The 57,671-nt window shown below is 34.8% G+C and carries 51 protein-coding genes; 41 read left to right on the forward strand and 10 right to left on the reverse strand.

Annotated features, from left to right (window positions below; all coding sequences use genetic code 11):
• The first annotated feature begins 420 nt into the window (after positions 1-420).
• From mnmE to BJ095_RS03460, 7 genes are all read left to right on the forward strand, one after another.
• A complete protein-coding gene (gene mnmE / locus BJ095_RS03430; protein ID WP_107932014.1) occupies positions 421-1,806 on the forward strand; it encodes a tRNA uridine-5-carboxymethylaminomethyl(34) synthesis GTPase MnmE in 1,386 nt (461 codons plus the stop codon).
• An 83-nt stretch (positions 1,807-1,889) separates the two neighbouring features.
• Positions 1,890-3,785, forward strand: a complete 1,896-nt coding sequence (gene mnmG, locus BJ095_RS03435; protein ID WP_107932016.1) for a tRNA uridine-5-carboxymethylaminomethyl(34) synthesis enzyme MnmG — start codon at positions 1,890-1,892, stop codon at positions 3,783-3,785.
• A gap of 110 nt (positions 3,786-3,895) precedes the next feature.
• Positions 3,896-4,612, forward strand: coding sequence for a 16S rRNA (guanine(527)-N(7))-methyltransferase RsmG (gene rsmG / locus BJ095_RS03440; RefSeq protein WP_107932018.1), 717 nt, complete (start codon positions 3,896-3,898; stop codon positions 4,610-4,612).
• A gap of 419 nt (positions 4,613-5,031) precedes the next feature.
• Positions 5,032-5,919, forward strand: coding sequence for a nucleoid occlusion protein (noc, locus tag BJ095_RS03445; RefSeq protein ID WP_107932020.1), 888 nt, complete (start codon positions 5,032-5,034; stop codon positions 5,917-5,919).
• 378 nt (positions 5,920-6,297) lie between these two features.
• Positions 6,298-7,059, forward strand: a complete 762-nt coding sequence (locus BJ095_RS03450) for a ParA family protein (protein WP_107932022.1) — start codon at positions 6,298-6,300, stop codon at positions 7,057-7,059.
• Positions 7,052-7,909: a ParB/RepB/Spo0J family partition protein gene (locus BJ095_RS03455; protein ID WP_107932024.1), complete on the forward strand. Its 858-nt coding sequence runs from the start codon at positions 7,052-7,054 to the stop codon at positions 7,907-7,909. Before BJ095_RS03450 ends, BJ095_RS03455 begins: the two co-directional genes overlap by 8 nt.
• Positions 7,910-7,968: 59 nt before the next feature.
• Positions 7,969-8,676, forward strand: a complete 708-nt coding sequence (locus tag BJ095_RS03460; RefSeq protein WP_107932026.1) for a DUF554 domain-containing protein — start codon at positions 7,969-7,971, stop codon at positions 8,674-8,676.
• On the opposite strand, the gene yyaC is transcribed toward BJ095_RS03460, so the two are convergent.
• On the reverse strand, positions 8,593-9,225 hold the full coding sequence (yyaC, locus tag BJ095_RS03465) for a spore protease YyaC (protein WP_107932028.1): 633 nt from the start codon (positions 9,223-9,225) through the stop codon (positions 8,593-8,595). The two genes, BJ095_RS03460 and yyaC, sit on opposite strands and share 84 nt — an antisense overlap.
• A gap of 116 nt (positions 9,226-9,341) precedes the next feature.
• Here yyaC and BJ095_RS03470 point away from each other — a divergent pair, with 116 nt between their 5' ends.
• From BJ095_RS03470 to ychF, 3 genes are all read left to right on the forward strand, one after another.
• On the forward strand, positions 9,342-10,262 hold the full coding sequence (locus BJ095_RS03470; protein ID WP_107932030.1) for a mechanosensitive ion channel family protein: 921 nt from the start codon (positions 9,342-9,344) through the stop codon (positions 10,260-10,262).
• Positions 10,262-10,462 carry a DUF951 domain-containing protein gene (locus BJ095_RS03475; protein ID WP_107932032.1) on the forward strand — a complete coding sequence of 67 codons (201 nt, stop codon included), beginning with the start codon at positions 10,262-10,264 and terminating at the stop codon, positions 10,460-10,462. The genes BJ095_RS03470 and BJ095_RS03475 overlap by 1 nt, the downstream gene beginning before the upstream one ends.
• Positions 10,463-10,595: 133 nt before the next feature.
• Positions 10,596-11,696, forward strand: coding sequence for a redox-regulated ATPase YchF (gene ychF / locus BJ095_RS03480; RefSeq protein WP_107932034.1), 1,101 nt, complete (start codon positions 10,596-10,598; stop codon positions 11,694-11,696).
• Between the two features lie 421 nt (positions 11,697-12,117).
• On the opposite strand, the gene BJ095_RS03485 is transcribed toward ychF, so the two are convergent.
• Together BJ095_RS03485 and BJ095_RS03490 are read right to left on the reverse strand one after the other, a co-directional pair.
• Complete coding sequence (locus BJ095_RS03485) at positions 12,118-12,702, reverse strand: metalloprotease family protein (protein ID WP_181417950.1); 585 nt, start codon at positions 12,700-12,702, stop codon at positions 12,118-12,120.
• Positions 12,668-13,234 (reverse strand): DUF3267 domain-containing protein, encoded by a 567-nt coding sequence (locus BJ095_RS03490; RefSeq protein WP_107932037.1) that lies wholly within the window; start codon positions 13,232-13,234, stop codon positions 12,668-12,670. Before BJ095_RS03490 ends, BJ095_RS03485 begins: the two co-directional genes overlap by 35 nt.
• Before the next feature lie 251 nt (positions 13,235-13,485).
• Here BJ095_RS03490 and rpsF point away from each other — a divergent pair, with 251 nt between their 5' ends.
• Genes rpsF through rpsR form a run of 3 tightly spaced genes read left to right on the forward strand, consistent with a single transcriptional unit; the run spans position 13,486 to position 14,685 of the window.
• Complete coding sequence (gene rpsF / locus BJ095_RS03495; protein WP_107932039.1) at positions 13,486-13,773, forward strand: 30S ribosomal protein S6; 288 nt, start codon at positions 13,486-13,488, stop codon at positions 13,771-13,773.
• 48 nt (positions 13,774-13,821) lie between these two features.
• On the forward strand, positions 13,822-14,397 hold the full coding sequence (ssb, locus tag BJ095_RS03500) for a single-stranded DNA-binding protein (protein ID WP_107932041.1): 576 nt from the start codon (positions 13,822-13,824) through the stop codon (positions 14,395-14,397).
• A 51-nt stretch (positions 14,398-14,448) separates the two neighbouring features.
• Positions 14,449-14,685, forward strand: a complete 237-nt coding sequence (gene rpsR / locus BJ095_RS03505; RefSeq protein ID WP_107932043.1) for a 30S ribosomal protein S18 — start codon at positions 14,449-14,451, stop codon at positions 14,683-14,685.
• 93 nt (positions 14,686-14,778) lie between these two features.
• Here rpsR and BJ095_RS03510 read toward each other — a convergent pair whose 3' ends face one another.
• Both BJ095_RS03510 and BJ095_RS18960 read right to left on the reverse strand, forming a co-directional pair.
• Positions 14,779-15,999, reverse strand: a complete 1,221-nt coding sequence (locus tag BJ095_RS03510) for a hemolysin family protein (protein WP_107932044.1) — start codon at positions 15,997-15,999, stop codon at positions 14,779-14,781.
• 130 nt (positions 16,000-16,129) lie between these two features.
• Positions 16,130-16,291 carry a hypothetical protein gene (locus BJ095_RS18960; RefSeq protein ID WP_181417951.1) on the reverse strand — a complete coding sequence of 54 codons (162 nt, stop codon included), beginning with the start codon at positions 16,289-16,291 and terminating at the stop codon, positions 16,130-16,132.
• A gap of 367 nt (positions 16,292-16,658) precedes the next feature.
• Here BJ095_RS18960 and BJ095_RS03515 point away from each other — a divergent pair, with 367 nt between their 5' ends.
• The 5 genes from BJ095_RS03515 (at position 16,659) to BJ095_RS03535 (ending at position 22,989) form a co-directional block, all read left to right on the forward strand.
• On the forward strand, positions 16,659-17,600 hold the full coding sequence (locus BJ095_RS03515) for a YybS family protein (protein ID WP_107932046.1): 942 nt from the start codon (positions 16,659-16,661) through the stop codon (positions 17,598-17,600).
• Positions 17,601-17,612: 12 nt separating this feature from the next.
• On the forward strand, positions 17,613-19,586 hold the full coding sequence (locus BJ095_RS03520) for a DHH family phosphoesterase (RefSeq protein ID WP_107932048.1): 1,974 nt from the start codon (positions 17,613-17,615) through the stop codon (positions 19,584-19,586).
• Positions 19,583-20,029 carry a 50S ribosomal protein L9 gene (rplI, locus tag BJ095_RS03525; RefSeq protein ID WP_107932050.1) on the forward strand — a complete coding sequence of 149 codons (447 nt, stop codon included), beginning with the start codon at positions 19,583-19,585 and terminating at the stop codon, positions 20,027-20,029. The genes BJ095_RS03520 and rplI overlap by 4 nt, the downstream gene beginning before the upstream one ends.
• 12 nt (positions 20,030-20,041) lie before the next feature.
• Positions 20,042-21,403 carry a replicative DNA helicase gene (gene dnaB, locus BJ095_RS03530; protein ID WP_107932052.1) on the forward strand — a complete coding sequence of 454 codons (1,362 nt, stop codon included), beginning with the start codon at positions 20,042-20,044 and terminating at the stop codon, positions 21,401-21,403.
• 299 nt (positions 21,404-21,702) lie between these two features.
• A complete protein-coding gene (locus BJ095_RS03535; RefSeq protein WP_107932054.1) occupies positions 21,703-22,989 on the forward strand; it encodes an adenylosuccinate synthase in 1,287 nt (428 codons plus the stop codon).
• Positions 22,990-23,335: 346 nt separating this feature from the next.
• Here the strand turns inward: BJ095_RS03535 and BJ095_RS03540 are convergent, their stop codons facing one another.
• Positions 23,336-24,205: a YitT family protein gene (locus BJ095_RS03540; RefSeq protein WP_235867570.1), complete on the reverse strand. Its 870-nt coding sequence runs from the start codon at positions 24,203-24,205 to the stop codon at positions 23,336-23,338.
• Positions 24,206-24,687: 482 nt separating this feature from the next.
• Between BJ095_RS03540 and BJ095_RS03545 the strand changes: the two genes are divergently transcribed.
• The 9 genes from BJ095_RS03545 to rlmH all read left to right on the forward strand — a co-directional run bounded on the left by BJ095_RS03545 (position 24,688) and on the right by rlmH (position 34,589).
• Positions 24,688-26,166: a peptidoglycan DD-metalloendopeptidase family protein gene (locus BJ095_RS03545; RefSeq protein WP_107932059.1), complete on the forward strand. Its 1,479-nt coding sequence runs from the start codon at positions 24,688-24,690 to the stop codon at positions 26,164-26,166.
• A 362-nt stretch (positions 26,167-26,528) separates the two neighbouring features.
• Positions 26,529-27,239: a response regulator YycF gene (yycF, locus tag BJ095_RS03550; protein ID WP_107932061.1), complete on the forward strand. Its 711-nt coding sequence runs from the start codon at positions 26,529-26,531 to the stop codon at positions 27,237-27,239.
• Between the two features lie 5 nt (positions 27,240-27,244).
• Entirely contained in the window at positions 27,245-29,071 is a 1,827-nt protein-coding gene (gene walK, locus BJ095_RS03555; protein ID WP_107932063.1) for a cell wall metabolism sensor histidine kinase WalK, read from the forward strand.
• The gene (locus BJ095_RS03560) at positions 29,068-30,363 is read left to right on the forward strand and encodes a YycH family regulatory protein (protein ID WP_235867571.1); all 1,296 of its coding nucleotides are present in this window, start codon (positions 29,068-29,070) and stop codon (positions 30,361-30,363) included. Before walK ends, BJ095_RS03560 begins: the two co-directional genes overlap by 4 nt.
• Positions 30,350-31,243: a two-component system regulatory protein YycI gene (locus tag BJ095_RS03565; RefSeq protein WP_107932067.1), complete on the forward strand. Its 894-nt coding sequence runs from the start codon at positions 30,350-30,352 to the stop codon at positions 31,241-31,243. Before BJ095_RS03560 ends, BJ095_RS03565 begins: the two co-directional genes overlap by 14 nt.
• Positions 31,244-31,247: 4 nt before the next feature.
• Positions 31,248-32,036 carry an MBL fold metallo-hydrolase gene (locus BJ095_RS03570; RefSeq protein WP_107932068.1) on the forward strand — a complete coding sequence of 263 codons (789 nt, stop codon included), beginning with the start codon at positions 31,248-31,250 and terminating at the stop codon, positions 32,034-32,036.
• A gap of 211 nt (positions 32,037-32,247) precedes the next feature.
• Complete coding sequence (locus BJ095_RS03575) at positions 32,248-33,534, forward strand: S1C family serine protease (RefSeq protein WP_107932070.1); 1,287 nt, start codon at positions 32,248-32,250, stop codon at positions 33,532-33,534.
• Positions 33,535-33,712: 178 nt separating this feature from the next.
• Positions 33,713-33,877 carry a CxxH/CxxC protein gene (locus BJ095_RS03580; RefSeq protein WP_107932072.1) on the forward strand — a complete coding sequence of 55 codons (165 nt, stop codon included), beginning with the start codon at positions 33,713-33,715 and terminating at the stop codon, positions 33,875-33,877.
• 232 nt (positions 33,878-34,109) lie between these two features.
• On the forward strand, positions 34,110-34,589 hold the full coding sequence (gene rlmH / locus BJ095_RS03585) for a 23S rRNA (pseudouridine(1915)-N(3))-methyltransferase RlmH (protein ID WP_107932074.1): 480 nt from the start codon (positions 34,110-34,112) through the stop codon (positions 34,587-34,589).
• Between the two features lie 114 nt (positions 34,590-34,703).
• On the opposite strand, the gene BJ095_RS03590 is transcribed toward rlmH, so the two are convergent.
• Positions 34,704-35,486: a helix-turn-helix domain-containing protein gene (locus BJ095_RS03590; protein ID WP_107932076.1), complete on the reverse strand. Its 783-nt coding sequence runs from the start codon at positions 35,484-35,486 to the stop codon at positions 34,704-34,706.
• A complete protein-coding gene (locus tag BJ095_RS03595) occupies positions 35,471-36,016 on the reverse strand; it encodes a GNAT family N-acetyltransferase (protein ID WP_235867560.1) in 546 nt (181 codons plus the stop codon). Before BJ095_RS03595 ends, BJ095_RS03590 begins: the two co-directional genes overlap by 16 nt.
• 212 nt (positions 36,017-36,228) lie before the next feature.
• Between BJ095_RS03595 and BJ095_RS03600 the strand changes: the two genes are divergently transcribed.
• The 13 genes from BJ095_RS03600 (at position 36,229) to BJ095_RS03660 (ending at position 51,773) form a co-directional block, all read left to right on the forward strand.
• The gene (locus tag BJ095_RS03600; protein WP_107932078.1) at positions 36,229-37,305 is read left to right on the forward strand and encodes a cyclic GMP-AMP synthase DncV-like nucleotidyltransferase; all 1,077 of its coding nucleotides are present in this window, start codon (positions 36,229-36,231) and stop codon (positions 37,303-37,305) included.
• A 2-nt stretch (positions 37,306-37,307) separates the two neighbouring features.
• Positions 37,308-39,002 (forward strand): ThiF family adenylyltransferase, encoded by a 1,695-nt coding sequence (locus BJ095_RS03605; protein WP_107932080.1) that lies wholly within the window; start codon positions 37,308-37,310, stop codon positions 39,000-39,002.
• A 1-nt stretch (position 39,003) separates the two neighbouring features.
• Positions 39,004-39,501: a Mov34/MPN/PAD-1 family protein gene (locus BJ095_RS03610; RefSeq protein WP_107932082.1), complete on the forward strand. Its 498-nt coding sequence runs from the start codon at positions 39,004-39,006 to the stop codon at positions 39,499-39,501.
• Positions 39,479-40,426, forward strand: coding sequence for an SAVED domain-containing protein (locus BJ095_RS03615; protein ID WP_181417952.1), 948 nt, complete (start codon positions 39,479-39,481; stop codon positions 40,424-40,426). Before BJ095_RS03610 ends, BJ095_RS03615 begins: the two co-directional genes overlap by 23 nt.
• A gap of 340 nt (positions 40,427-40,766) precedes the next feature.
• Complete coding sequence (locus BJ095_RS03620; protein WP_107932086.1) at positions 40,767-41,966, forward strand: phospholipase D family protein; 1,200 nt, start codon at positions 40,767-40,769, stop codon at positions 41,964-41,966.
• A gap of 170 nt (positions 41,967-42,136) precedes the next feature.
• Positions 42,137-43,687, forward strand: a complete 1,551-nt coding sequence (locus BJ095_RS03625; RefSeq protein ID WP_107932088.1) for a type I restriction-modification system subunit M — start codon at positions 42,137-42,139, stop codon at positions 43,685-43,687.
• A complete protein-coding gene (locus BJ095_RS03630; RefSeq protein ID WP_107932090.1) occupies positions 43,684-44,946 on the forward strand; it encodes a restriction endonuclease subunit S in 1,263 nt (420 codons plus the stop codon). Before BJ095_RS03625 ends, BJ095_RS03630 begins: the two co-directional genes overlap by 4 nt.
• Before the next feature lie 34 nt (positions 44,947-44,980).
• On the forward strand, positions 44,981-48,040 hold the full coding sequence (locus BJ095_RS03635) for a type I restriction endonuclease subunit R (RefSeq protein WP_107932091.1): 3,060 nt from the start codon (positions 44,981-44,983) through the stop codon (positions 48,038-48,040).
• A gap of 103 nt (positions 48,041-48,143) precedes the next feature.
• Entirely contained in the window at positions 48,144-48,749 is a 606-nt protein-coding gene (locus tag BJ095_RS03640; protein WP_202973769.1) for a hypothetical protein, read from the forward strand.
• A gap of 72 nt (positions 48,750-48,821) precedes the next feature.
• Complete coding sequence (locus BJ095_RS03645) at positions 48,822-49,835, forward strand: DUF1835 domain-containing protein (RefSeq protein ID WP_235867561.1); 1,014 nt, start codon at positions 48,822-48,824, stop codon at positions 49,833-49,835.
• Positions 49,836-49,947: 112 nt separating this feature from the next.
• Positions 49,948-50,322, forward strand: coding sequence for a DUF2750 domain-containing protein (locus BJ095_RS03650; RefSeq protein ID WP_107932093.1), 375 nt, complete (start codon positions 49,948-49,950; stop codon positions 50,320-50,322).
• 126 nt (positions 50,323-50,448) lie between these two features.
• Complete coding sequence (locus tag BJ095_RS03655) at positions 50,449-51,150, forward strand: hypothetical protein (RefSeq protein ID WP_107932095.1); 702 nt, start codon at positions 50,449-50,451, stop codon at positions 51,148-51,150.
• Between the two features lie 167 nt (positions 51,151-51,317).
• Positions 51,318-51,773, forward strand: coding sequence for a hypothetical protein (locus tag BJ095_RS03660; protein WP_107932097.1), 456 nt, complete (start codon positions 51,318-51,320; stop codon positions 51,771-51,773).
• Between the two features lie 102 nt (positions 51,774-51,875).
• Here BJ095_RS03660 and BJ095_RS03665 read toward each other — a convergent pair whose 3' ends face one another.
• Complete coding sequence (locus BJ095_RS03665; RefSeq protein ID WP_107932099.1) at positions 51,876-52,310, reverse strand: hypothetical protein; 435 nt, start codon at positions 52,308-52,310, stop codon at positions 51,876-51,878.
• Between the two features lie 1,513 nt (positions 52,311-53,823).
• On the opposite strand from BJ095_RS03665, the gene BJ095_RS03670 reads away from it, so the two are divergent.
• Positions 53,824-54,564 carry a hypothetical protein gene (locus BJ095_RS03670; RefSeq protein ID WP_215534986.1) on the forward strand — a complete coding sequence of 247 codons (741 nt, stop codon included), beginning with the start codon at positions 53,824-53,826 and terminating at the stop codon, positions 54,562-54,564.
• A gap of 529 nt (positions 54,565-55,093) precedes the next feature.
• On the opposite strand, the gene BJ095_RS03675 is transcribed toward BJ095_RS03670, so the two are convergent.
• A complete protein-coding gene (locus BJ095_RS03675; protein WP_107932103.1) occupies positions 55,094-56,836 on the reverse strand; it encodes a DNA primase family protein in 1,743 nt (580 codons plus the stop codon).
• Between the last annotated feature and the right edge of the window lie 835 nt (positions 56,837-57,671).

The following is a 57,671-nucleotide window of genomic DNA, read 5'->3' on the forward strand; positions in this document are numbered from 1 at the left end:
AGTACACACTGTAATATAAATTGAAACGCCGTATACGAGATCCGTACGTACGGTGTTGTGAGAGGGGCGAGAACTTATTCTCCCTCTACTCGATTGAGAAAATATAGTTTTAAAATATTTAACTGGAATGAAACGAATAGTAAGCCTAATTTCAGTTCAATACGAATTTCAACAAGGGAATTGGTCATGGAAGATACGACTTTAAAAAATTTCTACTTATCCACATGTGGAAAATTGCTTTACTTTCGTATTTGCTTAAAATATGTTACCCTAAATTGTTAGTAAAAATGTTTTCAATAGTTATTCACATGTGGATAACTTTATTTAGTTTTCACAAGATAAATGTAATTCATATTGCGTGTTGTGAAGTTAATGAAATTACGGTGAATTCGTAATGGATTTAGTAGGAGGATTTTAAAAATGGATTTTGATACAATTGCTGCAATATCCACACCAATGGGAGAAGGCGCCATTGCGATCGTTCGTTTAAGTGGAGATGACGCAGTTCATATAGCAAATAAAATATTCAAATCGCCAAACGGTAAACAGCTCAAGGATGAAAAGTCACATACAATTCATTATGGGCATTTAATCGAACCGAAGACCGAGGAAGTAGTAGAAGAGGTCATGTTATCGTTAATGCGCGCACCAAAAACATTCACACGTGAGGATGTAGTTGAAATCAACTGTCACGGTGGGATAGTTTCAGTCAACCGTGTTTTACAGCTCGTACTACAAAACGGTGCAAGATTAGCGGACCCTGGTGAATTTACAAAGCGTGCATTCTTAAATGGTCGTATCGATTTATCACAAGCTGAAGCTGTAATGGATTTAATCCGTGCAAAAACAGATCGTGCCATGAACGTAGCACTAGGTCAAATGGAAGGGAAGCTTTCTAAGTTAATTGGCCAATTACGCGATGCTTTAATAGAGACATTAGCACATGTAGAGGTTAATATAGATTATCCTGAGTATGATGATGTAGAAGAAATGACGATACCGGTGCTGCTAGAGAAATGCTCCTGGGTACGTGATGAGATTGCGAAGCTTTTACAAACATCTTCTCAAGGGAAAATATTGCGTGAAGGGTTATCAACGGTGATTTTAGGTAGACCGAATGTTGGTAAATCCTCACTATTAAATAGTTTAGTTCATGAGAATAAAGCAATTGTTACTGATGTAGCAGGTACAACTCGTGATATTATAGAAGAGTATGTCAATGTACGTGGAGTACCTTTACGTTTAGTAGACACAGCTGGTATCCGCGAAACAGAAGATATCGTTGAGCGTATAGGGGTAGAAAGATCTCGCCAGGTATTAAAGGAAGCAGATTTAATCCTGCTTGTTTTAAACTCAGCAGAAGGTCTATCTGAGGAAGATGAACGTCTATTTGAAACAATTCAAAATATGGATTTCATCGTCGTTGTTAATAAAACAGATTTACCTCAGCAAATTGATTTGGATAAAGTAAAAGAATTATCGAATGGACGTCCTATTGTGACAACCTCGATTTTACAAGAGCAAGGAATTATCGAATTAGAGGAAGCCATTGCTAAGACATTCTTTGAAGGTCAAATCGAAGCTAACGATTTAACATATGTTTCAAATGCACGTCATATTGCACTTTTGCATCAAGCAAAAGCAACTATTGAAGATGCAATCGATGCAGCTGAATCTGGGATTCCAGTTGATATGATTCAAATCGATGTAACGAAAACGTGGGAGCTACTAGGCGAAATCGTTGGAGACACAGTTCAAGAAAGCTTAATCAATCAGCTATTCTCACAATTCTGTTTAGGAAAATAGAATTTGCTTCATTTAGGTGAAGATAACATACAAGTGTAAGAAGTAATTAATCAATTATTAGAGTAATGAAAGGAAGAGACGGCATGACTACAACATATGATGCAGGTCAATATGATGTAATTGTCATCGGTGCAGGGCATGCTGGTGTAGAATCAGCGTATGCCTCAGCCAAAATGGGTGCAAAAACACTCATGGTGACGATTAATTTAGATATGATTGCCTTTATGCCATGTAATCCATCTGTGGGTGGACCAGCAAAAGGAATCGTTGTTCGTGAAATTGACGCATTAGGCGGTGTGATGGGAAGAGTAATCGATAAAACACACATCCAAATGCGTATGTTAAATACGGGGAAAGGACCTGCAGTGCGTGCTTTACGTGCACAAGCAGACAAAATCCTTTACCAACGAGAAATGAAGCGTTTATTAGAGGAAGAAGAAAATTTAACGATTCACCAATCAATAGTTGATGAACTAATCATTGAAGATGATGAAGTTCGCGGTGTGATTACACAAACAGGTGCAGCATACCGAGCAAAAGCAGTTATTATTACAACAGGTACGTATCTGCGCGGCGAAATTATTATTGGAGATTTAAAATATTCAAGTGGTCCAAACAACCAGCAGCCTTCTGTTAAATTAGCAGATAATATGCGCGAGCTAGGTTTTGATATGGTCCGCTTTAAAACAGGTACACCACCGCGTGTTGATAGCAAAACAATTGATTATAGTAAAACAGAAATTCAGCCAGGTGATGATGTTCCACGTGCTTTCAGCTTTGAAACAACTGAATTTATCATGGATCAAATTCCTTGCTGGTTAACGTATACAAGTGCAGAAACACATCAAATTATTAATGATAATTTAGACAAAGCACCAATGTATACAGGTGCAATTACAGGAACTGGTCCTCGTTATTGCCCATCAATTGAAACAAAAATTGTTCGTTTTAATGATAAACCACGTCACCAGCTGTTCCTTGAGCCAGAAGGCCGTGATACGCAAGAGGTTTATGTACAAGGACTTTCAACAAGTTTACCAGAGCATATTCAGCGTAAAATGCTACAATCGATTCCTGGCTTAGAAAACGCAGAAATGATGCGCCCAGGTTATGCTATTGAGTATGATTCAATTGTACCGACACAATTATGGCCAACTTTAGAAACAAAACGCATTAAAAATCTTTACACTGCAGGTCAAATCAATGGAACGAGTGGTTATGAAGAAGCAGCGGGTCAAGGATTAATGGCTGGTATTAATGCAGCAGCTAAAGTATTAGGTAAAGATGAAGTAATCTTAAAGCGTTCTGATGCATATATCGGTGTGCTAATCGACGATTTAGTTACGAAGGGGACAAATGAGCCATATCGCTTATTAACTTCTCGTGCAGAATATCGTTTATTACTTCGTCATGATAATGCAGATCTACGTTTAACAGAAATTGGTCACCAATTAGGATTAATTTCAGAAGAACGTTTTACTAAGTTTAAAGAAAAAGAAGCGCAAATCGAAGCTGAAATTGCTCGTCTGCGTGAAGTGATTATAAAACCAAACGAAACGACACAAGAGGTTATTCGCTCTGTAGGCGGAACTGAACTTAAAGATGGTATTCGTGGAGCTGATTTAGTTAAACGAACAGAGATGAACTATGACTTAGTTGCTTCATTAACGCCACCAGAGTTCGAATTAAGTGAAGAAGTGAAAGAACAAATTGAAGTTCAGTTAAAATATGAAGGCTATATCCAAAAAGCATTAAATCAAGTAGATAAACTTCATAAAATGGAAAGTAAGAAAATTCCTGAAGACATTGATTATGATGATATTTCAAGTCTTGCTACAGAAGCTCGTGAAAAATTAAAAGAAGTACGCCCATTATCAATAGCGCAAGCATCACGTATTTCAGGTGTTAACCCTGCAGATATATCAATTTTAGCTGTCTATATTGAGCAAGGGAAAATTGCACGAGTAAGTAATGAGTAAAGATTCAGGTAGTAATTAGCTTATTTTGATTTGCGAGCGTTCGAGCTAAAAACTTCTCGGACGCTCGTTCATTTTATGAAAGAATTCTTTAAAAACTAAAGGAGATCCCTATGAACCAACAACAATTTATTGAAGCATTAAAAGAGATGGGAATAGAATTAAGTGACACGCAAATTGAACAGTTCAATAAATACTTTGAGCTATTAGTTGAGTGGAATGAAAAAATGAATTTAACAGCAATTACAGATTTAGAGGGTGTTTATTTAAAGCATTTCTATGATTCCATTAGTGCAAGCTTTTACTTTGACTTTACAAAAGTAGAATCCGTTTGTGATGTCGGGGCAGGAGCTGGATTCCCAAGCTTACCTATTAAAATTTGTTTCCCTCATTTACATGTGACAATTGTTGATTCATTAAATAAACGTATTACGTTTTTAAATCATTTAAGTGAACAGCTTCAATTAGATAATGTGACATTTGTCCATTCTCGTGCAGAAGAGTTCGGTCAAAATGATAAATATCGTGAAAAATATGATGTAGTTACGGCTCGTGCGGTGGCAAGATTATCTGTTCTTTCTGAGCTATGTATCCCACTTGCAAAAGAGGGCGGAAGCTTTGTTGCTTTGAAGGCAGCGGCTGGCCCAGAAGAGCTAAAGGATGCAAAAAAAGCCATTACAACATTAGGTGCAGCTTTAAAGGAAGAATTTTCATATTTATTACCTGTAGAAGAAAGTGAACGAACACTTTATATTTTTGATAAAATAAAAAAGACGCCAAAGAAATATCCACGTAAACCAGGTGTTCCAAATAAAACGCCAATTATATAAAAAATATGTGGTAGTATTAAATAGAGATTTAGGTGACATTAGAGATTCCTTTACTGTCACTCAATTTTAAATCTAGTTAACTAATAATAATAATTAAGAGATTCACATATGGAATTTTCAATTACTCTATTAAACTCTACTGTTTCACATGAAACATTGTATTATAACGGTGATTTTTTAAAATTAACTAGATAACTTATCGCTATTTTTAGCGGTTTATCGTGCTTTTTCTGAGGAAAAATTGAATTATCTTCAATTTTTAGATATAAATTTGCCTCTTGAAGCATAAATATATTATATTATGTCAATTTACTAGAGATTTTACTTCTATCGAACTCTGTACAATTTATAGATTTTAATAAATAATATTATATAAGTATTCTTGAGCAAGATAGTTTCTAAAAGGTGGTGCCTATTGAATGAAAAGTCCTTTTTCACGATTTTTCGGAGGCGGAGACAAAACTGTTTCTGAAGTTAAAAGTGAAGTAGAACAAGTAGCACAAGTTGAAAAGAAAACAGCTGCAGAAGAAGTAGTGAAAATTCCAATCGATAAAATTATTCCAAATCGGTTCCAACCTCGTACAGTTTTTGATGAAGAAAAAATTGAAGAATTATCAAGAACCATTCATACGCATGGTGTCATTCAACCAATTGTTATACGCAATTTTGATGGAGAGCGTTTTGAGATAATTGCAGGGGAACGTCGCTACCGAGCAATGAAAAAACTCAATTGGACTGAGGTTCCTGCGATTGTTCGTGATTTAAGTGATAAAGAGACTGCTTCTATTGCATTAATTGAAAATCTTCAACGAGAAGAACTGACAGCAATTGAAGAAGCTTTAGCTTATCAGCAATTATTAGAACTTCATTCACTAACACAGGAAGCACTTGCTCAACGTTTAGGAAAAGGTCAATCTACTGTAGCAAATAAATTACGATTATTAAAATTGCCTCAATTCGTACAGGAAGCAATCTTATCAAGAGAAATTACAGAACGTCATGCACGTGCGATGATTTCTTTAAAAGATGAAAAAGTACAAGCAGAATTAGTGGCATTAATAAAAGAATATGATTGGAATGTTCGCCAGCTGGAAGAATATATCCAACAAATGAACAAACCAAAAGAAGAAGAAACAAAAAAGGAAAAACCAAAACGTAAAGCAATTAGTAAAGATATTCGTATTGCATTAAATACGATCAAACAATCTTTATCGATGGTGACGAAAAGTGGTATAAATGTAAATACTGAAGAAGAAGATACAGATGATTATTATCAAATCACTGTTCGAATTCCGAAGAAAAAATAAAATAAATAACAAAGTGACCCAAAACAGCCTATTTCCGTTTAATATTTGAGCGATTCGCTTTTATAGGGGAGAGCTATTGAATGGGGGCTTTAGTGATGAGACAAGCCTTCAAAACTTGTCACAGAAAAAGAGCTGTCGTTTAGTCCTTATGAGATGGCTCTTTTTCTACAGCTAGAAAAGTAAAACTTTAATAGCTGAATAAGTACAAACAAGGCTTATCGTCATCCCATTCGACGATAAGCCTAATTTTCTACTGTCAAATTTATAAATTAGTTGTTTTGCAATCAATACATCTAGTTTATAAATTTGATAAAATGAACTAAGAAATCTAAATTCGATTCATATATAAATTGAGTAATGAAAGCAGGTGCAAAAAGGTTGGGAAGAATTATTGCCGTTACAAACCAAAAAGGTGGAGTAGGGAAAACTACAACATCTGTCAATTTGAGCGCTTGTCTTGCTTATTTAGGGAAAAAAGTTCTTTTAATAGACACTGATCCACAAGGTAATGCTACAAGTGGTGTAGGTATAAATAAAGGTGAAATTCAAGGTTGTATCTATGACGTTTTAATTGATGATGAAGAAGTAGCAAATATTATACAATCATCCAAAGTTGAAAATTTAGATGTAGTACCAGCAACAATTTCTCTTGCGGGAGCTGAAATTGAACTTGTTTCAACCATCTCACGTGAGGTGCGCTTAAAGCATGCACTACAGAATGTTAAGGAGCAATATGATTATGTTATTATCGATTGCCCACCATCTTTAGGGTTATTAACGATAAACGCCTTAACTGCATCAGATGCTGTAATTATTCCAGTGCAATGTGAATACTACGCACTCGAAGGGCTAAGCCAATTACTATCAACTGTTCGCCTTGTTCAAAAGCATCTTAATCAAGAATTATATATTGATGGTGTTTTACTGACGATGCTTGATGCACGGACGAATCTTGGCTTACAAGTGATTGAGGAAGTAAAAAAATATTTCCAAGACAAAGTATATAAAACCATTATCCCTCGCAATGTTCGTTTAAGTGAGGCACCAAGTCATGGTGAACCCATCATCATTTATGATTCAAAATCAAGAGGTGCAGAAGTTTATTTAGAGTTAGCAAGGGAAGTGATCAAAAATGGCTAGAGGTTTAGGTAAAGGAATAGGCGCATTATTTCCAACTGAAGCGATAGACAATTTACAGACTAACGAAGATCAAATTGAAAAAATTGATTTACAAAAGTTGGTGGCTAATCCTTTTCAACCACGTAAAACCTTTGAGGACGATGCAATTGAGGAATTAGCTGAATCTATCAAGGAGCATGGAATCATTCAACCGATTGTTGTTAGGAAAAAAGGCAAAAAGTTTGAAATAGTTGTTGGGGAAAGACGATTCAGAGCTGCAAAATTAGCCAATCTAAATGAAATCCCTGCCATCGTAAGAAATCTGACGGAAGATCAAATGATGGAGCTAGCCATTTTAGAAAATCTTCAACGTGAGGATTTAACACCTATAGAGGAAGCAGAAGCATACCAAAGCTTGATTGAAAAACTTAACTTCACTCAAGAAGAGCTTGCAAATCGTTTAGGTAAAAGTCGACCATATATTACAAACCATCTTCGTTTATTAACATTACCAGATGACGTACGGGAATTAGTAAATACCGGTGAGTTATCAATGGGACATGGACGTACATTACTAGGTCTAAAAAATAAAAGAAGAATCACAGAGGTAGCCGAGAAGGTAATTAAGCATGGGTTGAATGTCCGTCAATTAGAGGCGCTAATCAAACAATTAAATGAAGAGGTTTCACGTGAAACAGAGAAGCCTGTAAAAAAGGACATTTTTGTTCAGGCTACTGAAACACAATTACGTGACTACTTTGGAACAAATGTACAAATCAAAAAATCCAAGAATAAAGGAAAAATCGAAATAGAATTTTATTCTGAAGATGATTTAGAGCGTATTTTGGAAATATTACAACTAGAAGAATAGAAAAGCTGTGAGCGCCAAGGGTAAGGCGCTCTTTTTTCTAAGACATAAGAGGTTAGGATATGGTATTACTTGGATCGATTATAAACGCTTTATTAATCATTATTGGATCAACTATTGGTCTTATTTTAAAGGGAATCCCTGAAAAAATGAAAACAACTGTTTTATCCCTTATTGGTCTTGCTGTAGCTGTTCTAGGAATTCAAATGGGAATGGAAACTACAAACTTCATCATTGTAATTATTAGTCTAGTTGTAGGTGCAGTGATTGGAGAATGGATTGATATTGATATGCGGCTGTTTCAATTGGGTAAATGGATTGAAACAAAGATTGGGCGACAATCGTCAGAGAGTAGTATAGCGGAAGGATTTATTAATGCTACGTTGTTTTTTGTGATTGGTTCGATGGCAATTTTAGGTTCTTTGGATAGCGGGATTCGAAATGATCATTCAGTTTTAATAACAAAGGGGATTATTGATGGATTTACTGCGATAGTCTTATCATCAACCTTAGGAATAGGTGTGATGTTAGCTGCAATCCCCGTATTTTTATATCAAGGCACATTAACCCTTCTTGCAGGGTTAATCAGTAAATATATACCTGAAGCTGCATTGAATTTATTCATTCAAGAAATGACGGCAACAGGTGGTGTCATGATTATGGCAATCGGCTTGAATATAGCTGGCCTAACTAAGATTCGAGTAGCCAATTTGCTGCCCGGCATTGTGGTAGTTGGTATTGTCGTTGTGTTCATTTTTCTTTTTCAATGAATGACGCTGCCAAGCAAGCAGTAAGGCACGAGCGATTTTGTTACCCATTGAATAGGTAACATTTAAACGGGTATTTTGTAAAACAAGCATTTCCATAAAGCCTCCAATATTGACGATTCCTTTAATAGAAATGTCACCAATTGGAGGTAATTCTTTTTTTACAGCCTTCCCTGGAAATAACGGGCCATCCTGAAGAACGATATGACCTACATTTCGTTCACTACCCAAACACGCATCAATGGCAACGATATAAGGAGTAATCGGCTTTTGATTGATCTCTTCTATTTTCGATGACAAATTAATCGCATGTAATGGGTCTTCAAGCGTACCTATAACTTCAAATGGGAATGAATGAAAACTAGATAAAAAACTGCCTGTTAAAGGACCTAGAGAATCACCTGTTGAACGATCCGTTCCAATACAACAAAAGATGAGTTGTTCATGGTCAAAAGGAATATAATTTAAAAACAAATCACTTAATTGCCAAAGTGCGCCTGTCTGCTCATGGTGTACGAAAGAATTTAAGGGGACCTTCGAGATATTTTGCATAAGCAATTCTCCCTTTCTTTAGAATTGGTAAAAAATTATCTTTTATGGTAAAAATTGAACTATATTGTAATCAAAGTATATTCAAATTTTTAGCTACTTATACAAGGAGTGGAAAAATGGCAACAGAAGTTTTAGATAAACCAACAGAAGAGCTTGTAGAGAAGTCAGGGGAGGCTTGGGCTTTCTTTACTAGTCAAGAGCTATGGGAATTTGTAATAACAGCTTCCATCAAAATTGTTACAATTCTTGTGGTATCCTATCTCGTTATTTTTATAGGGAAAAGAGTTATTACAAGAGTCCTTACTTTGAAAGTCAAAACACCTATTAATCAAAATGAGCGACGTCAGCAAACGATTATTAAATTATTACATAGCACATTGAGCTATTTAGTTTATTTCTCTGCGATGATTGCAATTCTATCGGCGATTAATATTAATATTGGCGGTCTCCTTGCCGGGGCAGGGATAGCCGGTTTAGCGATTGGTTTCGGTGCTCAAAGCTTAGTGAAGGATATCATCACTGGATTCTTTATTATCTTGGAGGATCAATTTGGAGTGGGCGATTATATTAAACTCAATACCAGTAGCGCGGCTGAAGGAACAGTAATCGAAATCGGCTTAAGAACGACTAAAATTTTAGGCTACACAGGTGAGCAATATATCATTCCAAACGGTCAAATTACGGATGTTATCAATTTCTCAGTTAATAACTCAAAAGCAATTGTTGATTTACAGGTTGGCATTGGGGCTGATATTGAAAAAATTGAGAGCTTAGTAAAACCATATTTAGAAACGCTGCCTGCTAAATTTGAAGAGTTAATCGATGTACCTGTTTTTGTAGGGGTACAAAATGTAGTAGGGGTTGAAGTGACAATTCGAATTGTTGCGGAAACTAAGCCTTATAGTCATTTCGCTGTAGCACGTGCAATGAGAAAAGATATAACGAATATATTAGAGAGAAACGGGATTCCACTGGCATTCCAAAAAATGATGGTGGTCGACCCTAGTATAAATCTTGGTAAGGGAGATGAGGTATAATGGAACCAAAAGTATTTGAACTAAATGATGTCGTGGAAATGAAAAAACAACATCCTTGTGGAACAAATGCCTGGAAAATTATCCGACTAGGTGCAGATATTCGAATCAAATGTACAGGTTGTGGTCATAGTGTGATGATACCTCGTCGAGAATTTGAAAAGAAAATGAAAAAAGTATTAGAAAAGGCGAATGAAGAGTAAAATCTTAGTGTATTAGACTTTTTCATCACTTATCCATATAATAAACAATGGTTTCATATTATTTAGTCCTGTATTTACTAATACTTCAAACGTAAAAAATGAGAAGAGAAATAGAAAGGTCGTGTCAACAAACATGTCGCTAACAGCTGGTATCGTAGGTTTACCGAACGTAGGAAAATCTACATTATTTAACGCAATTACAAAAGCAGGCGCATTAGCTGCTAACTACCCATTCGCTACAATTGACCCTAACGTAGGAGTAGTTGAAGTACCTGATGCTCGTTTAGATAAATTAACTGAATTAGTAGAACCGAAGAAAACAGTTCCAACAGCTTTCGAATTTACTGATATCGCAGGGATTGTAAAGGGAGCATCAAAAGGAGAAGGGCTAGGAAACAAATTCTTATCTCACATCCGTGAAGTAGATGCAATCTGCCAAGTAGTTCGTTGCTTTGAAGATGAAAATATTACACACGTTTCAGGTTCAGTTAATCCAATTGATGATATCGAAGTTATCAATTTAGAGCTAATCTTAGCGGATATGGAATCTGTAGACAAACGTCTTTTACGTGTAGGTAAAATGGCAAAGCAAAAAGATAAAGAGGCTCTTATTGAAGAGCCGATTCTAGTAAAGCTAAAAGACGCTCTAGAAAAAGAAAAGCCAGCACGCTCTGTTGATTTATCGGAGGATGAATTAAAAGTTGTTAAAGGCTTACATCTTTTGACGATTAAACCAATGCTTTATGTAGCAAACGTTTCTGAAGATGAAGTAGCAGATGCAGCAAACAATAAATATGTACAGCAGGTACGTGAATTTGCAGCTGCAGAAGGAGCACAAGTAATTACAATTTGTGCAAAAATCGAAGAAGAAATTTCTGAATTAGATGATGAAGAAAAAACAATGTTCCTAGAAGAGCTAGGAATTGAAGAGTCAGGCTTAGACCAATTGATTCGTGCTTCTTATGATTTATTAGGTTTAGCGACATACTTCACTGCTGGTGTACAAGAGGTACGTGCGTGGACTTTCCGTAAAGGAATGAAGGCGCCTGCATGTGCTGGTGTAATTCACTCTGATTTCGAGCGCGGATTTATCCGTGCAGAAACGGTGGCATATGAAGACTTAGTAGAAGCTGGCTCAATGGCAGCAGCTAAAGAAGCTGGTAAAGTACGTTTAGAGGGGAAAGAATACGTTGTACAAGATGGCGACGTAATGCTATTCCGCTTCAACGTTTAATTTGAAAGGCTAACGGGTTTCTCTAATAAAATGGGAACCAGGTTAACTAAAAAGCATGGCATTCATGAATTGAATTGCCATGCTTTTTGTATTTCTCATATATCATGTTTAAGTTTCGTTGTAGCTTTAAGAGCACTTAAGCGGAGAAATTCCCGTTATTGTATATAGTAGTGGTTTAAATTGCTGATATAAGCGAAGGAATTCCTGTTAACTGCTCAAAATAAGACCAAATACACCGATTTGGGGAAAATAAGCGGAAAAATTACCTTTATTTTATAGAGAATCCAGTTTTTTTTTAATTTAAACGTAAATTTACGCTTATTTTCAAACACAGTGACAACAGCATTCAATTATCATAGAGCCAAAAATTAATTTGGCCAAACGTATGAGAGAATCACCAGGATTGCTGACCCTTAGCCAATTAAGAAGGCTTTTCCTCATTATCCAAATAGACAATCACACTAAAATTCTCTGGTATATCCTGCACTAGGCATTCATCCGGAAATTTTCTAAGCTTATTAATCCCTTTAAAATTAGCAAGTCCACCTGCAATAAAAGAAGCGCTAGCAAGTAACAAAGGATAGCTGCCAACAGCGAAGCCAAAAGCTAATGGCAGGACGCCCGTGAATGAAAAGGAGGTTAAAAAGACAGATTGATATTGTCCGTTTTTAATTTTCTCTGTTGTTTTCGTGTAGATTAAGCCCTTTTCAAGATTTATAGAAAGCGAGATAGATTCACGAGCAACCTTACATCGATATCGATAAATAAATATGTTAAGCACTTCGTTCGCAATTACTAGTGCCAACGATACGATTAAGTAAATGGCTGCACCAAAGATGAATCGTAATATGCTAAATGAAAGATCCCTATGTAGATAATAATTTATCCCAGTAAATAGAATACTTAATAGGATAGTCAAGATAATGGTTTGCTTTATAATTTTCTTTTCATCTATAGTGATAATCTTTACATTATTGGTCATAGCTGACTTCAATTCCTTCCTCATAAACATACAACTGTGGTAATTCAGGGTCATCCTTGACTAGTGAAGTATTAGGGAATTTACGTAACTCCTTGTACATATAAAAATCGCCAACAGCACCCGCAATAAGAAACGCACCCAATAACACTAATAGATTGGATTGGAATAGAAATCCGAGGATGCTAGGAATTACTCCGGTTGTCCAAAAAGGTAATAATAATGCTTTTTTCATTGCTGTGTTTGTTAATGGCTGTGTAGTCGTAGCATAAGCGATACCTAATTTTAAATTCACCCCATAATCTAATTGATTAAATTTTACTTTTCCAAAAAGCATAAATCCAAATAAATGAAAAATCTCATGAAGTCCGATAAGAGCAATGTAACAAACGATAAACAAAAGAATATTCCACAATGAAATCGAAACAGAAAATTGTTGATGAATTAAACTGTTAGCAATCAAGAAAAGAACACTTAAGCCAAAAGTGAACCAAATGTTCATTTTCGCAATTTTTTTCATATCAAGCTTGATTATATTGGGTTTTACGTCTATAGACATTTTTCCACACCCCTTTATAAATAACCATTATAAATGGTTCAAAACTGATTGTGCACTGTAAAAAAATATTAAGTTTTTGAATAGAAAGATTAAATAAGCCAGTAGAGACATAGACACTCATAACGAAATGCTGTGATATATGTTGCATATAGTGTCGAAGTGTGCTACAATTCAATGATGTGAGTATATATTACTTACTCCTTGCTCCCGCTATGTCGGAGAGCCCAAGTCCATAAGGAGGTGCAAAAAAGATGAAAAAGTATGAAGTAATGTACATCGTTCGTCCTAACATTGAAGACGAAGCGAAAAAAGCATTAGTAGAACGCTTCAATGAAGTTTTAACTTCAAACGGCGCTGAAATCATCGAGTCTAAAGAGTGGGGCAAACGCCGCTTAGCTTATGAAATCAACGACTTCCGCGAAGGTTACTACCAAATCGTAAAAGCTAACGCTGGAACAGAAGCTATCAACGAATTCACTCGTTTAGCTAACATCAGCGAAGACATTATCCGTCACATGGCTGTTCGTGCAGAAGCATAATTAACATTTAAAACTAACAAAAATCGCTGAAAAAAGGAGGTTGAAATTGTGATAAACCGTGTCGTATTAGTTGGAAGACTTACGAAAGATCCAGAGCTTCGTTATACACCGAGTGGCGTTCCTATGACTCGATTTACAGTTGCTGTAAATAGAACATTTTCGAACCAACAAGGTGATCGTGAAGCAGACTTCATCGGATGTATTGCTTGGAGAAAACAAGCCGAAAACTTAGCAAACTTCATGAGAAAAGGAAGTTTGATTGGTGTAGAAGGCCGTATTCAAACAGGTAGCTTTGAGGGTCAAGATGGTAAACGTGTTTATACAACAGATGTTGTAGCGGATGCTGTGCAATTCTTAGAGCCGCGTAACAACACTGGTGGTGGTGGGGTGCCAAATCAACAGTATGGAGGGCAACCACAATATGGAGGCAACCAACCTTCGTATAGTACAAGCCAACCAAACCAACAATTTGGCGGTGGCAATATGGACCAAGATCCATTTGCTCCTTCTTACCAACAATCTCAACCTCCTGCAAATCAGCAAAATTATACACGTGTTGATGAGGATCCATTTGCATCAAGCAAAGGACCAATCGAGGTTTCTGAAGACGATCTACCATTCTAATTAGAGTGTGGTCGCCTAAGAACTAAAAACTTATAAAGGAGGAATATTGAAATGGCACAACGTCGCGGAGGCCGCAAACGCCGTAAAGTTTGTTACTTCACTTCAAACAACATCACTACAATCGATTATAAAGATGTAGATTTACTTAAAAAGTTCATTTCTGAGCGCGGTAAAATTTTACCACGTCGCGTAACTGGTACAAGTGCAAAATACCAACGCAAATTAACTACAGCTATTAAACGTTCTCGTATTATGGCTCTTCTTCCATTCGTAGCGGAAGAAAAATAAGATATAAAATAAAAGTACAACAAAGGTGTTAAAGCCTTCGTTGTACTTTTTTGTTGTTATTTAATTTTAATATCAATTTTGAAGAGGTCTATATTATTTTAAAATCTGGACCTTCTTAATAGCTCCACTATCGGTAGTTAAGATTTTAAAGGTCAGATTGTCACGCTCAATGACATCTCCTTCATTTGGGAAATCTTTAATTTCATTTAGGAGATAGCCAGCAAGTACGTCCTCTTCTTCTGGGATGTCTGTATAGAAAATGGTGTTTAAGCGATGAAGCGTTATTTTTCCATCACAAATAATTTCAGTTTCTGTTAATTTTTCAACGAGGCTTTCACTATTTAAATCTGTCTCGTCTTCAATTTCAAATCCAAGCATTACCTCAAGTATGTCTTCATGAGTAAGAATACCTTCTGTTCCACCATACTCCTCTAAAACAATGGCCATATGCTTCTTTTCTTTTGTCATTTTACTCAATACCAATTCAATCGAATGGAATTCGTAAACAATTAGAGGGTCATTGTCACAAAAAGCTGCCAATGGTTTTTCAGGCTCAATTGACCAGGAAATAATGTTTTTGGAGTGAAATACAGCAATAATATTATCAATATTTTCACCATAAACCGGATATCGAGTAAAAGGGTTTTGCATAACGATTTCACGGGCTTCTTCAAATGTAGTTGTACTAGATAGGGCAACAATATTGATACGTGGTGTTTTCATCGCATCCTTTACATTCAAATCATAGAAGTCCATTACACCTTTAATACGATAAGACTCTGCTTGGTTGAATGTTCCCTCTATATCTGCAATATCAACCATAGTCCGCAGCTCTTCCTTAGATATAGATACATCTATTGGCTGGTTCTTAGATAATGCTCTAGTAAGCGTGCCTGTAAGAGAGTTAAGAATAAATGTAATCGGTTTAAAAATAATAACGAAAAAGCGAATAATAGGGTAAACAAGTAAGGCGATACGATCTGGAAATGCAGCTGCAATTGACTTTGGAATTACTTCAGAAAAAACGATAATAATAACCGTTAAAATTGCAGAAGCCAATCCTAAATTAAAGCCGTATTGAATAGCAAGTGTTGTAACTAAGGTTGGCAATAGGATGTTGGCAATGTTATTTCCAATTAAAATTGTCGTAATAAACTCACTAGGCTTTGATACTAAATTTAATAGGTTTTCAGCCTTTTTATCATTATTACTAGACTTGGTTTGAAGCCGCATTTTGTTCGTGGCGGTCAGTGCTGTTTCACTTCCTGAAAAGAAAAAGGAAACAAATAGTAGAAAAATGATCGCAATGATCAAAGTAAATTTCCCCCTTAAAATATAAAGCTTACATACAATTATTGAATAATTTTAAAGGAATTTCAATTTTTGAGTACTAATGAAGATTTTTAGTTTGAATAAATAAAATAAAGGGAAAATTTTTCCTTTTCTAGTGGTTTAAGTTATGGTCTGATTTTTTATCTTTTGAAAGAAACCAACCTGCTGCAGCTATTATAAGTAAAACTGCATAGAAGAAGAGCTTCCATTCTTTAGAATGAGCAAATTCATAGGAGAGTACGCCGAAATCCGGATGTCCCAATGTATACAGCAAGCGCAATTATATCCATCTATACTCCAGTAGTATCGATAATTCCAATGATTAGTCCTACTATTTTTAGCTTCAAGGTAAGTATCCATTATTAAGTGAACTTCATTCCTCATAGGATTGACAATTTTGAAGGGATTATAGGGACTAAATTATATTTTTCACTTTCTGAGTTTATTTATTTTATTTTTACTAAACAATGGTGGAAGTGAATATAATGAAAAAAGTCGACAAAATCCTTAGCTGGATTTGTCGACTTTATTAATTGAAACGAAGCTCAGTATTGCTCTGTGCATTTTTGTCCATTGTATAAAAAGATGGTACAATATACGAATGACAAGGATTTTTCTAATTAGTCAAAGGAAGGTTATACATGCCGAATAATCAAACAAAAAGGCTAGCTCACGGTGCTATGATGATAGCACTATTTACAATCTTTATTGCTATCGCCTTTTATGTACCAATCATTAGTCTTGTTGCTACGTTATTTGCTCCACTACCACTAGCTTGGTATAGTGCAAAGTACGATCGAAAATCTTCGCTATTAGTAGCCTTTATAGGTTGTATCATAACTTTCTTCTTTGGAGGATTGTTAATCATTCCATTTTCACTTATTTTTGCAGCAGTTGGGTTTGTAATAGGGGATGCACTTCGATTAAAGCGAAGCAAAGTGTTTTTGCTTATGTCAACTGGGATGACCGTTTTAATAACATTCGCCATACAGTATGTAATATCCTTAAAGTTACTTGAAACGGACTTTATAAAAGAGTCAATGGTTTTAATGCGTGAAAGCTATGAGAAATCCATTGAAATTTCTCAAAATCTAACAGGTCAAGTAGCTATTGACGAAAAAACCTTGAATATTATGTTTGATACGATGGAAATCCTGATTCCAGCATCAATCACAATAGCTGTCTTTTTCTTTTCATTTATTATTATTTCTTTAAATTTACCGATGTTAAAACGCCTCGGAGTGAATGTGCCTAAATTTAGCGCGTTTAAGAATATGCGTTTGCCAAAAGCTGTATTATGGTATTACTTAATAGTACTTACGATTAATTTATTTATTAGCCCTGAAAGCGGTACTGCACTTTACGTAATTTGTTTAAACTTTTCACTAATATTATGGTTTTTGTTAACCTTACAAGGAATTTCACTTATTCATTTTATCCTTGATGCATATGGGTCACCAAAGTTTTTAAAGGTACTAGCAACCATAATGGCAATTCCACTGTATTCCTTCTTTGTATTGATAGGAATAGTGGATTTAGGTTTTGACATACGTTCAATTATTAAAGGTAAGATTCAGAAGTAGGGAGCTGATAAAATGGATACTTATAGGAAGCGAATGATTCGACATCCTCTTATGTATCTAACGATGATTGGCTTACTAGGTGCCATCCTACTGACCATTTGGAATATTTGGTTAGGCATAGCCTATGCAGTAGTCACATCCATCGGGTTAGTATATGCATGGAGAATAGAAAAAATCACCTTTTCACAAACAGAGAAACATATAGAATCCCTATCATTTCGCATGAAAAAAGTAGGTTCAGAAGCTCTTTTAGAAATGCCAATAGGAATTTTACTTGTAAACGATAAGTTTGTTATTGAATGGGCAAATCCGTATATGTCTGAAATTATTGAAGAGGACTCTTTGATTGGTCTAGAAATGTTCGAACTGACAGATGAACTCTATAGTTTAACGAAATCAGAAGAGAAACGTGAGCAGACCGTTACCATTAACGATCATAAATATAAAGTGGTTTATAAGCAGGAGGAAAAGCTTTTATATTTCTTTGATGTGACAGAGCAAGTAAAGATTGAATCCCAATACTTCGCCGATCGTACCGTGATAGCAGTATTATTTATTGATAATTATGATGAGATTACGCAAGGAATGGATGACCAATCAAGAAGCTTAACAAATACAGTGGTTACGTCCATTATTAATGAGTGGGCATTTGAACACGGTATTTTTGCAAAACGCATCTCCTCGGATCGTTTTTTAGCAGTTTTAAATGAATCTATTTTAAGTGAATTAGAGAAGAAAAAGTTCTCGATTTTAGATGACATTCGTGAGAAAACTGCACAGAAAAATCTATCGCTTACACTAAGTATCGGGGTAGGCGCAGGTTCCTCATCTCTTATTAAGTTAGGTGAATTAGCCCAATCAAGTCTCGATCTAGTTTTAGGACGCGGTGGAGATCAGGTGGCCATTAAGCAGCCAAGCGGTAAGTTGAAGTTCTATGGAGGAAAAACAAACCCTGTAGAGAAACGTACTAGAGTAAGAGCACGAGTTATTTCTCATGCCTTACAGGATTTGATTATTGAAAGTGATCAAGTATTTATCATGGGGCATAAGAATCCGGATATGGATGCAATCGGAGCGGCGATTGGTGTTCGTAAAATGGCTCAAAAGAACAAAGTAAATGGCTATGTTGTTGTTAACTTTGATGAGCTTAATGGAAGTGTTAGCCGATTAATGCATGAAATTGAAGAAAACACGGATCTTTACCGTTACTTTATTTCACCTGAGGAAGCTCTTTCAACCATGACGGAAAAGTCGTTAGTAATTGTAGTGGATACCCATAAACCAAGTCTTGTAATGGATGCACGACTTTTGAAGCGTTCAGACAAGGTAGTTGTCATTGACCATCATCGACGCGGAGAAGAGTTTATACAAAATCCAACGCTTGTGTATATGGAGCCATACGCATCCTCTACTGCAGAATTAGTAACAGAAATTCTTGAGTATCAACCAGAGGATGAAAAGCTAACAAAGCTTGAAGCAACCTCCTTATTATCAGGAATTATTGTAGATACGAAAAGTTTTACATTGCGTACGGGCGCCCGTACTTTTGAAGCAGCCTCTTATTTAAGAACTTATGGGGCAGATACAATTCTTGTTCAACAATTATTAAAAGAAGATATCGATACGTATATTGAACGTTCGAAAATCATACAAACTGTTAATTTTGTATATCCAGGCACAGCAGTTGCCAGAGGAGAAGACGACAAAATCTACGACTCAGTATTAATCGCCCAAACAGCTGATATTTTATTGACCATGAAGGATGTTACGGCTTCCTTTGTCATTGCCCATCGCTCAGACGGATTAATCGGCATTAGTGCACGCTCATTGGGTGACATCAATGTCCAGATTATTATGGAGAAGCTTGGTGGTGGCGGTCATTTAACAAATGCAGCCTGTCAAATCGATGCAGAGACTATAGAAGAAGCGCAGAGTCGTTTATCAAATGCAATTTTGGAAACACTCGAAGGGAGTAATGGAGAATGAAAGTAGTATTTTTAAAAGATGTAAAAGGTAAAGGAAAAAAAGGCGAAATCAAAAATGTAGCAGATGGTTATGCACACAACTTCCTTATTAAAAATGGTTTTGCAGTAGAGGCATCTAATCAAGCACTAAGCCAATTAGAAGGTCAAAAGAAGCTAGAAGAAAAAAATGCAGCAGCCGAGCTACAAGCAGCAAAGGATTTAAAGGACCATCTTGAAAAATTAGAGGTTGAAATTAAAGCAAAATCAGGTGAAGGCGGTCGTCTTTTCGGATCTATTTCAACTAAACAAATTGCTTCAAGCTTAGAAAAAACACATGGCATCAAAATTGATAAACGCAAGATGGATTGTGATGGCATCCGTTCATTAGGCTATACAAATGTTCCGGTTAAATTACATCAAGATGTAAAAGCAACTTTAAAAGTACATGTGGTTGAAGAGGCTTAGGGAGAGATGTCTATGAACGATTCCGTTATGGACCGCGTTCCGCCGCATAACCATGAAGCAGAACAATCGGTTATTGGTGCTATATTTCTTGAACCGCCAAGCTTAATAACAGCATCTGAGATTTTAATAGCGGATGATTTCTATCGAATTGCCCATAAAAAAATCTTTCAAACAATGCTGGATTTAAGTGACCAAGGAAAAGCGATAGATGTTGTCACTGTTACAGAAGAGCTTTCAGTACGAAAGGAACTTGAGGATGTTGGTGGACTTTCTTACTTAACAGAGCTTGCAAATGCTGTTCCAACAGCAGCAAACATTGCGTATTATGCAAAAATTGTTGAAGAAAAAGCTCTTTTACGCCGTTTAATTCGTGTGGCAACTAAGATTGCAGAAGATGGTTATACACGAGAAGATGAGGTTGAAGCACTTTTATCAGAGGCTGAAAAGAAAATGATGGAAGTTGCGAACCGCAAAAATGCTGGTGACTTTAAGCACGTAAAAGATGTACTTGTTCAAACCTATGATAATATCGAGCAGCTTCAATTTAGAGATGGCGATGTGACCGGGATTCCTACTGGATTTAACGATTTAGATCACATGACAGCTGGCTTCCAGCGAAACGATTTAATCATCGTTGCTGCACGTCCTTCAGTAGGGAAAACGGCCTTTGCCTTAAATATCGCACAAAACGTAGCCATTAAAGCGCGCGAGAATGTAGCGATTTTCTCACTGGAGATGGGTGCTGAGCAGCTTGTTATGCGTTTGTTATGTGCAGAAGGTAATATCGATGCGCAGGCATTACGTACAGGAGCACTGACAGCAGATCATTGGAGTAAGCTAACCATGGCAATGGGAAGCTTATCGAATTCAGGTATATTTATAGATGATACACCTGGTCTTCGTATCAATGAAATCCGTGCCAAGTGCCGTCGTCTTGCACAAGAGCATGGATTAGGAATGATCTTAATCGATTACTTGCAGTTAATTCAAGGGAGCGGGCGTAGTGGAGAGAACCGTCAGCAAGAGGTATCTGAAATTTCCCGTTCGTTAAAAGCACTAGCTCGTGAATTAAAGGTACCTGTTATCGCCTTATCTCAGCTATCTCGTGGTGTTGAGCAACGTCAAGATAAACGCCCGATGATGAGTGATATCCGTGAATCTGGAAGTATTGAGCAAGATGCTGATATCGTAGCTTTCTTATATCGTGATGATTATTATGATAAAGAAAGTGAAAGCAAAAATATGATTGAAATTATTATTGCTAAACAACGTAACGGTCCGACTGGTACGGTAACTTTGGCATTCAAAAAAGAATTTAATAAATTCATCAATATAGACTGGTCACAGCACCCGATGCCAGCCAACGCTGGGTAAGGTAGCGTGAGTAGTAACAAGATAACTTTTTGACGTTAATTAAACTAGATTAATTAGTAGGATTTCAGAACACGAACAATGGTTAAAATTCATTAATCATTTGTTCGTGTTTTTTGCGATTCTTGATTGACTTCTATTGCGAATCACTGTTACAATAATAGCTGTTTGATATAATGATACATTTACATGAGTAAGTAAATACTTATTAGTAATAGAAATCACAATTGTACGTATTTTTCATGATATTTTACTTATAAATGAGAATAATAAACGTACTCGAGTCTAGCGGAGGTGCTGATATGACATCAGTTGTAGTTGTAGGAACACAATGGGGAGATGAAGGTAAAGGGAAAATTACCGACTTCCTATCTAAAAAAGCAGATATAATCGCTCGTTTTTCTGGTGGCGATAACGCAGGTCACACAATCAAAATTGGTGATGAAACTTACAAGTTGCATTTAATTCCATCAGGTATTTTTTATAAAGAAAAAACTTCAGTTATGGGAAATGGAATGGTTATTAACCCGAAATCTCTAGTAACAGAATTAAAAGGATTAGAAGACCGAGGGATTGATACGTCAAACCTACGTATTTCAAACCGTGCTCAAGTAATTCTTCCATATCATATCTATCAAGATAAAGTGGATGAAGCTTCTCGTGGGGATAACAAAATCGGGACAACTTGCAAAGGGATTGGACCATGCTATCAAGATAAAATTGCACGTATGGGAATCCGTATTGCCGACCTTCTTGATCGTGAAATTTTCGAACAAAAGCTACGTGAGAATTTAGAAAACAAAAACCGTCTTTTTGAAAAATTCTACGAGGTTGAAGGCTTAAAATTTGAAGATATCTTCGAAGAATTTTATGGCTATGGCCAAGAGCTAGCAAAATACGTAACTGATACATCTAAAGTATTAAATGATGTATTGGACGAAGGTGGACGTGTATTATTTGAAGGTGCACAAGGGGTTATGCTAGATGTTGACCATGGTACTTATCCATATGTAACATCTTCAAATCCTGTAGCAGGTGGTGTAACAACTGGTACTGGTATTGGACCTTCTCAGGTATCTCGAGTTGTTGGGGTATGTAAAGCATATACGTCTCGTGTAGGTGATGGTCCGTTCCCAACTGAATTATTCGATGAGGTTGGTCATCAAATCCGTGAAGTTGGTCGTGAATACGGTACAACAACTGGTCGTCCACGCCGTGTAGGTTGGTTTGACTCAGTAGTAGTTCGCCATTCTCGTCGTGTAAGTGGGATCACTGATCTTGCATTAAACTCAATTGACGTTTTATCTGGTCTTGAGACAGTTAAAATTTGTACGGCTTATGAGTATAACGGTGAAGTAATCACTGAATATCCAGCTAGCTTACATGTCCTTGAAGCATGTAAACCAGTTTATGAAGAACTTCCAGGCTGGGCTGAGGACATTACAGGTATGCGCACATTAGAAGAACTTCCAGAAAACGCTCGTAAATACGTAGAACGCGTAGTAGAGCTAACAGGAATCAACCTAATGACGTTCTCGGTGGGTCCTGCAAGAGAGCAAACTAACATTGTTAATCCTATTTGGGATTAACAATGTTAGTTCTGCACCGAAAGCTTGCGACAGGTGCAAACAAAGATAAAAAAATCCTATTTGGGATTAACAATGTTAGTTCTGCACCGAAAGCTTGCGACAGGTGCAAACAAAGATAAAAAAATCCTATTTGGGATTAACAATGTTAGTTCTGCACCGAAAGCTTGCGACAGGTGCAAACAAAGATAAAAAAATCCTATTTGGGATTAACAATGTTAGTTCTGCACCGAAAGCTTGCGACAGGTGCAAACAAAGATAAAAAAATCCTATTTGGGATTAACAATGTTAGTTCTGGACAAAGAACTAAAAGCTACTAATGGAACCGTTCCATTAGTAGCCTTTTTACTTAGTGAATCGCCTTCTTCTTAAAGCGGCCACCCTTAACCTCGCTAATATTCCCGATAGCTAGGAACGCTTGTGTATCAATCGAGCGCACAATTTCCTTCATTTTGGATTCCTCCAGTCGGGTGATAATACAGAAAATAACCTTTTTGTTATTTCCGGTATAGGCACCTTCACCATATAGATAAGTTACGCCACGTCCTAATCGAGCCATAATGGCCTGCCCAATTTCCTCAATTTCATCACTAATGATATAAACAGATTTAGATTCTTCCATACCTAATACCACAACATCAATGACCTTAGATGCAATAAAGTAAGCGATGACTGAATACATGGCTTGTTCCCAAGTAAAAACAAATCCAGCAATAGTAAAGATAACAAGATTAATAATTAAAATGATTTCCCCAACTGAAAATGGCAGCTTTTTATTGGTTAAAATAGCCATCACTTCTGTGCCATCTAAACAGCCACCAAACCGAATAACCAGTCCAACACCGATTCCTAGTAAAATTCCACCAAAAACTGTAGCTAATAATATATCTGAGGTAAAAGCATGGAAATGATGCATGATCATAGTTGCTCCTGAAAGAATGATAATGCCGAGTAATGACATGAAAGCGAAGGTTTTCCCAATTTGCTTATAGCCTATGTATATAAAGGGGATGTTAATGCAGAAAATGAACACTCCTGTAGGAAGCCCTGTTAAGTAAGAGAGGATAATCGAAATCCCTACAATGCCACCGTCTAATACCGTATTAGGTATTAAAAAGAGTTCAAGACCAACAGCAAAGATGAGTGCTCCAATGACTACCATTGTAATACGTAAAACTTTAGTACCGATACTTATTTTGTTTATCTCAGATGCATACATAGCTTTACCTTTAGCCATTCAAATCCCCCAATCTACTGCTATTAATATATTAAATTGCCCTTAAAAAAATTAATAAATAATGACTGTAATGATTAAAGACTGTGAGGAATTTCCTATTTACTAAGCAAGTGGATAGTCATTCATTTTGTCGAAGAAGAACAAAAGACTACGAATGTCTAGAACAATATAATTATGCAGAAAATTAAGAACTATTAAAAACGAAAGCAGAAAAATGAGATGATAAGAGGTATTTCTATTAAGAATAATAGAAATTTAATGAATATATCGATTTCACATAAAGATATTAAGTTTATATAGTTTATTTTACCTAATTTGTAACAGCGAATATTCAAATAATACATTTTCGTTACAAAGGACTCAAATGGTTTAATAGAAAAAAAGATTATGGTACAGTAAAAAAGTGAAATTTTCACATGGAAATTAGCCCATTGAATGGGTGGTCTTTGGAAGGGGCTTTATCAATGAGTTCGAAATGGAACATCAACGGGGACTTTACAAAGAAAGAAACTTTAAGTCTTAAATCTACTAAAAATAATATATTAAAAAAAGCTGCTATTACTACATTACTGTTCACAGCAATTGGTTCTAGCTATGTATATGCTAATTCAACAAGTGCAAATAGTTTTGACAAAATCTACCACGTCTATGTAGGAGATACATATATTGGTGCAGTCTCAAAAGAAGAAGCTGTTACAGAAATTATTGAAACGAAAGAACAAGAAGCACAAGGAATTTATCAGGACTATGTTCTCGATGGGAAATCCAATGTTACTTTAATTCCTGAACAAGTATTTTCTTATGAAACGGACGATGCTACTACACTATCTAATTTAAATGAAGAGATGATTGTAGAAGCAGAAAGCTATGCATTACAAATTGATGGTCAACCAGTTCTTTATTTGAAAAATCAAGCGGATTACAAAGAAACACTTCGCTTATTGAAGCTTCAATACGTTACTGAAGATGAGTTGCAAAAATATGAAGCAAATGCTTCTCTTGAAACATTACCCACTTTAAAAGCAAATGAAACACGCATTAAAGAAATTAAAATAGTAGAAGCTATTTCGGGTGGAGATACAAAAATTAGCCCGGAAAAAATCTTAACACCAGTAAAGGCTGTTGAGTATTTAAAATCAGGCTCGCTTGAAAAAGAAGTATATGCAGTCCAATCAGGAGATGTACTTGGTACAATTGCCAATAAACATAATCTAACTACTGCACAAATTTTGGAGCTAAATCCAGATTTGAAAGAGGATTCTTTACTGCAAATCGGTCAAAAGATTAATATTACGGTTGAAAAACCACTATTAAATGTACAGATCGTAAAAGAAAAAAATACTTTAGAAGAAATGCCTTTTGAGAAAATTATTGAAAATGATGATTCGAAATTTAAAGGTGAAACAGTCGTTAAGCAAGAGGGATCAAATGGTCAGAAGGAGGTTTCTTATTTAGTTTCTCAAGTAAATGGTGCTGTTACTGAGAAAACTGTTACAAAAGAAACTGTTTTAACTGAACCAGTTGATAGTATTACAGTAGTTGGAACAAAGGTCATTTCGTCGCGTGGAACAGGTAGCTTTGCATGGCCAGCAGTTGGTGGCTATATTTCAAGTAAAATGGGCTCACGTTGGGGAAGCTATCATAGAGGTATAGATATTGCTCGCCCTTCTAACTACAACATTAAAGCATCAGACAATGGTGTTGTAACTGCAGTTGGCTGGGAAGGGACATATGGACAAAGAATTGTTATTAACCATAACAATGGTTATGAAACAGTATATGCCCATCTCTCGGAAATTAAGGTAAGTGTAGGACAAGTTGTACCACAGGGATCTGTTATTGGTATTATGGGTTCAACTGGTCGATCTACAGGTACCCATTTACACTTTGAAGTGCATAAGAATGGAGCACTAGTTGATCCATTATCTTATTTAAACTACTAAAATTATGTAAGACAGTCCTAACTCAACGGACTGTCTTTTTTAATTAAAATCAATTGACTAAATTTGTCGAATTATTTCCCGAAAAATAATTACTACCAAGTATAAATTCTATTCAAATAATACTGATTAATAGATTAACGGTTTCTAATACTTGTTTAAGGAGTTTATTTGGTATAATAGCTGTATGCATAAATACTAAACGAAGATTTCAGGAGGCATCATTTGTAATTTGTGCTTATGATTCGTGAAGTCCTTCTTTGAAAAGGCAGAATAAATATTATCAATATGCCCTTTTATAGATTATAAATTTTAAACTTGATTATATGAACATAGATAGTTTCACTAAGAGGAGAGAAAAAAATATGACAAAAACAATTTTAGTTTGTGATGATGAAAAGCCGATTGCAGATATTTTGCAATTTAATTTAGTAAAAGAAGGATACCAGGTAATCTGTGCTTATGATGGTGATGAAGCATTAGAAAAAGTGGAAGAATCTCAGCCAGATTTAATGTTACTGGATATTATGCTTCCAAAAAGAGATGGTATGGAAGTTTGTCGTGAAATCCGTAAAAAATATGATTTCCCAATTATCATGCTAACTGCAAAGGGTTCAGAAATTGACAAGGTTTTAGGATTAGAAATGGGAGCAGATGATTACGTAACAAAACCATTCAGTACACGTGAGCTAATTGCTCGTGTAAAAGCTAATATGCGTCGTTTAAAGGTTTCTAGTCAACCAGAAGAAGTAAAGGAAGAAACAAATGATATCACAGTGGGTACTTTAATTATCCAGCCTGATGCTTATTTAGTTTTAAAACGTGGTGAAGCGATTGAATTAACACACCGTGAATTCGAACTACTACATTATTTAGCTAAGCATATTGGACAAGTCATGACTCGTGAGCATTTACTTCAAACTGTATGGGGCTATGATTACTTTGGGGATGTTCGGACTGTGGACGTTACGATTAGACGTTTACGTGAAAAAATTGAAGATAATCCAAGTCATCCAAACTGGATTGTAACCCGTCGTGGTGTTGGTTATTATTTACGAAATCCTGAACAGGAGTAGTTTAAATGCATAAGGTGAGCTTTTTTAAGTCCATTCACGTAAAAATTGTTCTGATATATGTATTGTTAATCATTATCGCTCTACAGATTATTGGAATTTACTTCTCAGCCAAACTAGAAGAGAGCTTAAAAGAGAACTTTAAGGATTCGATTACACAGCGAATTGACTTAGTTCAATACAGTATTCGAGAAGAATTATTAAAGGAACGCGATGAGAATAGCCCATTAGAACAAAGTCTAAGTGTAATTTTATCGGAGTTTTCAAATGAGGACATCAATGAGGTTTTAATCATTGATAATCGAAATAAAGTTCTTGCTACCTCAGATTCAGATAATCAATCTATCGTTGGTCAGCGTTTTAATGAGGATACAATAACAAAATCAATGTCATCTGAAGATTATTCAGAGAATATTGCTCTGGATTCGGGTAACCGAGTATGGATTCTTGCTGCCCCTATTAAAGATAATGTGGGACCAAATGGCGAAGTGATTGGTGCAATCTATATTGAATCTGATATCGAAAGAGTTTTTGAGCAGATGAAAGACATTAACCGAATTTTTGCTATTGGAATTGTTATGTCTCTAGCTATTACCATTGTTCTCGGGATATTGTTTGCAAAAACCATTACAAAACCAATTCTAGACATGAGAAGACAGGCTCAGGCCATGTCGAGAGGGAACTATTCAAGGAAGGTTCGAGTATATGGGGACGATGAAATTGGTCAGCTTGCACTAGCCTTCAACCATTTAACAAACCGTTTACAAGAAGCACAGTCTACTACCGAAGCTGAGAGAAGAAAGCTTGCTTCTGTTTTGAGTAATATGACAGATGGTGTAATAGCAACTGATCGAAAAGGTAAGGTCATTCTTATCAATGACCCAGCTTTGAACTTCTTAGATGTTACACGTGAAACAACTTTAGGTCGTCCAATCGCGTCTGTATTAGGTTTGGATGAAGAATATAACTTTGAAGATTTAATTCATACACAGGAATCTATTAATTTAGATTATAGTACACAGGATAACCCATTTATTTTGAGAGCGAATTTTTCTGTCATTCAAAAGGAAACTGGATTTGTTAACGGGTTAATCACTGTTATTCATGATATAACTGAGCAAGAAAAAATTGAGATGGAGCGACGAGAATTCGTTGCCAATGTATCTCATGAATTACGCACGCCATTAACAACGATGAGAAGTTATTTAGAGGCGCTAGCAGACGGTGCATGGCGAGATGAAAACATAGCGCCAACGTTTTTAAATGTTACACAAACCGAAACAGAGCGTATGATTCGTCTAGTAAATGACTTATTGAATCTATCGAAAATGGATAGTCGCGATTACAAATTAAATAGAGAATTTGTGGAGTTTAATAAATTCTTTAACCGAATTATCGATCGCTTTGAGATGTCAAAATCACAAAATGTGCGGTTTGACCGATATATTCCAGATACCTCTTATTTTGTTGAAATTGATACTGATAAGCTAACTCAAGTAATTGATAATATTATTTCTAATGCTTTGAAATATTCACCAGATGGTGGGAATATTCGATTTGGATTTACCGTTCAAGAAAACATGTTAAAGGTCATGGTTTCGGATGATGGTATGGGGATTCCAAAAGAAAATGTAACGAAGATATTCGATCGTTTCTATCGTGTAGATCGAGCTAGATCTCGTGCAATGGGAGGTACAGGCTTAGGACTTGCTATCGCGAAGGAAATGATTGAAGCACATGGCGGTAAGATTTGGGCCGAAAGTGAGGAAGGAATAGGAACAACAATCTTCTTCACATTGCCATTTGAATTAGATGAGGCGGGTGATTGGGAGTGAAGCATGTAGAGCAAATTAAATCATTTGTCCTGTTCCTCCTCGTCTTTTTAAGTCTTATTCTAACATTCACAATATGGACGTATACGCCAGACTACCAAGATATTGAGGATCCACAAGTCGAACAAATCACGCTCGGTGATAAAAAGGATATTCAAGAAATTTTCAAGCCTTATCGTATTTTAATTCATGAAAACGGTGGCTTTTTAGGGTCAACAGCACCAACAGCTATCGATACCCTAATGGATGCGATTAAAGATTTAGATGCAACAGAACTCAGATTTATTCAAAGTAATTTATCAGAAGAAAAGCTGAACAGTATGATTCATTCAGAAAATCAGATGACCCTTTTCTTCCCGGCAGAAGTTCCGATTAATGCATTTGACTCTGTGCTGCAATTTACCCAAAGTGAGCTACCTGAAATTGCATTTAGCCATATCTTGATCGATTGGAGCAATATTGAAGAAACGAATACATTACAATTCTCCTTTATCAGCAAGGAAAAACAAACACTTTACACAACTGTTGTAGGTGTAGGACAAAGCGAGTTTAACTCGACTTATATGAAGACAGTTCAAAAAACAGTTCCTTATGAAGAAATCGTTAGAGCAAATGAGCTTTCCTTATATGTTCCTTCAAATGCAGTGGATTTAGTGCAATACACGTACTATATTGACGAGATTTCCACTGAGGTCTTTAAAGATATTTTGTTTGAAGATACAAACATCGTCCAAAAGAATTTTGATAATACAACTTATACGGATGGAATGGCTATGATGACATATGATTCGGGTAGTAAAACCATAAACTATGTCTATCCTGCATCTGAAAGTATGGTCGAAATTAAACATTCTGACCTTGTCCATGACAGCTACGATTTTGTAAATGACCATGGTGGACTAACAGGGGATTACCGATACAGCTACAACAATATACCGAAGCATGTTATTGAGTATCAGTTATATCTACAGGGCTTACCTGTATTCAGTAGTGTGACATCAACTCGTATTGCGGTTACTTGGGGTGCCAATCAGGTTTTCGAATATAAGAGGCCCTATTATTTATTTATCGCCTCTGAATCGTCAACTCGCCAATTACCTTCAGGGGTTGATATGGTAAAAACACTGCAAACCTTAAAAGATATTGATGATTTAGTACTTGGCTATTATTTAACACCAGATCCTCAAAAAGCTAAAGTATATACGCTAGAACCAAGCTGGTTTGTTATTCGAGAGGGTAGCTGGGCACGTTTAACACCAGAGCCAGCAGGAGGTGCTCAGTATGGATTGGAGTAAGTCCAAATCAATTTTCATCGTTGTATTTTTAATACTAGATGTCTTTTTATATTCGTTGTATTTAAACCGTCATACCGAAGCCCAGCTCGTTCAAAGAGGCTCGTCGCTGACACAAAAAACGATTGAAGCTCGGTTAAAGGATGACAATATTACGTACGGGGTTTTACCAACAAATATTGAAAAAGCCGCTTATATTTCTGGGAAAGTTAAGAATTTTGAACAAGAGACGCCTAAACTTGATAATGCAAAAAATATATTGATTGATAAAAACAAGCTGATCGTCACTTTAAAAAATCCAGTCAAAGTCAAAAATATTGATGAGGCAACTTCGTATAATGATTTCTTGAAGGCAAATGTATATGAGGGTGCTTCCTATACTTTATGGAAAATCGATAAGGAAAACAAAAAAGCAACCTTCTTCCAAACCGTGAATACACGGACACTCTACTACATTCTTAATGGTCTTGTAGAGGTAACCTGGAATGACCAAAATGAAATAGTAGAATACGAGCAAACGCTTTTAGAGGATATAGGAGCCTATGAAGAAGAAAAGGTTTTAACAACACCTCTAAGAGCAATTCAAACCATTTATAACAAAGGGCTTCTCTCACCAAATTCAACGATTACTGAGGTGAACCTAGGGTATACAACCTTAGTACAATTTACGCAAACGCAAGTGTTTGTTCCAACATGGGAACTTCAGGTCCAAACAGAAGATGAAGGACAAAAAGAATATTTTGTTAATGCGGTTCAAGGTGGAATACTTGATTTGACGTTAGATGCTTCAAAGGTTGAAGAAGTTGAAGAGGCTGTAGAAGAAGCTATAACAGATGATTATGAAATAAACCTAGATGCTGAAAATGACAAAAGTAGGGAGTAGTAATATGCGATTTAGTGTTTTAGCAAGTGGTAGTACTGGAAATGCAATTTATATAGAAAACGATGAACATGCATTTCTAGTCGATGCCGGCTTAACAGGCAAAAAAATGGAGCAACTGTTTGCTAAAATTGATCGTGATATGAAAAAATTATCAGGAATTTTAGTAACACATGAACATAGTGACCATATCAAGGGAATTGGTGTTTTAGCTCGAAAGTATAATGTCCCAATCTATGCAAATGAAAAAACGTGGCAGGCAATGGACGGTCATATTGGAAAGATAGCATTAGATCAAAAATTTGTTTTCAATATGGAAACGGTCCAATCCTTTGGGTCTTTAAATATCGAATCTTTTGCAGTTTCTCATGATGCAGCAGACCCTATGTTTTACGTGTTTCATGAAAACGGTCGTAAACTCGTACTAATTACGGACACGGGCTATGTCAGCGATCGAATGAAAGGGATTATCCGTGGGGCGGATTCCTTTGTATTTGAAAGTAATCATGATATCGGCATGCTTCAAATGGGGCGTTATCCTTGGTCTATCAAACGACGAATTTTAAGTGATGTTGGACATGTTTCCAATGAGGACGCAGCTGTTGCCATGAGTGAGGTCGTTTTTGAAAAACCAACTCAAATTTACTTATCCCATTTAAGCAAGGATAATAACATGAAGGATTTAGCACGAATGAGCGTAACTCAAACCTTACAATCCTGCGGTATTATTGCCGGAGAATACGTGCAAATTCATGATACAGATGCTGAAGAACCAACTCTACTAGTTACGGTTTAAATTTTATAAAGATAGAAAAAATTTAATTGTTGGCGGCGGCTTGGAAGGGTTAATCTTTCAAGTATATACGCATAAGATAAAAATCACCTCGACTTAATTTAGTTGAGGTGATTTTTTTATCATTTTTAATTTTGTTTTATTTCATTTTCATGTAATTTTAATGTTTGGGTTGTATCATAATGACAAGTACAAAGGGAAAGGATTGAAAAAGATGAGCTACTATAACGATGATGAAAATAAACAACAAGAACAAAATGAATCTGTAAATTCTTACTCACCTCTCCAAGAACGATTGAAACGTGAGCAAGATGAAGAAAATAAAAGACGCTCTAAAAAAAAAAGTGGAGGCAGCAAGGCAGGATACTTTTTAAGTGGACTGTCGGGCGTTATCATTGGGGCATTGCTCATTTGGTTATTAGTACCGTCCATGACAAATCAGCTTCCAAGTCAATCAGCAACAAAAAACAACAATTCTGAATCAACAATTACACAAACAGCTACAGAGGTAACATCAGATATTGTAACTGCAGTTGAATCTGTGTCAGATGCCGTTGTAGGGATAACAAATATCCAAGAAGTAAGTGATTTCTGGAATCAACAAGAAGCAACAGCTGAGGCAGGTAGTGGATCTGGTGTAATCTATAAAGTAGAAAATGAACTTGCCTATATCATTACAAACTACCATGTAATAGAAGGCGCTAAACAGCTTGAGGTTACATTGACAGATGGATCTAAAGAAGAAGCAAAATTGGTTGGTAGCGATATTTGGACAGATTTAGCAGTTATTTCAATCAGCAGCGAAAAGGTTGAAACGGTTGCAAAATTTGGAGATTCTGATGTATTAAAACAGGGAGAATCAGTAATTGCGATTGGGAATCCGCTTGGCTTAGACTTCTATGGCTCAGTAACAACAGGTGTAATCTCAGGTACTGACCGAGCAGTTCCAGTTGATTTAAACGCAGATGGCAACGAAGACTGGGAGGTAGAAGTTCTTCAAACTGATGCTGCCATTAACCCAGGAAACAGCGGTGGAGCATTAATTAACATTGCTGGGGAATTAGTAGGCATTAACTCCATGAAAATTGCTCAAGATACAGTTGAAGGCTTAGGCTTCTCAATTCCTATTAATTCGGTGATTCCAATTATTGAAGAGCTAGAACGAAATGGTGAAGTGAAACGCCCAACGATGGGAATTGGTTTGTTGGATTTAACAGACGTGCCTGCATTTTACCAACAACAAACCTTAAAATTACCTGAGGAAGTGACAACAGGTGTTGTAGTTTCGGAGGTAGTAGAAGGATCAGCAGCAGGTAACGCTGGTGTTCAGCAATATGATGTCATTGTTGAAATGGGCGGACAAAAAGTAGAAAATTCCATTGATCTACGTCAATACCTATACAACGAAACAGATATTGGAGAAACTTTAACAATTAAAGTGTATCGTCAAGGTGAGCTAGTAGAGCTAAATTTAACATTAACTGAAGGAACAACAGTGTAAAGTCTAGATAAAAATAAATGTTTGTGGATAACTTTTAAAAAAATATACACAAAGAGTGGTGGAAGAAAAGCCTTTTCTTTCCTACTCTTTTTTTGTCTGTTACAATGGATTGTGGATAAAGTAGGATGAATTGTGAATAAGTTTGTTGAAATTTCTGAAAAAAAGGAGGGACGTAATTTTGACGAAGTATAGCTGTGAAACCCATATAGATCACGCATTAGACATGTTCGTAGCGGAGACACAAGAGTTCCCAATTATGGATAAACTGTCTGAGGAAAAAAAGTTATCCACAAAATGCTCTTACTGTGAAGAGCTAGCAACATATATTGTATCAAGTAAATAACTTTACACAATATATAGATTGCAATTGTGGATATGTGTATAACTTTTGTGGATAAGGTGTTTGTAAATGAATTGTTAAGGTGGATAAATTGTTTGTATTTAAATTTTCTAACAAAATTGAAAACCAGAAACCCTATAACAGTGACTGTTGAAGCGTTCTCTTAAAAGCCTTTGAATGAGGTTAATTGAGTTGGGAAATTTAAATATGAATGGAATGTAAAGGTGGAAAATCTGTGAATATCACGATCATTTCGGTCGGAAAGTTAAAAGAAAAGTATTTAAAGATGGGCATTGACGAATATGTAAAACGTCTAGGTGGGTATGCCAAGGTTGAATTAGTAGAAGTCCCAGATGAAAAGGCCCCTGAACAATTAAGCGAGGCCGAAATGGAAATCGTCAAACGTAAGGAAGGCGAACGAATACTAGCAAAGGTCAATGACGGCATGCATGTCATTGCCCTGGCAATCGATGGAAAAATGAAATCCTCCGAAGACATGGCAAAGGACCTCGAATCCCTCATGACATACGGCACCAGCAAAGTAGCCTTTATCATCGGCGGCTCACTAGGCCTACATGAAGACGTCCTAAAACGCGCAGATGAAAAACTAAGCTTCGGCAAAATGACCCTCCCCCACCAGCTCATGAAGCTCGTGCTGGTCGAGCAGATTTATCGGAGCTTTAGGATAATTAAGGGTGAACCGTATCACAAATGATGGTAAAGCAGCGAGGTGAATTTGTGATAGAAGGAGATATTTTAAAGAAAATATTATAAGTAAACCCGTAAGAGTAGCCATTGCATTCTTACGGGTTACTTTGTATTAGAAAGTTTAATATGTACTTTCTTCAAGCCTCTTAAGTGCCTTTTCGTATGCTGCCTTTCTTTCTCTTTCTTCCCAATCGAGATTTTGTAAAATTCGCTGCCAATAGATATTTCCTTCATCTGCATAAGATTTTGCAGTTTCTCTCCATAGATATGCTTCCGCTTCTTCAAGAACAATATAATGTCGACTATAGATTTTAAAATGAGGCATTCCATCTTCTTTGATTAGATTATAAATTGTAGAGGAACTTGTACGAAAGTGATTTGCTGCTTCTTTTATGGTTAGGACCGTTCTTCCATAGTAACTTTCTTTGTCTTTTTTAGCATAGTTTTTTATTTCATTTGAAAAATTGGCTAGTTCTTCTCTAATTATTTTTCGTAATATTTCATCAATCATAGTCGGTGTCTCCTTTTTATGAAAATGAGCGATTTCAGATTGAACGCTTTTTACATCCCAGTGATTATCTGGATCAGTCCATCCAAATTTTTTGTAATTCTCAATTGTTTCTTTAATCTCATCTTCATCCAAAATTATTCGAGATTTAACTTTCCTATGGGGCATGGCTCTAGATAGTGTTAATTGCCGTATTATAGAAGAACCAATGCCAGTTAATGAGGATACTTCTTTGATAGTTAAATATTTTTTTGACGAATATTCCTTATTACGAAACAAATCATTTATAGAAGTGGATATTTCATCTTTAATGATACTTCCCAGAAGGTATTCAAATGAAGGATTGTTTAACGGCCCATTCATATAATTGCCTCCGTCCATTAAACGTTTTTCCATTCTAGATTACCAATCCTCAAGTTGTCACTTTTATTTTCAAGTAAAACAACTGTGAAATGGTGTTTTTTGTAGAAGTGAACTAATCTTTCGAGATGGTCACTATCAACTTTGGATATCCAGCCAGTGATGCTATTTATATTTCTCTCTCTTGCAATTTTAATTAATGTGTTTAAAAGAATGCTTCCGTAACCATGACTAGTAAGATGCTCTTCAATCTCAATATCTGCTAGAGAAATATTAGTAAAGTCCTCATTAATAAACGCTTTTAAGACAGGGTCAGGACGTAGAATACCTTTATTAGTTATAATTCTTATTCCAAGAAAAATCATTTTTTCTTCTTCCTTAGGGGTGTCTTTATAAAAATGTCTATATTGAATTAAAGAGTACTTCTCCTTTTCTATCGTTGAAATTATTTCAAATCCTCTACTTTCTAAAATTTCTGTCTGGTACTTTACCTCAAAATCAATATCATTTCTCCGCATTAATGGTGTAATAGTATTTCTATTAAATAATTGATTAAATAAATTCATTCTAAATCCCCCAGTATCCTTAGGAATATACGTTCGCGTTTACTATGTATTAGTATATAATCTATGGTACAATTAAACTACATAAATTTACAAATTATTGAAATATTAGATATTATAATAATGAGGATTAAAACAATATTAGCAACTAAGAAAGTTACCGATTTTTGTAGTACTATAGTGGAAAAGAAAAACTAATTTTTGGGGGTTAACAAATGGCTGATATTCAAAAACAATTTGAAGAATTCCATGATGCAATTAAATTAAAGCGTTTTAAAGAGAATGAAGAATTACGGGAAAAAAGAGATATCATCACCAAAAAAATAAAGAAAGGTGTTAAGACCAAATTTGAAGAAATGGAAAAAGATGTACCAAGTCTAGAATTTATAGACCAAGGAAGTTATGCTGTAGATCTTGGTATTATTCCAGAAGATAAAGACTATGACATAGATGAAGGAGTAATCTTTGATCTCTATAAAGAAGATTATACCGACAGCGTAGAACTTAAAATGATAATTAGAGACATCCTAGAAAACCACACTAATACACCACCTAAGATAAAAAACCCCTGTGTAACAATAACCTATTCATTAGATGATGAACCAGCATATCATGTCGATTTACCAGTGTATATAAAATCAAAGTACGATAACAATTTGTATCTTGCTTGGGGCAAGGAGTTTTCAAACCAAGATAATAAGCATTGGGATCTTGCCGATCCAGAAGGACTAAACGACCATATTAGAAATTCGTTTAAAGATGATGCAAAGAAACAATTTAAGAGAGTTGTTAGATACATGAAAAAGTGGAAGGATATTTGCTTCAACTCTTCAGGAAATTCGCGCCCTCCTAGTATAGGATTAACTATTGCAGCAGTCGATTTATTTTCTTATAAGCAATCATATAACTACTTATCAGGAAAATTTAAAGATGATGATTTGGGGGCTCTAAAAGATCTTGTAAGTAAATTAAAAAATAAATTTATATTAAAGTGGGATCCCGATTTGGAGAAAAGTTTTTATACTATTGAATACAATTTACCTGTACAACCATATAGTAATGTCTTCTCTAAGATGTCGAATAACCAAATGGATTCTTTTTATCAGAAACTAAATGAATTAGAAAATGCATTAACTGAAGCAGAAAGTAAAAGTGACCCACACGAAGCGTGTAAAGTTCTTAGTCCCAAATACTTTGGCGATAAATTCCCAATACCTGAATCAAAAGAGGCAAGATATCAACAAGTTGCTTTATCTAGTGCGCCTTCTTCCAACTCTGCTAAAGGGGATTAATAATGAACATTGACTTTCAAGAATTACTACAAGAAAAAGAATATCTGGACAAGGTAACAGAAGTTGAATCATATAATTATGAACTTCTTTTTGAATTGAGAAATGGTTATCAAATACCATTAACGATAACTTTTAGTCCATTGTTTCCAGCACAATTACCAGTTGTTCATATCAATGAAAAGTATCACAATATACCTGACATCCCACACGTTATGAGTAGTGGACTAGTTTGCTTTTTGGATAAAGAGGGAGTTATTTGGAGTGATATTCCCGAAAGAATACTTGATTTTGTTTTTGATAGAGTTGAACGGGTATTAATTTCAAACTCGCCGCAAATGGAATACCATAGGGAATTTAGTTATTATTTTGGAACCTTAGAAAAGACAGAGCCTGTTTTTTCAGTTTACACTCCTGAAGATGAACCAAAGGAAATTTCTGTTTTGGCAATGGGGGGGAAACCATTTGCCTTTTTAACTGACGATGTGGAGTCTAGATCATTATTAAGTAAGTTATTAAATGCGAACATCAATTCCTACAATCTGGATAAGGCATATTATATTCCATTAGATTATACGTATAAGGGTAAGGTTCCTCAGTTTGACAGATTTTGGAGTAATGGAGAAATAACAAATATTATTAGAGATCATATATCTGACGATACATTATTAAAGATAGCAAAGTTTTCAATGAATAAAAAAAGATACTTTTATTTACTAAGAATTCCATTATTGACGGGTGACCAAGCAATTATTGGATTATGGTACGAAAGGGTAAATCATTCTCTTTCAAAAAAAGTAATTCCGCTTATAGATGACAGTATTGTTGATGATTTTGTTGTGACACCTTTGTTTGTTTTTAGAAATGATGACACCACATTAATAGAAAGAGGCGGTGGGATAAAGAAGCCTCTTAACGTCTTATTAGTAGGCTGTGGATCTGTGGGTAGTGATTTATTATTTATGTTAGCACGCTCTGGAATAAAGCATTTTACCTTGATAGACGATGATAAGATGGAAATCGAAAACTCATATCGACATTTTCTCGGTATGAATAAATCCATTGAGCGTAAACCAAAAGTTAAACTGTTAAAAGAAGAATTTGAAAATAGATACCCTAATGTACAAATTCAAGCAATTGAAAATGAAGTACTAGATACAATTGAAAATGGAGAAATAGAACTAAATGATTTTGATTTGATATTAGTAGCAATAGGTGATCCAAATATAGAAAGAAGTCTAAATAAACTTATTTTAGAGTCATCAACTCCAGCAATTTTCACTTGGGTCGAAGCGTATGGAATAGGTGGACATGCACTTGTAGTTAATAACGGAGAAAAAGGCTGTTATGAATGCTTAATAGATAGTGAATTAAGGTTGTATTCATCTTTTGCTGGTAAGAGTGACGTACCATTTATCAAAAATATGAATGGGTGTGCTGGTTCTTTTACACCATATGGAAGTATTGATTCTATGGAAACAGCATTGCTTGCTTCGAGGTTAGTTTTAAGATTATTAGATAATGATATTAAAGGAAATCCTCTCGTTTCATGGAAGGGATCGTCAAAAGTATTTGAAGAGAGTGGGTTTCTAACTTCTGACCGGTATAATCAGCCAAAGGATATTTTAAATCAGGATGACTATGAATATATTAATAGAAGTTGTAAGGTCTGTTCTAACTTAAAGGACGTGGCTTATTAACATGATCAGTATTGAATGGGGAAATATTGTAATCGAGATTGAAGAGCAAGTCATTAAAGTAATTCAAAATATGCGTCAAGATAGTCCTACTGATAAAGAATCAGGAGGGATGTTAATAGGCTCAATACTAACTGACAGTAATGATTTTGTCATTAGGGACTACACTTTTCCTCAAAAGGAGGACTACCAATCAAGGTATAGGTTTATTCGAAGGGAAAAGAGTCATAACGCTTTATTACAAAAGAAGTGGAAGGAAAGCAACAATACTGTAATGTATCTGGGTGAATGGCATACTCATCCTGAAATGGACCCTCACTATTCACTGCAGGATATTAGAAATTGGAGAAGATTATTAAGAAAATCGAAAACATTTTCTGATTATTTGGTGTTTATTATTGGTGGTATAAGCATTTATAGGGTTTGGATCGGTAGCCGTGAAAATGGAGATATAGAATTAGTATATGAAGGAGCATACAATGAAAGTAATAAATTCAATTAAAGAGTTATTTACACTTATACAAAATGACCCTATCACTTCGATAATAATGCTACTTATATTAATTTTTTCTAGTATTATTCTGTACAAAAAATGGGGCTGGCTACAAATCGCATATAACTGGGTTATTAATCATGTTTTGTGCTTTATGAAAAGAGAATTCATTATGTTAGCCACGTTTACAAAGAAAGAGGCAAATTTTACTAGTGTAAAGAGAGAGTATCAGGAAAAGGGATGTTTATATATAACACATAATTTTCTAAAAAAATTTAAAGTAGATGGAAGCATTAATGATACAGAACTTCAGAAAATACTAAAAAAGAAAAAGTCCAAAATGAAAACAGCAATAAAGCGTAGTAAAAACTCTAACTCGCTAATATATCTAGGGTTTCCCCATGTACCACTTGCTTTTTTAGACGGATATCACTTTAAGAGCACGGACGACGCAATTCTCTACGAATATCAAGGAGAGGACTCTGAGTGCCTTGGAAAAGGATTTTATGAACTGAAAAGAAAGTATAACACTGACATGAAATTAGTTAGTAATTATAATTCACAAATTAGGTATGACAATGAGGTTGCATTAAAAATAGAACAATCGTTTTCAATAATGGATGAGGGGATAAAAAATGTATCTGGAACCTCGCAAGTGATTTCATTGGGTTTAGAAAATCCTAACCGCTGGACTATTACTAATTATGCTCAAATTGAATTATATCAAAATAGGTTTTTAGAATTACTATCAAAATTAAAAGAGAACGGTGTTAATAAGGTTCATTTATTTGCTACTACACCTGTTTCATTAAGTTTTAGTTTAGGTAGAATAGTGGAGCATTATCACCCTGAAATAATAGTATATAACTACAATAACAATGCGTATGACTGGGCAATTAATTTAAGAACAGAAGAGATTATAACATTTGATTAGCAAATATTGACTAAAGGGAGAATAGATAGTAGTGCTATCATTCTTCTTTTTTGTTTAATTAATATAAATGGTAAATAGGGTATAAAATTACAGATTTAAAATGGATACAGTTATAATAGTTTTTTCGAAGGTTTATCGTCCTATAAGGGGGAAATAACCCTTAAATTCACCTAGAATGTGTTTGGATCATGTCTCAGTGTTTTTATATATCCAATGTATCTATGACGGTTTAAACCCTTTCCAAATGGTATACCAACCTTTTATCTAATTAGGAAAATTACACCAAATTGAATATAATAGAAGTAGCAAGTTCTAGTGAAACCATTCGGGGGTGACTACCGTGTCAATCAATCTTATTAGCAAAGACTTTGGGGAAAAGTTTTATAGTTTACTCGATTCAACTGAGAAACAAATCAATATTATTTCACCATTCATAGGGCTTAAAACCGCCTTTGGCTTGGCTGAGTGGATAGAAAGTCAAGACAATATTAAGTGCTGCATAATTACCCGCTTCAACAGGGAGGAATTTATAAGAGGTGCAAGTAGTATTGAAGGATTAGAACATCTTGTAAGAGCAGGTGCTGAACTTTATGCATTACAGAATTTACATACAAAATTATATATTTTTGATGATCAGTCAGTGATTATGGGGTCAGCAAATTTTACTTTTAGTGGGTTCTATAAAAATCATGAGTTTGGTCTATATATGGAAAACGAAAGCGACTTCACCAAGCAATGCCAAGATTATTTTGACGGCCTACTTGGTAAACTGAAATCAGATGGAGATTGGAAAATTTCACTTGAAAGAATTTTAAGAGAAAGACACTATGTTAATGAAAGTATTAAAAATCTTAAAGGTAAGAAGGGTTTGAATGAATTCAATATTGCTAAGTGGGGAGCGGTATTAAATGATGTTCCGCAGCCAACACCGCCAAATGGGGATGAAACTGATATCTTAGAAGATGCTATCAGTGATATTACAGTTAATAGTGGAAAAACAGGGATATGGCTTAAGTTTGAGGGAACAAGTCAAGCGAGAATCCGTAATGATGAAGTTTATCTTAAAAGAAAAAGAAGAATTAATGAATATGTTAACCGAACATTTTTCCCAAGGAAACCTACTGGCATCAAGGCTGGTGACACTATTTTCTTAACCGTTGTAAGTAAAGATAAGGATGGAATTGAAGTCCCTATTATTATTGGCTATGCAGAAGCCAAAGGTTTTATCGAAAGCAACAAAATTAATGATACTGATAGTAAGTATCTTAAATGGAATAATAGATTTCCGTATTATATAGAATATACTAACGGAAAGTTTTTAAATGACAGTATTATGTACGGAATTTCTTTGAATGAGTTATATAGGGAATTAAACCATAAGGTCTACCCCGCTACAGTTAATCAACCAAATATAAAAATTGAAAATATAAAGAAAAGACATCATCAAAAATCACATATCCAAATAACTGAATTTGCAAAAGAGTATTTAATTAAAAAACTTAATCTTTTATTTGATAAACACGGGTATGAAGAACTATAAAATATATTTTTTAGCCTCTGAAAGGACAGAAAAGTTATTCTGTTCTTTTTGTTTGTCATTAAAATACTACGAAATATTGGAATTTCTATTTTGCAGAGAGTTGGATTAAAGGTATGATAAAATAGTAGGTATATGGAAATATAAAGAAGTTTAGGTCGGAGGTTTCAAAATTGACTGTAAAAGCAGATATAGAGTTCCAGAAAGACTTATTTGAAGCAGCAAATAAAATGCGGGGTAGTGTTGCACCTGCTGATTATAAACATTATGTATTACCTTTGATATTTCTCAGGTATTTATCGAATAAATATGAACAACGCCGTATGCAATTAGAAATAATGGTAAAAGATCCAAAGAGCGATTGGTTTACAGAGGATACAGAAACACAAATGGTAATAATTGATGACCATGACCAGTATAAGGCTGAGAATGTGTTTGTAGTGCCAGAAGAGGCACAATGGTCTTTTATAATGTCAAATGCTAAACAACCAAATATAAAAGAAATACTAGATAATGCAATGAAACGAATTGAAGAAGAGAACCCTGAACTAGAAGGAATGTTACCAAGAATTTTTCAAGGTTCAAATCTTCCTGCTGAAAATATCGCAGGACTAATTGAAGTTTTCTCCCGTGATGTATTTAGTGCTAGAGCCAATGAGAGTGTGGATGTATTAGGGAGAACTTATGAATATTTTATCGGCTCATTTGCCTCTTCAGAGGGAAATAGAGGAGGAGAATTCTTCACGCCATCAAGTATAGTAAATCTGTTAGTTGCAATGCTTGAACCTATTAGTGGTAAAGTATTTGACCCTGCATGTGGTAGTGGTGGTATGTTCATTCAAAGTGAGGAATATTCACCACGTAAGAAAGCACTTTCCTTTTATGGGCAAGAAAATGTAACAACAACAGTACGTCTTGGAAAAATGAATGTTTTACTTCATGGGATAAATGCTGATATCCAATTGGGGGATTCTTTATTAAACGACCAGTTTCCAGAATTAAAGGCGGATTATGTAATTGCAAATCCCCCATTTAACCAGAAAGATTGGGGTGCAGATAGAATTGCAAAGAATGACCCTAGATTAATTGGTCCAGTAACTAATAGTAATGCCAACTATATGTGGATGCAGCACTTTCTATTTCATTTAAACGATAATGGTACGGCAGGATTTGTTATGGCAAATGGGGCAATGACCACTAATCAGAAAGAAGAAAAGGATGTAAAACAAAAGTTAATTGATGAAGGTATTGTCGATTGTATAGTTCAACTTCCTGATAAGTTATTCTTTACAACAGGAATACCCTGCTGCCTTTTTTTCTTAAGCAAAAATAGGATAGGTGGAAAAGGTTTTAGATCTCGCAAAGATGAAATACTCTTTATCGATGCTCGAAAAATGGGTGCTCTAGTTAGCCGTAAGCAAAAAGCGCTATCTCAAGTAGAAATTAATAGTATTTCCAAAATTTATCATAACTTTAAAAATGAAGGGGAAAGTCCTTATGAAGATATACCGGGATTATGTAAAGTAGTAAAAATTGATGACGTAAAACAAGCAGATTATAAACTAAATCCGGGAATATATGTTGGTACGGAAATTATTGAACAAGAAGAAGTACCATTTGAAGAAAAAATGTTTGAATTAACACAAAAATTGTTAGAGCAATTTCATGAATCTAATAAACTGCAAGAGAAAATCAAGAAGGACTTAGAGGAGATAATCCAATGAGTAAATGGTCAATGGAAAGGTTAGAAGATATTTGTTTAAAGATAACCGATGGGGCACACAATAGCCCTCCAACTGTACAGGATTCAGGATACTTAATGGCATCTGTAAAGGACATGACACAATTTGGATTCAATCTATCAACTTGTAGAAATATTGGAGCAACCGATTATGAAAACTTAATTAAACAAGGGTGTCAGCCAGAAATAAACGATGTTCTAATCGCAAAAGATGGTAATAGTTGTTTGGAAACAGTATTAGTTCAGCGTGAATTTCAACCAATTGTGTTACTATCCTCGGTTGCAATACTTAGACCAGATAAATCAAAAGTTCTTCCTGACTACCTTGCATTATTCTTATCTGAAAAAGAAAATATTAGAAATATGAAGGAGTCATTAGTCTCAGGTTCAGCAATTCCAAGGGTTATTTTAAAAGCGTTTAGAGAGTACAAAATACCCCTTCCTCCAATTGATATACAGGAAAAGATTGTATCTATCATTGGAGCCGTCAATAGAAAAATTGAATTGGCTCTATTAATGAATCAAACTTTAGAAGAAATGGGATATGAACTATATAAACATTATTTTATTAAGTTTGAACCTTTTACTAATCAAAAATTTATTAATACAGAGTTAGGATTGATTCCTGAAAGTTGGAAAGAAGTAGAGATTGGTAAGGCTGTTAAAGTTTTAGGAGGTGGAACACCCAAAACAAGCGTTGAGGAATATTGGGAAAATGGGACAATTAATTGGTTCTCACCCACAGACTTAACATCTCAAAAATCACTCTTTATTACTAAATCTGCGAAAAAGATTACGCAACTTGGTCTTGAGAAAAGTTCAACTAAATTATTTCCCCCCTATAGTGTGATGATGACAAGCCGTGCAACTATTGGTGAAATTTCTATTAATAGGGAAGAATCTTGTACAAACCAAGGATTTATTACTTTAATTCCAAATGATAAGTATTCTATATATCAATTATATTATTGGTTAAAGACAAACATGGACTTAATCTTGTCTATTTCTAATGGGAGTACATTTAAAGAGGTAAGCAAAACAAATTTTAAAAAGTTATTAATATTAGAGGCAGTTGGAATTGAGGAATTTACTGAGAAATGCAAAAATATTTTCGATCAAATTGAGGGTAATCTAATTGAAATTCAATATTTAACTGAGATAAAGGAATATCTCCTTCCTCGTTTACTATCAGGAGAATTAGATTTATTAGAGGTTGAAAAACAATTAGAAGAACTTAAATAATAAATGCCATTATATATGTTGGAGGTGCTTAATAATGTCCAGACCTCTAGGTGAATCAGCATTCGAAGAAACTACGATAGAGAGATTAAAAAGAATTGGTTATGAATATCTTCATGCACAAGAATTGTTTCAGCGTGGCGAACGAGAACAATTGCAAGAGGTAGTATTATTTAATAGGCTTGAAGCCTTCTTAAAGAAGACTTACCCTACTATACCAGAGCAAGAAATAAGGCGACTGATAAGTATATTTACATCGCCTGATGGAGTTAATTTAATACAGAGAAATCAAGCATTTCATCAAATGTTAGTTAAGGGAGTAGAATTCAATTTTGAATTGAACGGTGAGACTTTTACTCCTCACGTTTTTCCAATCGATTGGAATACTCCAGAAAACAATGATTTTCTTGTTGTTAATCAACTTTCAATTGAAGGAAGAATGTCTAGAAGACCGGATATAGTTTTATATGTTAATGGGCTTCCACTCATTGTATTTGAATTAAAGAATCCAAATAGTGAACAAGCAACTGTGAAAGATGCTTATACACAAATTCAAAATTACACCTATGATATTTCACAACTTTTTAATTATAATGCTTTCACAGTAGTATCTGACAATGTTGAGACAAAACATGGGATGCCATTTGCTGATTATGACTTCTTTGCTTCTTGGAAATCCATTGATGGAAGAAATGTAGATAACAATCGGGCCAATACAATGCGAACATTAGTTGAGGGATTGTTTCCTAAAGACCGCCTCCTCAATTATATTCAGAACTTTATAGTCTTCCTTAAAGCAGGAGATAAAACGAAGAAAATAGGGGCAAAATACCACCAATTTTTCGGGGTTAATTTTGCAGTTAGGGAAACTGTTCGTGCAACAAAGCCAGATGGAGATCGTAAAATTGGCGTTATGTATCATACGACTGGTTCGGGGAAATCATTGAGTATGCTTTTCTTTGCAGGTATTTTAAGTAGGCATTCTGAATTGAATAATCCTTCTATAGTGATTCAAGTGGACAGAAATGATTTAGACGAACAATTATATGATACTTTCGTTGAGGGTGAGTCATTAATTGGAAAGGTTGAACGAGCAAGTAGCACAGAAAAATTAAGAACGATTCTTAGAGGTGAAGCAACCCCGGTAGTATTTTCTACAATTGAAAAATTTCGCTTAAAAGGCGAAGAAACAAAACACCCCGTACTTTCAGAACGGAGGAACATTGTAGTAATTGCTGATGAGGCACATCGTACGCAGTCAGGATTTGAAGGTGGTTATGCTGCTCAATTGCGTTTTGCACTTCCAAACGCCTCTCATATCGGTTTTACAGGAACACCAGTAGATTTTGTAGGAAACAATACAGAAGAGATATTTGGACACACCATACATCGTTATGACATGGCACAGGCTGTTGCTGATAAAGCAACATTACCAATCTATTATGAAAGCCGACTTATACCGCTTGATCTAACAGCAGAAGATATTGATGAACAATTTGAGGATATCTTTGTAGATAATGGTGAAGGTGACGAAACAGAAGGTTATAAAAGAAAATGGGCCGCTTTAGAAAAAGTTGTGGGAACTCCAAAACGGCTCAAACGCCTTGCAAACGACATCGTATCACATTTTAACTCAATGGCCAATCCTTTTCAAAAAGCAATGATCGTTTGTATGAGCCGCCAAATTGCTGCCGATTTATATGATTGTCTGAAAGAGGTAGAAGGCTGTCCCAAAATGGAAGTTATTATGACCGGGGATGTTTCAAAAGATCCGCGCGAGTGGAGAGAAATTCAAGAAGGAAGCCAGTATTCACATATTAAGTCTAAGAAAGAACAAGAAGATGTTAAGGCTAAATTAAAGGACCCTGAAGACCCACTTAAATTTGTAATAGTTGTGGATATGTGGCTAACAGGTATGGACGCACAGCCGCTCTCATACCTGTATGTTGATAAGCCTATGAAAGGGCATAATCTAATGCAAGCGATTGCTAGGGTTAACAGAGTTTTCCCCGGTAAAGAAGGTGGAATGGTTGTCGATTATATAGGGATTGCTACTTCTCTAAAAGAGGCAACTCACAAATATACAAAGGGCGGGGGAACGGGTAATCCTGCATATGATGTTGCTGAGGCCATTAGAATTTTTAATGAAAACTTAGAGTCTGTTAGAAACTATATCCCTTCAAATTTAGAGATAGACGGTTGGAGACATAAACCTCAAATAGATAGAGAAGATTTTATCGCTGATTTAGTAAATGTGCTATTAAGCAGCGATACAGAGGATTATATACAATATGCAACGAAATTAGAGAAATCCTATCAACTTGTTAAAAATCAGCCAGAAGTAATGGTTATTGCTGACGAGGTAACTCTATATTTGATGTTAAAGGCTCAATTACGCAAGCATTTACGACCTCCCGGCGGTACTGCAGGTGGGAATAAGACATTAGAAGAGCAATTGTCAGCGTTATTAGATCAAAATTTATTAGCAAAAGAAACAGTAGATATTTTTAAAGTGGCAGGAATAGAACGGCAGGATATTAGTATTCTTGATGAGCAATTTTTAGCCGATTTAACAAAGACAGAACATGAAGATCTACGGTTAAAATTACTTAAAAAACTTCTTGAGGACAAAATCAAAGTAACCTTTAAACAAGGAAGTCCACAAACAAAAACAATGCAAGAGTTACTAGAAAAAACATTAACTGAATACCACAATCGTGTTATTCAAGCAGCAGATGTCGTTCGCATGATGATAAAGATGCGTAAAGAAATGGAAGAAGAAATGCGCAAAAGACAGGACTTAGGCTTGTCTGAAGAAGAGATTGAATTTTACAAGGCAATTACCTCTTTGGAAGAAGGTGCATTTTCAAATGAGTTCCTAGCGAACTTAATACACAAAGTTGTTAATGAGTTAAAAAAGAGACTAGATGTTGATTGGACTAGCCCACACCGACAAGACGTATATGCCAAAGTGAAACTTGCTGTTAAAATGGTATTAATGAAAGAGAAAGTAACTGGGCAACAACTTCAATTTTTGACTAATAAGTTTATGGAACAGGCTGAAGAACAGTTTAAGGGTTGGCCAATGGATGCATAAAGAAAGACAACAAGAAAACAGATACCCACTATTTTACATGGTATCTGTTTTCTTTTTTAAAAGAAGTATACTTACTGACAATACGAAACTATAGGTGATCACAATGAATAAATCAGAAGCCATGAAGATAACTGCTTTAGAACTGGATTATAGAGAAGTTTATGATACTGAAAACTACCTGTTTAATACTGTACATAATAGGTTTAAAGAACAAGGATACTTAAGTGCCCCTGATTTCTTCTTGATTGTCATATGGAAATCAAATCGTTCTAAATCGAAAGTTGCGAAACGGCTATTAGAAATGGGATATCCTAGTTTACAGGAGGCTGTTAAATCGATTACGGCTGAAGTTAATTTATTGACCGATTCTAAGCAAAGATTAAAATATTTAATGGCAAATTGCGGATTTAGGTTACCGATGGCCAGTGCTATTTTAACTGTATTATTTCCTGATTCTTTTACTGTTTATGATGTTAGAGTGTGTAATGTCCTTCAAGAACAAGGATTTCGTTATCATAGTTTAACGGATAGAAAGTTTTCTGATGGATTATGGGAAGAATACACGGAATATATAAAGGCTGTTTCAACTGCCGCGCCTGAAGAGTTTTCATTAAGGGACAAGGATAGATACCTATGGGGTCAATCTTTTTATGAACAGTTAATAATGGATATTAGCGACAATTTTAATGTGTACAATGAGGATGAGTAAGATAAGGAAGTTCTAATTTCCAAGCGAGAAATTTAAAGAAACTAAATGGAATAAATAACGAGGTGAATTTTGGTGATAGAAGAGATACATAAATCAATAAAAGATTTAAGCGAGAGCGACGCAAAGAACCTTTTATTAAGCATGATGTTTCGAATAAAAATGATGCAGGAATCAAAGAATTCACCAGAGGAAATTTTAGAACAATTAAATTCTATATACGATAGAATTATCGACGTTGCACAAAACGAAAATCATGTTGAAAGAGATTATTCAACAGTTCATATTGTGTGTGGAGAATCTCCTGCGGGTTCATTAAGAGTGGGATTAGGGCATGAAAATAAAATAATCGGATTTCCTGATTTCTTTGCTGTTGGTCCCATTTGGGAACTTCATCAAGAGGTTGGTCGTAAAAACAGACATGAATGGTTGAAGGACCATCTCAATTATTCCGATGACTATTTTGAAGAAGTGTACGAAAATAGATTTTCAAAAACACTTGCAGAAATAGAGCGTTTAAACGGAGAGGTCCCCATTGTTATATGGACTGCTGAAAATTCAAATGAACAAACTGGATTACGCTATCTTGTATACTTGCTAAAAGAAAAAAAGAATGACGTTTTCGTGATCAATACTACACTTGCTTTTCAGGAATTATTTAACACACCTGAATTTGGGTGTTTAGATATCCATACGGGCGAAGTAAATGGTGAACAATTAAAAAAAATATATCAAGCAAATCTATCAGCACCATTAACTGATGAGGATAGAACACGATTTGAAAGAGAATGGATCGAATTATCAGAATCAAAAGGTTTGGTGAGGATTTGGGAAAATCACAAAATCAACAATGTCACTGAAGGTCACTTTGATGATTATATTGTGAATACTGCGCGAAAATTACATGCTATGCAAGGTGAAAAAGATTTTATGAAATCAGCAAGGTTAATTGGGGAAATATATGGACAGTACAATCAATTAGGTGATGCTTTTATAGAATATAGGGTAAGAAGCCTAATCTATAAAGGTGTTTTTGAAATAAAGGGAATTCCAAAAGCAATAAGGTATTATAGTGTGAAATTAAGGTGACTCTTTCCTTCTGTGAAGATATTTATATTCATATTCTCTTGAACAGGAGCGAATGCAAAAGAAGGCAGTTTAGATTAAACAGCAATGAAAAATATTCGAGGATGTAGAATAAATGAATCCAAAAGAATTTGAATCAGTTATTAAACAATCACCTAAAATTAGATATGAATATTTCATTAAGAAGGTTGTGGACTTTGAAGAAGTTTGGGGTTTATATAACGAGGGATGGGCAACTTCAAAAGATGATGATGGAAACATGTTGATTCCCTTTTTCCCTAAAAAAGAATTTGCAGATTACTGTGCGATTAATGAGTGGGATGTTTATAAAGCGACTTCAATTGATTTGGATGAATTTATTGAGGAGTGGCTTGAAGATATGAATAATGATGGAATTAAACCTTCTATTTTTCCTACTCATCAAGATTCGGCATTAGTTGAGATATCAATTCTCTCAAAAGACTTAAAGAATGAATTGGAAAATTATTGAACTAATGAGGCGCGTTGATGATCCAAGAAGAGTTACTGTCCTTTTTGTTGAAGATATTAAACTATGGGGGCAGTTTAATTGAATAAACAGTTAACTATTGAGAACACTTAAATGAGGTGTTTTCTTATGAAAAAAGTTCTTATTTTAATTATTACTATTTCTCTTTTTGCTGTTTTAACCAAAGTAAACGCAACGATAAATGAATATGAAGAAATTGCTAAGTCTGATAAAGTGGGCGTTACCATTTATGCAAAAATGATGAATGGATTATATATAGATTTTAAAATTGATTTTCAAGGTAATATCCTTTCAAAACCTTATTGGATGAACACTACAAACCCTACTTGGTTTCCTGAGATTATCTATGAGGATATCAATAGAGATGGAAAAAAAGAACTAATCATAATTTTGACTAAAAGTACAGGTACTGGAGTTTTAGAAAGGGAAGTTCATGTTTTTCAAATACAACAGCAAAGATTCGATAAGATGCAGATTGACGTACCTGTTGAGGTGCTTGTTGAAAATCCAATAGCGATATTATTAAAAAGTGTAAAGACCGAGTTAACACCAAACCAAGCAAGTGTTAGTATTGGTGACAAGAAATATACAATTGATATTAAGCCTTTGGGTATTAAACCAAAACATCTATTTGGTGATATATACTTTGGAAATATTATCAACTTTGAAATAAAAGACAATAAACTTATTGCAATAATCGGAGGACAAATCTCTCCAGCAGGAGGCTATATAGGTGATATTCAAATTATCTATAAATACAAAGATAGAATGTATCAAGCAGAATCAATTGAATTTAAACCCTCTGAATAAAATGTTGTTAAACTTACGGAGGCATTAATCCAAGAAGGATTAATGTCCTTTTTTGTTGAACCTATTATACTAACAGGACAGGATAGTATAACAAGGAACGATTGAAATACAATAAATATGGAGTTTTGGGGGATAATGACACTTAACAAATTTAAGGAGAATCAAAAATGAAAAAAATGCTTTTTAGCCTTATCTTCGTTTTAGTAATTCTTCCTTCACAAACATACTCTGAAAATAAAATTGAAGAGTTGCCGCCTTGTTCAGCAATACTTGAACCAACAAAAAACGCACCTAAAAATGCCAGAGGAGTAGCACTGATTTATAATATTGAAAGAAAGTTTAATGATGAGCGGACGAGTCTTAGTGTTCATGCACTTCATTTACCAAAACCATCTAGTTTTGGGGATTATGATGGTTATGAAGTATTAGCATATATTCCGAAGGAAATAAGTTGGATTTTCTCGTTGTCCCCTTTAACTAAATACGGAGAAACTACTTGGGCTGGGAATTTGGATGAAGTTTCTCCTATAATGCGACCTACTCGTATCGAAGTTCGCACAATCAATACAACGACAAAGAAAACTGGTCCTATTGTACTTGAAAAAATACTAAAACCTTGTTGAACTAACGAGGGCATTTCTGAAATAAGCAGGAACGCTTTTTCACTATAGGTGTAGGGTAATTCATTAGTAAAACCACCAATATATTATTGATGGTTTTAAGAATTATTTATAAGGATTATCATAAAGGTGATATGAGTTTCCGCCTTCAAGTTGTCGTTTGGTTTCTGCATCAATAATTGTATGTTTCCAATACTCTTCATTTTTGGTCTGAACAAAAGAAGCGAGGAAATATACTTGTCGTTCTGGATGTATAGCAAGAGAAAGTTCTTGTTTTGGTTGACACATATCCCTTCCTGTCTTCTTTTCAAAGGTCATAACTGCATCAGGTACTTCTTTATAAGATATTTTTCGCCTTATACTATAAGAAGCATTATCAAATTCTTTATATTCATCTTTTTTCAATTGTTGATAAAACTCGTCTTCGTTTATAAATGTTTTTTCTTTGTTACTTGGATAATCAAATTTTTGTGCTGAAACCGGAATTGCTAGGATAACTAATAAACCAAATGAAATAATTATTGTTAGAAACCGTTTCATTTATCTTACCTCCGTTCTTTTTCGTATTTTACCCTTTATTTAATTAACAATTCATAGGGTGGTTTTTTAAAATCAAATAGGAAGGGATTCTTAGGATAAAGTGCTTAATTCAAAAAGGTAAAATTGTGAAGAAATGTACTTAAAGTAACTGAGGCGATTGTTCAATAAGAGCAGTTGCTTTTTAACTAAAGATGCAGTTTTGTTGAATATGTAACTTTTAGTAGATAATTAGTGTCTACATAAATTGAACTAACGAAGGCTTTAGTTGAATATTGGAATACAGAAATACAAAAAAGGACTTAGTTCACTTAATGATCTAAGTCCTTTTTTGTGTCAATTTGAGTGATAACTTTACTTGTAAATACTTTGCAGATTTGAATGCTAATTTGTCTGTTTGTACCGCTGAACTGATAGGGTTAGACCATTTTCGTACTTTTTCTCCTTTTTTGCAGGAACAAACAATTTAATGTTTAAATGATAAATTGTGTTCAGTTCTTTCTGAACTACCTTTCTATAGTGTATATTTGTACAATCCTATAAAAGCAGTGAATTACGCTGCTTTTATAGGGATGGAAATATTAAGAAGTTTGTAAGGTACAGATAAATATTAGGCAAGGATATTCACTAAAAAATCCTTGCTTATTATTAAAAATATAAGAATGGAAGTACAGTATACTTAGAATATTATGGGGATGAGTGTACGGTATCACAAAAGATGGTAAAACAAAAAACTGAATTGGCGATAGAAAGAGATTTTTTGAAGCGAATACTATAAGTTAACCGTTAATGGTGTTCCTGAAGATATTTATATATACGCAGTGGCTTTTGCAACTGAAAGATTATTATCTTGAGGTAGAAAAATAACTGATAGTTTTAGGGTGCATGTAACGTCTTGGGTTGAAAGAAGTTTAGATTTTGAAGAACTAGATGAAGATACTCAAAAGTTCATTAAAGGCTGTTTAGATAAAGCATGGGAAGGTCCAACTATATATGAACACTCAATAAAAAGACAATAAAGATTAAAAATGTCTGGTTTACCTAGATTAGGTCGAAATAATTCAAGTGATCAAATATTATCAAGGATGATGGAGTGATTACCAAGGTCATTTAATAAGCCATTCGAGGACTAAAATTATTTTAATTAAACCAAACCAAACCATGTAATTGCATTTGGTTAGTTGTAACTATTTGATAGTTGCCCATCTATTCTAATAATGGTATTTTTCCTACCCTTTTTTAAAACTAAGAAAAAATTTCTTCTTCAACTAATGGTGCAGTTTAGTATAACAGGAATAATGGTAAATGAAATTTCCAAAACTAAAATTAGAGTTTACTAAAAGAGGGAGGTTACCCATTTGGTTGTTTTGGGAATAAGCAATTTATACGATTATACAATTTGTTATGTAAGAGATGAATTTTCAGAATTCTTAGTTGTAGGAAAGGCACTATTATGAGGAAATATAACTTTGTAATTCTACTCCTCATTGGATTTTTAATTATGTCTTCCAGCCAAATGACCGAAGCAAAGACTAATACGAATCAACAGATTCCCTTTTTGGAACAATTATTGGCGCACTCATTAAAGCATGAAGAGATTGGAAGCATTAAAATAGAAAATGATTCAGGACAACAACAGATATTCAGTATCAACGATGGATTTCAAGAACGTGTACTCAGAAAAGTAACATATTGGTTGAATAACTCTAGCCTAGTAGATGAAACAATGGAGGTATCTTTAAAAAAACCATCCAATAAAATGACATTGAAGATGGCAAGTGATGATGTGATTACCATTGAACCAGCCTATACATGTAATATTGATAATATGCACAGAACCTGCACGGCTAAAGATGGGGAATTGATCGTTTCGGATAAAAGCAAAAAAATACAAATAAAGTCACAATCTCTTTATGATTGGCTCTTAGTAGGGTGGAGAAAAGAAGTGGACGGACTTACGAAAGAAGAGTTACTTGAAGAAGCATTATATACACGTTATTTAAATGAATTAGATCCATCTTATGCTGAATATTTTATGTGTCCAAAGATCAAAATTGAACCCATTGATGGGGACCCTCGAAGACATATCGTTTTTGCTAGTGCATTAAACTATTCAGGACACCACGGTGGCGATTTTAATAGACTTACTTTTTCTGTAAGTGATTCCAACCTAACAGGGTTACATGTGACGAATGTAAAAATTGAGGAACATATTTCGGAAGAAGAAAGTGAAAAACAATGCCGAACGTTCGATTAAATATAGTATAAAAGCAAGGGGCGTTTCTAGAAAAAGCAGGAACATTTTTATTTCTGTTTGGTATTTAAATAAACTTCTCGATTGATAAAAGCGAATAACAAGATAAGGCTTAATACAATTATCAAATAACTTATAAAAAATATCCATTTTAGGAGAAAATAGCGTACATTAATTATTTCACGTGATAATATATAAATATCTTCAGTATATGAAGATAGGCAGCCTACACAGACTGAAAGGTTCGCCTTATAGTTGGCTCAACTAAATCGCTCTATTGACGAATAGGGGATTTAAGGGGCTTAATAGTTGGAATACAGTGCAATACTGGCTCTATATAGTTTAGGACTGTTTGGTTAGTAGTTTTGGTTTCTATTGTCAGCGAACTCTTCTTTCTGAGTGATGTAATAATACATGAAGGCTTTAGGTGGCGGAAAACATCTAAGGCTTTTTCTATTTTATTAAAGAAGAACGGGAGGAAACAAAAAAAGAGCAGGAGGTAGGACCTCGAACTCTTCTTTTGTTAGTTATTTTACAAGTTATTTCTTTGGTTTTGTGTAAGTTGGAATTTGTTTAATTCTTCTATATTGATTTTAATTCCCTTCATATAGCCTCTGATTGATTTATAACGGTAATTAACGTTTACACCAAATTGCATTTGAAGGATTTTCTTAACTTGTTTTTGGATTTTTGGATCTTGTTCAAGTTCAACTTCGCAATATTGTTTATATATTTTCATAAAGTCGCTAACCAGCATAAATGCTGTAGGATCGACTTCACATACAGTGTTTACGAAGTTCAATACAGAGTTATTTTCTTCCTCATATGTATGAATAATGTCTTGTATTTCAGAAGGAATATCAAACTCAAAATTATTATTAATTAAGTAATTTAATGCAAGAATGGCTTGGGTAGCAATGTAGTCTAAATCGTGTTTAATTATATTACTACCGAGAGAACGGTCTTTATAAATAACCTTTTGAGTGAAAGGAATGATAATTACACGTTCATAAAATGCCGAGGTAGTATCTTGATCGCTAATGGTTGGTAAAGTGTTTGCTGCAAATAAGTATTTGGCAGTCGGTACAAATTCAAAAGGCTGTCCATTTTTTCTCTGAGCATTTATGCCATCTTCACCTGTTAAGATTTTTAACACATCAGTATTTTTAATAGTATCAGCGCTTAACTCGCCATTTATGTTAACCGTCTTACCATATAAGTCAGCCGTAGCAAAGCGATCCGTTGTAAAACTATGTAGATCACGATGAGTTCTTGCACTTTTTGGTAACAGGGCATTTAAAGTAACGTTTAAGAATAAAGATTTTCCTCTATCCTTATCACCGTGGAAAATGATAAAACGTTTTTTATTGTTATGGTAAGAACTAAGACTGTAACCTAAAATCTGCCAAACTAATCTTTGAAGACTTTCTTTTGGGAATGTAAAATCAAAGAAATCTTTGAAATAAACAGGTTCAGCATTAGGGTTATAATTTGCATTAATCTGTACTGTTGTTTTTATCTCAGGACTATGTGGCATTAATTCTAAAGTGGCCACATTTAAAATACCGTTTTTAAAGTTTATTAGAACAGGTTGAGCGTTCAAATCATCTGGTGATGTTGCAACTTTACGGTTTAACAACCAAAGTGTCTGCAAATCGTTTATTACCTTTGTATTAACAAAGGTATCTCCTAAAGTTTCAAGTTCCTCACGGATAATTATTCTAATTTCATTATAAAGTTTTTCTTTGTAGACACCATTATCGTAGAAATAATGAATTTTCGAAACGTCTAACAATGGGTATTTTTCTGCTAAGTATTTAGAGAATAGGTTGTTATTAAGAGTTTTATTTACTTCACTAACTTTGCCTTTTCTATTGTAAATATATTCAGTTTCAACAAACTTAGGCGTTCCGTCTTTTTTGAAAAACTTCGCAATATTTAGGGCAATTTGTTCATCTATATTATGTTGCTTTTTTAAAGTTTCAAGCATGAACTGCTCTTTTACCTTTAGATTTTGCTTAATCTTTTCATCAAGATTAGCCTGATTTACCTCCAACGTAGCGGGCTTTTTACGCTCTGGGAAATATAAGTAACTAATGTATTCTAAATCAGTTTCTTCAATTTCCTTACCTACGCTATTAATGAAAACCTCGTCAGTAATTGCTCCAGTAGCATAAGAAAGTAATATTTCAAATGTGTTCTTTCCTACGTCGTAATAACCTCTTTCTTCTAAAACTAATCTTAAATTTTTTTCAATAATATCTTTCTTGTCCATCTAATTCAGCCTCCTTATGTGATACAGGAGAGACTAATATTATGTAGTAATGCTATGATACTCCTCTGTGTACGAACTAGTCTGACAGACGTTGGTCAACCTTGCCGAACTATACATACCTACTTTAACCAAACTATCTATCAGGTTATATTAGTTGTTCAGTCAGACATACCATTTCTCTTCTGTAAGGAAATATATGATTACTGAACTAATTGTTAGTGTAGTTCACTTTTTCTATCTATGGAAGAGACAATTAAGATATTTGTTGAGATTTGTTTAGATATTTAAAAAAAATGTGGGGGTACTAATAAAAGATGTGGTTTGTTTTTTGTAAACATAGGCTAACAGGCAATGGAAAATGGCACTTACAACTCAAAATTGGTTCTCCTTTTTGCTAAAAACGTTGATATATCAAGGTTTATAGAGTTTTAATGCCAATTTTTTTGGTTGAAATGGAATTTAAAGAATAAGAAAACATTTTGAAGTAAAGAAGATGTTTGAAGAAAAAAGTGGCCTCTTTTTTAAAGGAAGAGTTAGAAACCCCATTGTATCAAGGTTCTGAGTCGCTTGTGGGTTTTAAAAGTGTCATTTTTAACTTAGAAGGTACTGAAAACTTCCGATTTCTATGAGAAAGTACCACCTTGCCTTTAAAATTAACCACCTTATTCTAATCCATGTTCATAAAATAGAAATTCCTTCTTTCATAAAGTGGAAGAGTAGAATGTTTGGATAATTTATGCGAAGTGTTCGCAGCATAAAAAATTTTCAGTAAAAGTACTTTATGGTTCAATGAAAAATAGAATTATTTTAAATGATCTTATTTATTTTTAAAGGA

This window comes from Ureibacillus chungkukjangi (assembly GCF_003217295.1).
GTDB classification, from domain to species: Bacteria; Bacillota; Bacilli; order Bacillales_A; family Planococcaceae; genus Ureibacillus; species Ureibacillus chungkukjangi.

Excerpts from the sequence above, each read along its gene's own strand:
- mnmE (WP_107932014.1), top strand. The coding sequence starts at position 421 with ATGGATTTTGATACAATTGCTGCAATATCCACACCAATGGGAGAAGGC.
- BJ095_RS03570 (WP_107932068.1), top strand. The coding sequence starts at position 31,248 with ATGCGATTTAGTGTTTTAGCAAGTGGTAGTACTGGAAATGCAATTTAT.
- dnaB (WP_107932052.1), top strand. The coding sequence starts at position 20,042 with ATGAACGATTCCGTTATGGACCGCGTTCCGCCGCATAACCATGAAGCA.
- rpsR (WP_107932043.1), top strand. The coding sequence starts at position 14,449 with ATGGCACAACGTCGCGGAGGCCGCAAACGCCGTAAAGTTTGTTACTTC.
- BJ095_RS03655 (WP_107932095.1), top strand. The coding sequence starts at position 50,449 with ATGAAAAAAGTTCTTATTTTAATTATTACTATTTCTCTTTTTGCTGTT.
- ychF (WP_107932034.1), top strand. The coding sequence starts at position 10,596 with ATGTCGCTAACAGCTGGTATCGTAGGTTTACCGAACGTAGGAAAATCT.
- BJ095_RS03590 (WP_107932076.1), bottom strand. The coding sequence starts at position 35,486 with ATGGAAAAACGTTTAATGGACGGAGGCAATTATATGAATGGGCCGTTA.
- rplI (WP_107932050.1), top strand. The coding sequence starts at position 19,583 with ATGAAAGTAGTATTTTTAAAAGATGTAAAAGGTAAAGGAAAAAAAGGC.
- BJ095_RS03515 (WP_107932046.1), top strand. The coding sequence starts at position 16,659 with ATGCCGAATAATCAAACAAAAAGGCTAGCTCACGGTGCTATGATGATA.
- BJ095_RS03485 (WP_181417950.1), bottom strand. The coding sequence starts at position 12,702 with ATGAGGAAGGAATTGAAGTCAGCTATGACCAATAATGTAAAGATTATC.
- BJ095_RS03615 (WP_181417952.1), top strand. The coding sequence starts at position 39,479 with ATGAAAGTAATAAATTCAATTAAAGAGTTATTTACACTTATACAAAAT.
- BJ095_RS03635 (WP_107932091.1), top strand. The coding sequence starts at position 44,981 with ATGTCCAGACCTCTAGGTGAATCAGCATTCGAAGAAACTACGATAGAG.
- BJ095_RS03675 (WP_107932103.1), bottom strand. The coding sequence starts at position 56,836 with ATGGACAAGAAAGATATTATTGAAAAAAATTTAAGATTAGTTTTAGAA.
- BJ095_RS03595 (WP_235867560.1), bottom strand. The coding sequence starts at position 36,016 with ATGAATTTATTTAATCAATTATTTAATAGAAATACTATTACACCATTA.
- BJ095_RS03540 (WP_235867570.1), bottom strand. The coding sequence starts at position 24,205 with ATGTATGCATCTGAGATAAACAAAATAAGTATCGGTACTAAAGTTTTA.
- BJ095_RS03475 (WP_107932032.1), top strand. The coding sequence starts at position 10,262 with ATGGAACCAAAAGTATTTGAACTAAATGATGTCGTGGAAATGAAAAAA.
- BJ095_RS03650 (WP_107932093.1), top strand. The coding sequence starts at position 49,948 with ATGAATCCAAAAGAATTTGAATCAGTTATTAAACAATCACCTAAAATT.
- BJ095_RS03565 (WP_107932067.1), top strand. The coding sequence starts at position 30,350 with ATGGATTGGAGTAAGTCCAAATCAATTTTCATCGTTGTATTTTTAATA.
- BJ095_RS03535 (WP_107932054.1), top strand. The coding sequence starts at position 21,703 with ATGACATCAGTTGTAGTTGTAGGAACACAATGGGGAGATGAAGGTAAA.
- BJ095_RS03640 (WP_202973769.1), top strand. The coding sequence starts at position 48,144 with ATGAATAAATCAGAAGCCATGAAGATAACTGCTTTAGAACTGGATTAT.
- BJ095_RS03665 (WP_107932099.1), bottom strand. The coding sequence starts at position 52,310 with ATGAAACGGTTTCTAACAATAATTATTTCATTTGGTTTATTAGTTATC.
- yycF (WP_107932061.1), top strand. The coding sequence starts at position 26,529 with ATGACAAAAACAATTTTAGTTTGTGATGATGAAAAGCCGATTGCAGAT.
- BJ095_RS03490 (WP_107932037.1), bottom strand. The coding sequence starts at position 13,234 with ATGTCTATAGACGTAAAACCCAATATAATCAAGCTTGATATGAAAAAA.
- BJ095_RS03575 (WP_107932070.1), top strand. The coding sequence starts at position 32,248 with ATGAGCTACTATAACGATGATGAAAATAAACAACAAGAACAAAATGAA.
- rsmG (WP_107932018.1), top strand. The coding sequence starts at position 3,896 with ATGAACCAACAACAATTTATTGAAGCATTAAAAGAGATGGGAATAGAA.
- BJ095_RS03545 (WP_107932059.1), top strand. The coding sequence starts at position 24,688 with ATGAGTTCGAAATGGAACATCAACGGGGACTTTACAAAGAAAGAAACT.
- BJ095_RS03470 (WP_107932030.1), top strand. The coding sequence starts at position 9,342 with ATGGCAACAGAAGTTTTAGATAAACCAACAGAAGAGCTTGTAGAGAAG.
- BJ095_RS03460 (WP_107932026.1), top strand. The coding sequence starts at position 7,969 with ATGGTATTACTTGGATCGATTATAAACGCTTTATTAATCATTATTGGA.
- BJ095_RS03660 (WP_107932097.1), top strand. The coding sequence starts at position 51,318 with ATGAAAAAAATGCTTTTTAGCCTTATCTTCGTTTTAGTAATTCTTCCT.
- yyaC (WP_107932028.1), bottom strand. The coding sequence starts at position 9,225 with ATGCAAAATATCTCGAAGGTCCCCTTAAATTCTTTCGTACACCATGAG.
- BJ095_RS03670 (WP_215534986.1), top strand. The coding sequence starts at position 53,824 with ATGACCGAAGCAAAGACTAATACGAATCAACAGATTCCCTTTTTGGAA.
- noc (WP_107932020.1), top strand. The coding sequence starts at position 5,032 with ATGAAAAGTCCTTTTTCACGATTTTTCGGAGGCGGAGACAAAACTGTT.
- BJ095_RS03605 (WP_107932080.1), top strand. The coding sequence starts at position 37,308 with ATGAACATTGACTTTCAAGAATTACTACAAGAAAAAGAATATCTGGAC.
- BJ095_RS03520 (WP_107932048.1), top strand. The coding sequence starts at position 17,613 with ATGGATACTTATAGGAAGCGAATGATTCGACATCCTCTTATGTATCTA.
- rpsF (WP_107932039.1), top strand. The coding sequence starts at position 13,486 with ATGAAAAAGTATGAAGTAATGTACATCGTTCGTCCTAACATTGAAGAC.
- BJ095_RS03610 (WP_107932082.1), top strand. The coding sequence starts at position 39,004 with ATGATCAGTATTGAATGGGGAAATATTGTAATCGAGATTGAAGAGCAA.
- mnmG (WP_107932016.1), top strand. The coding sequence starts at position 1,890 with ATGACTACAACATATGATGCAGGTCAATATGATGTAATTGTCATCGGT.
- walK (WP_107932063.1), top strand. The coding sequence starts at position 27,245 with ATGCATAAGGTGAGCTTTTTTAAGTCCATTCACGTAAAAATTGTTCTG.
- BJ095_RS03455 (WP_107932024.1), top strand. The coding sequence starts at position 7,052 with ATGGCTAGAGGTTTAGGTAAAGGAATAGGCGCATTATTTCCAACTGAA.
- BJ095_RS03600 (WP_107932078.1), top strand. The coding sequence starts at position 36,229 with ATGGCTGATATTCAAAAACAATTTGAAGAATTCCATGATGCAATTAAA.
- BJ095_RS03630 (WP_107932090.1), top strand. The coding sequence starts at position 43,684 with ATGAGTAAATGGTCAATGGAAAGGTTAGAAGATATTTGTTTAAAGATA.